Origin of the sequence: Streptomyces sp. SM11, assembly GCF_002910905.1 — a bacterium.
Classification (GTDB): domain Bacteria; phylum Actinomycetota; class Actinomycetes; order Streptomycetales; family Streptomycetaceae; genus Streptomyces.
This window is the reverse complement of sequence record NZ_NEUE01000212.1, coordinates 46,101-101,270: the sequence shown is the minus strand read 5'-3', so window position 1 is coordinate 101,270 and position 55,170 is coordinate 46,101. Positions and strand designations below refer to the sequence as shown.

The window sequence follows — 55,170 nt, the reverse complement described above, 5'->3', positions numbered from 1 at the left end:
CCTTTTGACAAGCATGCGCGCGCTCCTCGCGTATAGGACGGCAGACAAGGGGTGCGGGTACCGGAATCCTCAGCCGCAAGCCTCTTGTGGGGCGCATCGGCGGGGGAACCCACCAGGCAAGCGCACCACACCCATCACACTCCCGCCACTTCTCTCCGCAGGCGGGTTCCGGCGACGCCGGTGGTGCACAGCAGGCGAAGCGCGCTTCTGCGGGAGAGGGGTGCGCCGAGTTCCAAGCAGCACTCGTAGGGACAGTGCAAGGCGCGACCGGCGTCAAGAAGGGTGAACGTCCGCGAGCGGCCAGGCGGATGCGAGCTACCGATCTCGAGTGACGAAGTCAACCCCTACACAACCGAGTTGGCCGACCACTGGGACGCGGATGGTCACCACCTGGCGGTCCGCGACGGCTGTCACCGGGCACGGACATCCACCGCGGCGCGCCCGCTCCCGCAGCCGAGGGGCACGTGCCTGAAGATCGGCCCACCCGACCGCCGCTTCAGGCATGTGCTGCCGACGGCCCGGCCGACTCGGAGGCGGGTGTGTCCTCGCGGTGGAGAAAGGCGCCGAGGAGGTCGCCGACGGGGTGGCCGGACTCCGAAGGATGACGCAGCGCGACAGTCGGGTCGATGGTGTAGCGGTTACGGCGGCCGACCCGGATCCGGGTCAGGTAGCCGGAGGCTTCCAGGTCGGCGACAATGATCTGCACCGCCCGTTCGGTGATGCCGATTCCGGTGGCGACGTCGCGCAACCGCACTTCCGGGTCGCGGGCGATGCTGAGCAACACCCGCGCGTGGTTGGTGAGGAACGTCCATTGGCCGCCGGGTGACTGTGGGCTACTCATGCACTCCATCATACGAAACCCGCTTCGCATATCCGACCCCTCACGCGAACCTTTATTAGCGAAAATCATTTCGCGTAACTACTGACGCATGTCCGGTGGCGGGGTGACGCTTGAGGGGATTCGTCCGCATGTAGGAAGGCAGCGCCATGACCCCACTGCTCTCCCGCCCCCGCCGGGACCGCACCCCCTGGCTCGCACGAGCCGGACTGGTCCAACCGATGGCGGCCGTACTGACCGACCGCATCGACGATCTGGCGGTAGCCGAGGCAGCCGCACGGATTGCGCTGGCCCGCCGCGTTCCGGTACTGCTGATCGCCGTGATGCCCCCAGGGTATCCACCGGCAGGGTGATGGCCCCTTCTCCGCGCCGCTACGGGCGGTCCTGGCCCGCGTCATGCCCAGGATCGGCCCGAACGCCACGGGCTACATCCCCGAGGCGTTCCACCTGCCTGCCGGGCGGGCCTCGCGGCTGGCGGCGGCGAAGGAGCTGCTGGCGCTGGCCACCCGTCACCGGGCTCCGGATGTGGTGGCAGCCCGCCGCGGCCCGCACGGGCTGGACGCACACGCCCTGATCGAGGCTGCGGCGCTGCGCGGTGGCCCGTTCGTCCACGCGGTCGCCCCCGCCGCCTGGGGCCCCTGCAGTCGCCCTCGGCGCCCGCTGGCGACGTGCCGTCCGGCCCCTGGAAAGGAAACGTTCCGCGATGAACGACCTCGCATTCCCGGTCCCGCCGTGGGTGTGGGCCGCCGTCACGCTCGGCATCTGCGTGATGCTCGCCGTCGACCTGATCGCCCACCGCGACAACCACGTCATCGGCTTCCGCGAGGCCGCGATCTGGAGCAGCATCTGGATCGCCGTCGGTCTCGGCTTCGGCCTGATCCTTCTGGCGTGGCAGGGAGGGGAGGTGTCCTCCACCTACTACGCCGGCTACCTGATCGAAAAGGCCCTGTCGATCGACAACGTCTTCGTCTTCGCGCTGGTCTTCTCCTTCTTCGCCGTCCCCGACGCCTACCAGCACAAGGTCCTGTTCTGGGGCGTGCTGGGCGCCCTGGCCGCCCGGCTGGTGTTCATCTTCGTCGGCGCTGAACTGCTCCAGGTGTTCTTCTGGACCGCCTACCTGTTCGGCGCGTTCCTGATCTGGACGGGCTGGAAGATGGCCGTCTCCAAGGACGAGGAGGTCCACCCCGACCGCAACCCCGTCGTCCGCCTGGTCAAGAAGCTCATCCCCACCGACCCGAAGTTCCACGGCGACAGCTTCTTCATCCGTCGCAACGGCAAGCGCATCGCGACGCTGCTGTTCGTGGTCCTGGTCGCCGTCGAGGCCACCGGCCTGATCTTCGCCGTCGACTCCGTCGCCGCCGTCCTGGCGATCACCACCAACACCTTCCTGGTGTGGACCGCCAACGCCTTCGCCGTCTTGGGCCTGCGCAGCCTGTACTTCTGCCTCGCCGGACTCCTGCGCCGCTTCGCCTACCTCCACTACGGCCTCGCGGTCCTCCTCGCCTTCGCCGGCGTCAAACTCATCCTCTCAGAGACCCCCGTCGGCAAGCTCCCCATCCCCCTCACCCTCGGCGTCATCGCCGTCACGATCACCGTCTCCATCGCCTGGTCCCTGATCGCCACCCGCAACCAGCCCAACGACAGGTGGGAACAGCCGGTCGGGACTGAGACAGGCAGCACCAGCGGAGCCCACGAGCCTCCCGCCGACGACGACCTCACACACCACCAGCCTCATGCCGACCGCAGCCCGCACGGAAAAGACTCGCCATGACCACGCCCCCAGGCGCCCCAGTGGGCCACCCCGCCCCCGGCTCCTCGATCGCACTGCAGATGACCGGCGTGCCGCGCGAGGTTCCGACGGGCACAACAACCGCTGGTTCCTCGACCCCGCCCCAGCCGCCGGTTCCCAGCCGACATGCAGGAGGTGTACGGCGTCGACCTGCCCGTGCGGCCCGGCAACGCCGCGATCATGGCCGCCCCGATAGATCACCACGACGTCAACTACCACTTCCGGCAGTTCGTCGCGGACGCGCCCCGGCAACCGGCGCCTTCATTCAGGGCACCCGACCGACCGTTCTCATGCGCTCTCCGCAGCGCCCGACGAAGGCGACCCCAGCTGTACGACCTTGGAGATGACCTCAAGTTCACCACCCGCACGGTCAGTGAACTCGTCACCGTCACCGGGCAAGGTGGCTAACTGAGTTGATCGAGCGTTGTTCGAACTCGATGGAGGTTCAGGCGCGTACGTCTCGTTGCTGCACTTCCTTCAGGACCGCCCCCACCGTGGCGAAGTCGTTGTCCACGTGAAGCACCGTGTGACCGTGATGGACCGCCGTCGCACACACCAGGAGGTCGATGGCTCCGGCGGCACGGTGCTGCCCCCGCTGGGTGAGCTTGTACTGCGCGGTGTCGACCCAGCGCCACGCACTCTTGGGAACCGGTGCGAGATGACAGAGGTCATCCAGCTCCTCGGCCAACTCGTCCCGATCAGCCGGGCTTGTGGCCGAGAAGAGGAACTCCACCCTCGTGGGCTCGCAGATATGGAACACACCGGCAGCGATGTGCCCCTCCCAGGAACGCAATGCCCCCGGCGTCCGGAAGAGGTACCAGAGGGCGGACGTGTCGAGGAGGTATGTGATCACTCGAAGGCTGCCCGCCGGGCCTGCTTGGCCGCTGCATGCGCCGCAGCCGCAGCCTCGAACTCGCCCCGCTCACCCCTCGCGGCCAGCTTCTCAGCAGCCTCCAGCCGCTTGATGCGCGCCACATAGTCCCGTAGGGCCCCGTTCACCGTCTCCTTCTTCGTCGAGACACCCATGAGCCGCATCGCCTCAGCCAGCGCCTCATCATCGAGATCGACCTGGGTCACAGACATAACAGCCGCCCCTCACCTTGAGTCCATGATGTACATAACCACGATACATCACCAACATTCACGGACGGCAAATCATCGAGCACGAGACAGAGAGGATCCGACCCGGCCGCGAGGCGGCGGCCACGAGCCACCTACCGAGTGGATGATGTCGATGCGGTGAAGACAGGCCGCTGCCTCAGCAACCGTGGGAGCCATCAACGACGCTCTCTCCGGCGGTCGTCACAAAAGGCCAGGTCAGAAGAGTCTGACGGGTTCCGCCGCCACAAAAAAGCGGCCCAGTACCGCACCGCGTGCGGCGAGTACCGCACGGAAAACAGCCACAGAACCACGTTTCCGCAGGTCAGAACGTTTCCGCAGGGTAAAACTGGTGGGGCGGGTGGGACTCGAACCCACGGCCGACGGATTATGAGTCCGCTGCTCTAACCGGCTGAGCTACCGCCCCGTTTCGGCGTGGCGCGTACAAGTGTGCGCACCGTCTGCCGCAGCATAGCCGGTCATACGATCTCTCGCTTCGGATGGCCGACTTCGCCTGATCTTGAGGACGGCGCTGCGTGCTGCCCGGTTGCAGGGGAGATCAAGGAGACCCGAAAGAGTCACCCCGGGGCCCCTCCGGCGCCCCGGGAAGACATCGGCCGGGCACACGAAAGAGGACCCCGAGGGGCCCTCTTCCGTTCCGCTCCCCCGACTGGACTCGAACCAGTAACCCTCCGGTTAACAGCCGAATGCTCTGCCAATTGAGCTACAGGGGATCGCGCTCCCCCGACTGGACTCGAACCAGTAACCTGCCGGTTAACAGCCGGCTGCTCTGCCAATTGAGCTACAGGGGATTGCTGCGTCGCTGCGAAATCGTACCTGCCTGGCGGCTGCCGGGCGGCGCGCGTTCGCTGCGACACATACATTAGCGCAAGCAGGGGGGTGCTCCGCCAATCGGTATCGCCCGGGGTGATCTCGGGTGCTCGCGGGTAGGCGGGCTGCACACGTCGCACCAAGCGCAGGAAGGGTGGCAGCCATGCGGTACCGGCTCACGTTCATCGCCGGAGTGGCCCTCGGTTACGTGCTCGGCACGCGAGCCGGGCGCGAGCGTTACGAGCAGCTGAAGAAGTCGGCCCGGCAGTTCACGGAGAACCCCGCCGTGCGCAACGCCGCCGAGAGTGCCGCGCACAGCGGGCGGGACATCGCGGGCAAGGCGTACCACTCGGTCAGCGACAAGGTCGGGGGCAAGGTGCCCGCCTCCGTCGCCGAGCGGGTCCGGTCGCTGCGGGACCGCAGCAGCCAGAACGGCGGCGAGGACGACTGGGGGACCACCAACACCTGAGCGACGGGGTCCCGGGGCTTCGAGGGCGGCGGTTACGGGAGAGTCGCGGGGTGCGGCAGAATCTCCGTATGGGCATAGTCGCGGGGTTGGACAGTTCTTCCGCCTTCACTCACATCGTCGTCTGCGACACGGATACGGGCGCCGTGCTCCGGGAGGGGTACGCCGCCCACCCGGTCGAGGCCAAGGCCACCGAGGTCGATCCGCAGGCCTGGCTGCTCTCGCTCGGCGAGGCGGCCTCCGGCGGGCTGCTCGAAGGCGTGCAGGCTATCGGGGTCTCCGCGCAGCAGCACGGGCTCGTCCCGCTGGACCGGCAGGGCAATCTCGTGCGTCCCGCTCTGCTCGGCAACGACCGGCGGGCGCAGGTCGCCGCGGCCGATCTCGTCGACGCGCTGGGCGGACGGCAGGCCTGGGCGGAAGCCGTCGGGGCCGTGCCGGGGGCCGCGCAGCCGGTGGCGAAGCTGCGCTGGCTGGCCCGGACCGAGCCGGAGAACGCCCAGCGGGTGACCGCGGTGCTCCAGCCGCACGACTGGCTCGTGTGGCAGTTGCTGGGCCGGCCCGCCCGGCGGACCACGGACCGGGGCGCGGCCTCGGGCACCGGCTACTGGTCGGCCGGGTCCGCCTCCTACCGGCCCGATCTGGTCGAGCTGGCGCTCGGGCACTCCGCCGGGCTGCCCGAGGTGCTCGGCCCGGCCGACTCCGCCGGGATGACACCCGAGGGACTGCTGATCTCCGCGGGCACCGGCGAGACCATGGCCGCGGCCTTCGGGCTCGGGGTCGCGGTGGGCGACGCGGTGGTGTCGCTGGGGGCCTCCGGCTCCGTGATGGCGGTCCACCACGAGGCGCTCGCCGACCCGAACGGGATGATCACCTCGTTCGCCGACGCCACCGGGAAGCATCTGCCGGTGGTGCACCTCTCCAATGCCGTACGGGCACTGCGCGGGACCGCCGAGATGCTGGGCACCGACGGGCTGGAGGAGCTGTCGGCCCTGGCGTTGAAGTCCACGCCGGGCGCTTCCGGGCTGGTGCTGCTGCCGTATCTGGAGGGCGAGCGCACCCCGCAGCTCCCGCACACCGCGGGCACTCTGAGCGGGCTGCGGCGCGAGTCGATGAAGCCGGAGCATCTGGCGCGGGCCGCGTTCGAGGGGATGCTCTGCTCGCTGGCCGACGCCCTCGACGTACTGCGCGGCCGGGGCGTGGAGGTGCGGCGCGTCTTTCTGCTCGGTGCCGCTGCCGAGCTGCCCGCCGTACAGGCTCTGGCTCCGGCCGTGTTCGGCACCCAGGTCGTGGTGCCGCAGCCCGCCCAGTACGCGGCGATCGGCGCGGCCCGGCAGGCGGCCTGGGCGCTCGGCGTCTCGCAGGGCTCCCTCGACCCGCGCACTCCCCCGGCCTGGCAGGGCGCGGCGGCCCAGGTGCTGGAGCCCGGCGACGAGCTGGCGGTCGGCGGTGCGGTGCGTCAGCAGTACACGGCGACCCGGGACCAGATCCACCCCGGGGCCTTCGGCGGCGCACACCCGGAGTAGGCCCGTCCCGGCCGCGTAGCCGGAGTAGGCGCGCACCCGGGGTGAGGCGGTGCGTCCGGAGCGCAGGGGCTCTGTTCGCGCGCTCCAGGTTTGACCTGGGCTTGGCGAAAAGGGTTCGCCCTCGGAGTACGGCGTACGCGAAACTGGGTCGGCCTCTGCCTGCCGCCGATTCCGAGAGACCCGCGTGCTCATAAAACTCCTGCGGGCCCATCTGGGCCCGTACAAGAAACCCATCGTGCTGCTGGTGTTCCTCCAGCTGCTCCAGACCTGCGCCACTCTGTATCTGCCCAGCCTGAACGCCGACATCATTGACAACGGTGTCGTCACGGGCGACACCGGCTACATCCTGGAGTTCGGCGGTCTCATGATCGCCGTCAGCGTTCTCCAGGTCCTCTGCAACGTGGGGGCCGTGTACTACGGGGCCCGGACCGCTTCCGCCCTCGGGCGCGATGTGCGGGCCGCCGTCTTCGACCGGGTGCAGTCCTTCTCCGCCCGTGAGCTGGGGCGCTTCGGGGCGCCCTCGCTGATCACCCGGACCACCAACGACGTCCAGCAGGTCCAGATGCTGGTGCTGCTGGCGTTCACCCTGATGGTGTCGGCCCCGATCATGTGCGTCGGCGGCATCATCATGGCGCTCGGCCAGGACGTGCCGCTCTCCGCGGTGCTGCTGGCGGTCGTGCCGGTGCTCGGTGTCTCGGTCGGACTCATCGTGAGGAAGATGGGGCCGCTGTTCCGCACCATGCAGGAGCGGCTGGACGGTGTGAACCGGGTGCTGCGCGAGCAGATCACCGGCAACCGGGTCATCCGCGCCTTCGTCCGGGACGCGTACGAGGAGAAGCGGTTCCGGGGTGCCAACACCGAGCTGACCGACGTGTCGGTGGCGACCGGCCGGCTGATGGCGCTGATGTTCCCGACCGTGATGACGGTGGTCAACCTGTCGTCGGTCGCGGTGGTGTGGTTCGGCGCGCACCGGATCGACAGCGGCGGGATGCAGATCGGTGCGCTGACCGCGTTCCTCGCCTATCTGATGCAGATCGTGATGGCCGTGATGATGGCCACCTTCATGTTCATGATGGTGCCGCGCGCCGAGGTGTGCGCCGAGCGCATCGAGGAGGTCCTCGGCACCGATTCGAGCGTCGTGCCGCCCGTCGCACCGGTCACCGAGCTGCGGCGGCACGGGCATCTGGAGGTGCGCGGGGCCGAGTTCCGGTATCCGGGTGCTGAGGAGCCGGTGCTGCGGAACGTGGATCTCGTGGCCCGGCCCGGTGAGACGACCGCGGTGATCGGGTCGACGGGCAGCGGGAAGTCCACGCTGCTCGGGCTGGTTCCCCGGCTGTTCGACGTGACGGACGGCGAGGTGCTGGTCGACGGCGAGAACGTGCGGACGCTGGACCCGGTGCTGCTGGCGAAGACGGTGAGCCTGGTGCCGCAGAAGCCGTACCTCTTCTCGGGGACGGTCGCGACGAACCTGCGGTACGGGAATCCGGACGCGACCGACGAGGAGCTGTGGCACGCGCTGGAGGTGGCGCAGGCCAAGGAGTTCGTCGAGGCGCTGGAGCACGGGCTGGACGCGCCGATCGCGCAGGGCGGCACCAATGTGTCCGGCGGTCAGCGGCAGCGGCTCGCGATCGCCCGGACGCTGGTGCAGCGCCCGGAGATCTATCTGTTCGACGACTCGTTCTCCGCGCTGGACTACGCGACCGACGCCGCGCTGCGGGCGGCGCTGGGGCGGGAGACGGCCGGGGCGACCGTGGTGATCGTGGCGCAGCGGGTGTCCACCATCCGCGACGCGGACCGGATCCTGGTGCTGGACGAGGGCCGGCTCGTGGGGTCCGGCACCCACCACGAGCTGATGGACGGCAATGAAACGTACCGGGAGATCGTGCTCTCCCAGCTGACGGAAGCGGAGGCCGCGTAATGGCCGGTCCGGGTGGACGGATGATGGCCGGGGGTGCGCCCACCGAGCGGTCGATGGATTTCAAGGGGTCGAGCAAGCGGCTGCTGAAGCGGTTCGGCCGGGAGAAGTCCTCGCTGTGGCTGATGCTGGCCGCGGTGACGGTGAGCGTCGGGCTGTCGGTGGCCGGGCCGAAGATCCTCGGCAGGGCGACGGACCTGATCTTCGCCGGCGTGGTCGGGCGCGGGATGCCCGAGGGCACGACGAAGGCGCAGGCGATCGAGGGGCTGCGCGAGGACGGCCGCGGCTCCATGGCCGACATGCTCTCGGGGGTGGACTTCACCCCGGGCGAGGGCATCGACTTCGGGCCGGTGGGGAACGTTCTGCTGCTGGCCCTGGTGATCTATGTCGGGGCCGGGCTGCTGATGCTGGTGTCGACGCGGCTGTCGATCCGGGTGATCAACCGGATCGTGTTCCAGCTGCGCGAGGACCTCCAGACGAAGCTGGCGCGGCTGCCGCTGTCGTACTTCGACCGGGCCAAGCGCGGTGAGGTGCTGAGCCGGGCGACGAACGACATCGACAACGTCTCGCAGACGCTCCAGCAGACGATGGGGCAGCTCATCAACTCGCTGCTGACGATCGTCGGCGTGCTGGTGATGATGTTCTGGATCTCCCCGCTGCTGGCCCTGGTCGCGCTGGTGACGGTCCCGCTGTCGGTGGTCGTGGCGACGCAGGTCGGCAAGCGGTCGCAGCCGCAGTTCGTGCAGCAGTGGCGGGTGACGGGCACGCTCAACGCCCATATCGAGGAGATGTACACCGGGCACACCCTGGTGAAGGTCTTCGGCCGGCAGGAGGAGTCCGCGCGGGACTTCGCCGAGCAGAACGAGGCGCTGTACGCGGCGGGCTTCAAGGCCCAGTTCGCCAGCGGGCTCATGCAGCCGCTGATGTTCTTCATCTCGAACATCAACTACGTGCTGGTCGCGGTGGTCGGCGGGCTCCGGGTGGCCTCGGGTGCGCTGTCGATCGGTGACGTCCAGGCGTTCATCCAGTACTCGCGGCAGTTCTCGATGCCGCTGACGCAGGTCGCCTCGATGGCCAACCTCATCCAGTCCGGCATCGCGTCGGCGGAGCGGGTCTTCGAACTGCTGGACGCCGAGGAGCAGGACGCGGATCCGGAGCACGGGGAGCGCCCGGAGCGTCTTGACGGCCGGGTCTCGCTGGAGAAGGTCTCCTTCCGCTACGAGCCGGAGAAGCCGCTGATCGAGGATCTGTCGCTGAGCGTGGAGCCGGGGCAGACCGTCGCGATCGTCGGTCCGACCGGGGCGGGCAAGACCACGCTGGTCAACCTGTTGATGCGGTTCTACGAGGTGACCGGCGGGCGGATCGCGCTCGACGGGGTCGACGTGGCGAAGATGTCCCGCGCCGATCTGCGGTCCTCCATAGGCATGGTGCTCCAGGACACCTGGCTGTTCGGCGGTTCGATAGCCGAGAACATCGCGTACGGCGCTTCGCGCGAGGTCACCCGGGAGGAGATCGAGGAGGCGGCCCGGGCGGCGCACGCGGACCGGTTCGTCCGGACCCTGCCCGACGGGTACGACTCGGTGATCGACGACGAGGGCTCCGGGGTCAGCGCGGGCGAGAAGCAGCTGATCACCATCGCGCGGGCGTTCCTGTCCGACCCGGTGATCCTGGTCCTCGACGAGGCGACCAGTTCGGTGGACACCCGGACCGAGGTGCTGATCCAGAAGGCGATGGCGCGCCTGGCCCACGGGCGTACGTCGTTCGTGATCGCGCACCGGCTCTCCACGATCCGGGACGCGGACGTGATCCTGGTGATGGAGAGCGGCTCGATCGTCGAACAGGGCACGCACGAGGAGCTGTTGGCTGCCAAGGGCGCCTACGCACGGCTGTACGCGGCCCAGTTCGCCCAGGCGCTGGCCGAGGTGGACTGAGGCGTGGGCCCGGGGGATCAGTCGAGGTAGCCGCGGAGTTGGTCGGCGAAGGCGTGGTCCCGCAGCCTACTGAGGGTCTTGGACTCGATCTGGCGGATGCGTTCGCGTGTCACGCCGAAGATCCGGCCGATCTCCTCCAGGGTGCGGGGCCGCCCGTCCTCCAGGCCGTACCGCAGTTGTACGACCTTGCGTTCGCGTTCGCCGAGGGTGGAGAGCACCGCCTCCAGGTGTTCGCGCAGCAGCAGGAAGGCGGCCGACTCGACGGGTGACGCGGCGTCCCCGTCCTCGATGAGGTCGCCGAAGGAGACGTCGTCCTCCTCGCCGACGGGGGCGTGCAGGGAGACGGGCTCCTGGGCCAGGCGGAGGATTTCAGTGACCCGCTCGGGCGTCAGGTCTAGCTCGTCGGCGACGTCCTCGGCGCTGGGCTCGATGCCGCGCTCCTGGAGCATCCGGCGCTGGACCCGCACCACGCGGTTGATCAGTTCCACGACGTGGACCGGGACGCGGATGGTGCGGGCCTGGTCGGCGAGCGCGCGGGACATGGCCTGGCGGATCCACCAGGTCGCGTACGTGGAGAACTTGTAGCCCCGGGCGTAGTCGAACTTCTCCACGGCCCGGATCAGTCCGAGGTTTCCCTCCTGGACCAGGTCGAGCATGGTCAGCCCGCGGCCCACGTAGCGTTTGGCGACGGAGACGACGAGGCGGAGGTTGGCCTCGATGAGGCGGCGTTTGGCCGTGCGGCCCATCACCACCAGGCGGTCCAGGTCCCCGGCCAGGCGGGAGTCGAGGTCCGGGGTGCCCGCGAGGCGTTCCTCGGCGAAGAGTCCGGCCTCGACGCGGCGGGCGAGTTCGACCTCCTCGGCGGCGGTGAGCAGCGGGATGCGGCCGATCTCGCGCAGATACTGCCGGAACAGGTCGGAGGTGGGGCCGCCGGAGTCCGCCCGGTTCCGGGGCTCCGGGGGGTCGGGGAGGTGTGTCGCTTCCACCATGACTGCCTCGGGTGCGTGTCCGGGCGGGCCGGCCGCGGTCTCCGGGTGGTGCAGAGCCCGGTTCTGCGCGGGAATGGCTGGGATGGCCGCGATGGGCTCGGTCGTGGTCGTCACGGTCCGGGTCTGCACGGGGGCGACCTCCAGGTGATCGCTGCCGGATGACGGGGGTGGAGGTCTGTCCGGCCCCGGGTGTTCCCCCGCGGACCGGCGTGCTCCGATGACTCAGACATTCCCCAGTGTGGGGTACGACACACGACTGTCACGAGGGGCGTGCGGGGACTTTCTGATTCCGTTCCGTCACCGGGCGGTTACGGCCGTGCCGGGCCGCGGGCGGGTTCCTGCCGGGCTCAGAGCGCGGCGGCGCCGTGGGCGCGCAGGGACTGGGCGTACTGCTGGAGCACCCAGACCTCGTTCTGCGCGGCGGCCAGGTCCTGGGGGGCGACGTTGCTGCCGAGGCGGGCGAGGCTGCCCTGTACGTCGTTGATGCGGCGGTCCACGGCGCGCAGCCGGACGTGGACGAGCTGCATGCCGGCGTAGGTCTCGTCGATGGTCTTGCCGATGAAGACCTCGACGGCGAGCTCGGTGACGAGGCTGCGGACGGTGTTGTCGGGGGCCGCGTCCATGACGGCGACCAGATATTCGCGGTTGTCGGCGAGGCCCTGCTCGGCGCCGCCCGCCTCCTCGATGCACCGGCGCACGGCGGCGTACGGCGGGGCGGTGAACTCGTCCATGCCGTAGGCGTCGAAGGCCGGGGCGACCAGGGCGGGCTTCTGGAGGGCGAGCTTGAGCAGCTCGCGCTCGGTGCGGTGGGCGGGGCTGCGGAGGTTGAGCGCGGGGCCGGAGAAGCCGGGGGCGGGGGCGGTCTGCTGCGGGGGCCCGCCGCGTGTGCCCCGGGGGCCGCCGCGGCCGCCGCGCTCCCCCTGGTCGCCGCCCTTGTCGCGGGCCCAGCGGGCGAGCTGGGCGACCCGGTGGACCACGAACTCCTGGTCGAGGATGCCGACGAAACCGGCGAGCTGGACGGCGACCTCGCGCTGCACGCTGCTCGTCTTGATCTTGGCGACGACGGCGGCCGCCTCGTCGAGGGCGGCCGCGCGTCCGGCCGGGGTCTCCAGGTCGTAGCGGCCGACGATCTGGCGCAGGGCGAACTCGAAGAGCGGGGTGCGCGGCTCGACCAGGTCGCGTACGGAGTCGTCGCCCTTGGCGAGCCGCAGGTCACAGGGGTCCATGCCGTCCGGGGCAATGGCGATGTACGTCTCGGCGGCGAACTTCTGGTCGTCCTCGAAGGCACGGAGGGCGGCCTTCTGGCCGGCCGAGTCGCCGTCGAAGGTGAAGATCACGCGGGCGCTGCCGTTGTCCATGAGGAGGCGGCGCAGGATCTTGATGTGGTCGTTGCCGAAGGCGGTGCCACAGGTGGCGATGGCGGTGGTGACCCCGGCGAGGTGGCAGGCCATGACGTCGGTGTAGCCCTCGACGACGACCGCGCGGCTGGCCTTGGCGATGTCCTTCTTGGCCAGGTCGATGCCGTACAGCACCTGGGACTTCTTGTAGATCGGGGTCTCGGGGGTGTTCAGGTACTTCGGGCCGTTGTCGTCGTCGCGGAGCTTGCGGGCGCCGAAGCCGACGATCTCCCCGGCGGTGTCGCTGATCGGCCACATCAGCCGGCCGCGGAAACGGTCGATGGGGCCGCGGCGGCCGTCCTGGGAGAGCCCGGAGGTGATCAGCTCCTTGTCGCTGAAGCCCTTGCCGCGCAGATAGCGGGTGAGGTGGTCCCAGCCGGCCGGGCTGTAGCCGACGCGGAAGTGGGTGGCGGCGTCCTGGTCGAAGCCGCGCTCGGCGAGGAACTTCCGGCCGATCTCGGCCTCGGGGCTCTCCAGCGCGCGGAGGTAGAACTCGGCGGCGGCCTGGTGGGCCTCGATCAGCCGGATGCGTTCGCCGCGCTGGTGGGAGGGGTTGTAGCCGCCCTCCTCGTACCGCAGGGTGATGCCCGCCTTGGCGGCGAGGCGCTCGACCGTCTCCGAGAAGGAGAGGTGGTCGATCTTCATCACGAAGGCGATCGTGTCGCCGCCCTCCTGGCAGCCGAAGCAGTGGAACAGGCCCTTGCCGGGGCTGACCTGGAAGGAGGGGGACTTCTCGTCGTGAAAGGGGCAGAGTCCTTTGAGGTTTCCGCCGCCCGCGTTGCGCAGCTGGAGGTATTCGGACACGACGGAGTCGATCGGGACCGCGTCCCGTACCGCTTTCACGTCGTCGTCATTGATCCTGCCAGCCACGGGTGAAGTCTACGGGTGGGGGCGGACAGCCGGGACGCACGGTGGGCCGGTCTTCCGGGGCGCGGGCCGTCCCGGCCGCGCCCCGGAAGGGTCCTCAGAGCAGGGAGTCCAGCGGGACCGACGGGTCGGCGAGGGCCTCCGGGTCGTGCTGCTGGCGGGCCCGGACGAGCTCCTGGATCGTTTCGGTGACATCCCACACGTTGACGTTCATCCCGGCGAGGACGCGGCGGTCCTTCAGCCAGAACGCGATGAACTCCCGCTTCCCGGCGTCGCCCCGGATGATCACCTCGTCGTAGGAGCCGGGCGGGGCCCAGCCGGAGTATTCGAGGCCCAGGTCGTACTGGTCGGAGAAGAAGTACGGGACACGGTCGTACGTCACGTCCTGGCCGAGCATGGCGCGGGCGGCAGCCGGTCCGCCGTTCAGGGCGTTCGCCCAGTGCTCGACGCGCAGCCGGGTGCCCAGCAGCGGGTGGGCGGCCGCCGCGACGTCCCCGGCGGCGTAGATGTGCGGATCGGAGGTGCGCAGCGAGGCGTCCACGGCGATGCCGCCGCCATGGGCGCGCTCGGCCATCTCCAGTCCCGCGGCCTCGGCGAGGGCGGAGCGCGGGGCGGCGCCGATCGCGGCGAGGACGTCGTGGGCGGGGTGCTCCTCGCCGTCGTCGGTGCGGGCTGCGAGGACCATGCCGTCCTGGCCGGTGATCTCGGTGAGGCGGGCGCCGAAGTGAAAGCGGACGCCGTGCGCGCTGTGCAGTTCGGTGAAGATCTGGCCCAGCTCGGGGCCGATGACCTGGTGCAGCGGGGTGGGCTCGGCCTCGACGACGGTGACCTCGGCACCGTAGCCGCGGGCGGCGGCGGCGACCTCCAGGCCGATCCAGCCGGCTCCGGCGATGACCAGGTGGCCGTTGTCGCGGCCGAGGGCGGCGAGGACGTTGCGCAGCCGGTCGGCGTGGGCGAGGCGGCGCAGGTGGTGGACGCCGGCCAGTTCGGTGCCGGGGATGTCCAGGCGGCGTGGTTCGGAGCCGGTGGCCAGCAGCAGCTTGTCGTAGTGGATGACGGTGTTGTCGCCGAGCCGCACGGTCCTGGCGTACCGGTCGAGCGCGGTGACCGGCTGGCCGAGGTGCAGTTCGATGTCGGCGCCCGCGTACCAGGGGCGTTCGTGCGTGAAGACGCTGTCGCGTTCGGCCTTGCCGTCCAGGTAGCCCTTGGAGAGCGGCGGCCGTTCGTAGGGGTGGTCGCGCTCGTCACCGATGAGGATCACCCGGCCGGTGAACCCTTCGGCGCGCAGCGTTTCGGCCGCCTTCGCCCCTGCGAGTCCTGCTCCGACGATGACGAACGTCTGGTGTGCGTCGACCACTTGATGCCTCCTCAGTGCTGTGCTGCGCGGCGCCCCAGCTGCGAGCGTCCCGCACGCAGCGTGATGGCGAAAGAGGGAGTGCCCGGGACAGGTCACCCCCAGTGGTCAGGTTCCAGTCTGCCGGTCAGCCGCGACGGGCGGTGAGCGCGGCGTGCAGGGATCGTGCGGAGGCGTCGGTGAGGGCGGCGATCTGGTCGACGAGGACGCGCTTGCGGGCGTGGTCGTCGGGCGCCTGGTCGAACAGGGCGCGGAAGTGCGGTTCCAGGCCTTCGGGGGCGCGGGCGGTGAGGGCGGCCGCCAGCTCGGCGATCACGATGCGCTGGTCGACGCGGATGGCCTCCTGCTCGACGCGCTGCATCACGTAGCGGTCGGCCACCGCCTTGAGCACCGCGCACTCGTGGCGGACGGCGCGCGGGACGACCAGTTCGGCGCCGTACCGGCCGAGGCGGCCGGGTCCGTACACCGCGCGGGTGCCGGTCTCGGCCGCCATGCAGAAGCGGCCGATGAGCTGGCTGGTGGCGTCCTTCAGGCGGGCCTGGGCCACGGCGGAGCCGTCGTAGCCGTGCGGCCACCAGTCCTGGTCGATCAGCCGGTCCAGGGCCTCGGACAGCTCCTGCGGGTCGGTGCCGGCCGGGACGTAGCGGCCGATGGCGACCGCCCAGATCTCCTCGCGCTCCGGCTCGGCGTAGAGGCAGTTGGGGTCGATGTGCCCGGCGTGCAGCCCGTCCTCGAAGTCGTGCACGCTGTACGCCACGTCGTCGGACCAGTCCATCACCTGGGCCTCGAAGCAGGTGCGGTCCTCGGGAGCGCCCTCGCGGGCCCAGGCGAAGACCGGCAGGTCGTCGGCGTACACCCCGAACTTGGCGGCGTGCGGGTCGGTGGGGTGCGCGCCGCGCGGCCAGGGGTACTTGGTGGCGGCGTCCAGGGCGGCCCGGGTCAGGTTGAGGCCGACGCTGACGAGGTCGCCGGTGCGCGGGTCGCGGACGAAGCGCTTGGGTTCCAGGCGGGTCAGCAGGCGCAGCGACTGGGCGTTGCCCTCGAAGCCGCCGCAGTCGGAGGCGAAGTCGTCGATCGCCTGTTCGCCGTTGTGGCCGAACGGCGGGTGGCCCAGGTCGTGGGCCAGGCAGGCCGTCTCGACCAGGTCCGGGTCGCAGCCGAGGACCGCGCCGAGCTCGCGGCCGACCTGGGCGCACTCCAGGGAGTGGGTGAGCCGGGTGCGGGGGCTGGCGTCCCAGACGAGGGAGCGGGTGCCGGGCGTCACCACCTGGGTCTTCCCGGCGAGCCGGCGCAGGGCGGCGGAGTGCAGGACCCGGGCGCGGTCGCGCTGGAAGGCGGTGCGGCCGGGGCGCTTGTCCTCCTCGGTGTCGAAGCGCTCGGTGTCGGCGGACCCGTAGGGGCCCAGGGTCCCGTGCGCGCCCTGCCCGCTGTGCGCGCTCGGTGGGCGCCGCGGACTCTCCGGGCTCTGTGCACTCTGTGCACTCTGTGCACTCTGTGCGCTCTGTGGCCCCTGTGCGCTCTGTGTCCCGTGCGTGCCGTGTGCCGGTTCTGCCCCGTGTGCGCCCTGTGTGCCGTCCATGGTTCCGACAGTAGCGACCGGGACGGACAACGTGGTGTGAGCCGGCCCGGGATGTCAGGCGGAAGCGAGCAGGGTCACCGCGTCGGCCTGGGCCCGGACACCCTCGGCGGCGGACCGTGCCTGGTCGTAGCGGTGCAGCACGAGGCGGGCCATCGCCGGGTGCGCGCCGAGCGGGGCGGCGGCCCGGTGCGGTGCGGCGTCGGCACAGGCGCTCGCGAAGCGGCCGGGGGCGGTGAAATACGAGGCGACGAAGGCCCGATGGCGGCCCCGGGCGGCCAGCGCGCGCAGGGCGGCGGGGACGGTGGGCGTGGCGGCGGAGGCGTACGCGGGGACGACGGGCGCACCGAGGCGTTCGGCGAGCATGCGGGCCGTGCGCCGGGTGTCCCGGGCCGAGTCGGGGTCGCGCGATCCGGCGGCGGCGAGGACCACGGCGGCGCCCCGCCCGCCCCGGTCGGCGGGGTCCCAGCCGGCCTCGACGAGCCGCTCGTACAACGCCTCGACGAGCAGGGGGTGCGGCCCGAGGGGCGCGGCGATCCGGGTGCGTACGCCGGGGGCGGCGGCCGTCGCGTCGGGCAGGTCGCGCTTGACGTGGTGGCCGCGTCCCAGGAGCAGCGGTACGAGGACGGCGTCGGCCCCGCGCAGGCCGTCGAGGGTGTCCGGGAGCAGTGGCCGGTTCAGCTCGATGTGGCCGAGCCGCACGTCGAGGCCGGGGCGCAGTTCGCGCACCCGGTCCAGGAGGGCCAGCACGGTGCGCGGGGCCTCCGGATCGCGGCTGCCGTGCGCTACGGCGACCAGGGACGGGGCGGGCGCGCCGCGCCGGTCCTGCGCGGGGCGGGCGGACTGCCGGGTGCGCTGCATGGGCCTGCGGGTTCCGTTCCGGGAGACGAGGCTGAGCTGGGCGCCGAGCCGGTCGGTGATACGGGTGAGGAGTCGCGCGGCGCTGTCGGGCAGCAAGGGCGACTGGTGGGGCTGTTCCGGGGCCGGCTCCGTCATGGACCGATGGTGCCGGTCGGAGATTGCCGGGCCGTTGCGCGAGGGTCACAGGCGTTTTCCGCCGCCTCACCGCGGGGGGCGGGAGCGGTGTGCGTACGCCCGTGCCGTCCGCTCCTCTCCGGTGCCGGACCCCACAACCGGGGCGGCGGGCGAACCTTCGCGGTACTCCCGTCGTCAGGTGGGGTGGGGGTACGCGGCGCGGACGGCGCGACGGACGGACGAGTGGGGGTTCTGGTGCGCGGGAAGACCGGGAAGAGCAGGAAGACCGGCGGAAGAAGGACGGCTCTCGGGCTGCCCGGACGATGACTGAAGGAGCCCCGGTGGCCCGCCCGGTCCGCCCTGCGACCACCGGCCCGGCCCGCCGCTCTGCGGCTGCCGCGCACCCGGCGGTCCCAACGGGTGCTGGTGCAGGGGCTGATGGCTGCCTGTGTGCTGGCGCTCGTGCCCGCGACCTGGATGCGGCTGGAGGCCGGCGACCGGGTGGGTACGGCGGCCGAGGCTCCGGCGCGGGAGGTCGCCGTGGTGTTCGGCGCCGGGTTGTGGAAGGGCCGGCCGACCCCGTATCTCGCGCACCGGCTGGACGCGGCGGCCGAGCTGTACCGCACCGGGAAGGTGAAGGTCGTCCTGGTCACCGGGGACAACAGCCGGGTGGAGTACGACGAGCCGGACGCGATGCGCACGTATCTCACCGGGCGCGGGGTGCCCGACGAGCGGATCGTGAGCGACTACGCCGGATTCGACTCCTGGGACTCCTGCGTCCGGGCCAAGAAGATCTTCGGGGTCGACCGGGCGGTGCTGGTGAGCCAGGGCTTCCACATCCACCGGGCGGTCACGCTGTGCCGGTCCGCCGGGATCGACGCGTACGGCGTCGGGGTCGACGAGCCACGGGACGCCACCTGGTACTACGGCGGCTCCCGGGAGCTGGCGGCCTCGGGCAAGGCCGCGCTGGACGCCCTGCTCCGGCCCGACCCGCGTTTCCTGGGGCCGGAGGAGCAGGGCGTGACGGAGGCCCTGGACGCCGGGGTGCGCTGACGGCCCGGGGCGCGGGCACGGGGTGCGCGTGCCGACGGCCCCGGAGCGCGGGCACGGGCCGCTTGCGCCGGGCGGGTGGATGACGAGGTCAGGGCGACCGGTCCCAGGAGTCGCCCCGGGTGCGTCCGGTGGCCCACCGCCCTCCGGGGATGAGGACGCCGCCGGTCCGCAGCGAGCGGGTGACGGCGGTCGCGGCGAGGTAGACCCAGGCCCGCACTGACCCGCCGGCTCCCGGCGCCCCCTCGGCCGGCAGCTCGACCTCGCGGACGACCCGTTCGTACAGGTTGCGCGGGTGGCCGGGGCCGAGGAACTCCTCCAGGTGGTCCAGGAGCCCGAGCAGTTCCCCGTACACCCCGGGCGCGGCGACGAGCAGGGTGCCGTGGACGCGGCCGTGGCCGTCGATCGCGTACGGGTAGCCGGGGCCGTCGTAGAGCAGGGCCCGGGGCAGCACGGCCGGCCGCTCCCCCGCCGTACGGCCCCGGAGGAACAGGTCGTGGTTGGGTTCGCCCGGCAGCAGCGTCCCGTACACGAAGAAGGGCAGCTCGGCGGCGACGGGGCCGCCGGGGACGGTCGTGGTCACGGCCGCCGTCACAGGGCTGCCGGGGGCGCCGTCTCCGCCGTCACCCAGCCGAGGTAGCGGGCACTGCCCCGGATCACCGGCAGGGCGATGATCTCCGGCGTGTCGTAGTCGTGCTCCCGCTGGATGTGCTCCTCCAGTTCGTCGTAACGCTCCGACGTCGTCTTGAAGAGCACCTGCCACTCCTCGGTCGTCTCGATGGCGTTCTGCCACCGGTAGACGGAGGTCACGGGGGCGGAGATCTGAGCGCAGGCCGCCAGCCTGGCCTCCACCGCCGACTGAGCCAGGGCCTGGGCCTTTTCCTCGCTGTCGGTCGTGGTCATTACGGTCAGCCATGCCGGCGGCGCTGTCATCGTCGGTCTCCTCGGAGTACGGCGGGCTCCCTGCCCGTGGGCCTTCGATGCGATTGTCGGCCCACGGAGCGTCAGGCGCCGTACGGACGGAGATTCCGGGCGTCGCGCAGCGCGGTGCCCCACCACACCAGCTGGTCCAGCAGCGTCTTGGCCGCCGCGTCGGCGGGCTCCGGGTCCAGATGGCGTCCCTCGTCGTCGAAGAGAGCGCCGGCGTTGTGGAAGGACACGGTGTCGCGGACGGTGACGGTGTGCAGTTCGGCGAAGACCTGCCGGAGCTGTTCGACGGCCCGCAGCCCGCCGGAGATACCGCCGTAACTGACGAAGGCGACGGGTTTGGCCCGCCATTCCGCGCTGTGCCAGTCGATGAGGTTCTTCAGCGGTGCGGGGAACGAGTGGTTGTACTCGGGCGTGAGGACGACGAAGGCGTCGGCCGCGGCGAGCCGGGCGGAGACCGCGCCGAGCCGCGCCGCCTCCTCGGGCCCGGGGCTGAAGGTGATCGCGGTGGGCAGGCCGGCCTCGGCGACGTCGACCAGTTCGGTCTCGATGCCGGAGTGGTCCGCCGCGCGGGCCAGGAACCACTCGGCGACGACGGTTCCGAAGCGGCCGTCGCGGTTGCTGCCGAGGATGACGGCGGCCTTGAGGGGGGCGGACTCGGTCGCGGGCGTGGTGGATGCGGTGGGCGTGGCGGATGCGGCTGTGGTGTCCATGGCGTTGAGCTTTCTGCCTCAACTATGGTTGAGGTCAAGCTCATCCGTCCGGAACCTCCCGCCCGGGTCCGGACGGCACGCACACGGTGGCCGCATGACGACGCACCCGCCGAGCACACCCGTGCCCCACATCGAGTTCGACGGCCGGCCCGCCACCGAGGAGGATCTGCGGATCCCCGCACTGTACGGCTACGGCCACTTCACCGCCCTGCAGGTGCGGGACGGGAGGACGCGCGGGCTCGCGCCGCACCTCGCCCGGCTGGACGCCGCGAACCGGGAGCTGTTCGAACTGCCGCTGGAAGGCGACCGGGGCCGGGAGCTGGTCCGGCACGCCCTGGACTGCGCGGGGCGGCGGGACGCCGCCGGACGGCCGTCGGTGCGCCGCCCGGTGACACCGGAGGGCCCGGACAGGGTGGGCCGCTACCGCTCCGCCTTCGTCTGCAACTCGCAGGGCATCGCGCCGGTGCGGCGGATCGACGGCACCGGGTTCACGGTCGACGAGGAGCTGATGAGGGACCTGGGCGGGGTGTACGACAGCGCTCCGGAGGACACCGTGTGAGGCCACCCGCACGGAAGGAGCGGAGGCCGCCCGCACACCGCCGGCTTCGGCCGTGCCGGACCATGGGGGCATGCAGATCCATATCGAGGCCTCAGCCCTTCCCGGCCGCAGCTGCGGCCCGGACAGCGACTTCCCCGGGTACGAGAACATCCACGTCGGCGTCCAGCGCAAGGACCGGCCGGGGGAGCTGCTCGGCCTGCACGCCGGGGACGCCCCCTCCGCCTCGTGGGTGCTCGACTGCACGGCCACCTCGACGGCGGACGGGATCGAGGTGTCGGGGCCCTACGTGCAGAACCGGCTGGGCGGGCGGTTCGTCTATCTGTCGTGGGGCACGGTGGACGACGCCGGGGTCTTCACGATGTTCCGGCGCGCCAAGCTGATGTTCAGCGACATCGACCCGGACGTCCTCGAAGCCGCCGTACGCTCCGGGCATCTCACCGGCCGGCTCGGGCTCGCCGACGCCAAGGGGCAGCCTCTGTGCGCCCGGGTGCGTCCGCCGCGGATCATCTGGAGCGCCACGGGCGGGGCGAGCGGGGCCTGAGGGCCGGACGGCGGGAGCGGCCGGGGGCGGATCCGACACCGCCCCCACCGGTCCAGGGGGGGAGTGGACCGGTGGGGGCGGGCGCCGTGGGGGGGCGGGTATCCGTCCCGTGGGGGGGTGTCTTCCGTGTGCCCGGGGCCCGCGATGCCATTCATGTGACCTGTGTCACACTCAATGTGGACGCCTCACCCGATCGGCACCCGGACCGGCAGCACGGACCGAACGGCCCAGCCGCACCGCCGCGACCTGCAGTGATCCATTCCGGCAAGGGTGCCGCGCCGGTCCGTACGGGTGAAAGCTGACTTTCCGTCAGAAGGCGTGGGGGGCCGTGTCCCCGTTGGCTCGGGGTCAGGACACACCCGCTCGCGCCGTCTGCCCGGAGGATCCCCATGCGCAGTCCTGCCCGCCTCGTGACCGGCACCGTCGGTGCCGCGTTCACCGTCATCGCGTTCGGTCTCACCGCCGCCGCTCCGTCCGCGTACGCGGGTGACTTCGGCCGTCTGGAGATCACCCCGGCGACCGCGGCGCCCGGCGCCACCGTCACCGTGAACACCACCGCCTGCGGCAAGAAGGGCTCCGGCATCGGTGACGCGAACTCCCTGGACGCCGGAGACTTCGAGGTGCGCCCCGGCACCCACAAGGAGGTCGTGGTCGGCCGGTTCACCGTGCCGCACGACACCCGGGCCGGCACCTACGAGATCGTCGTCTCCTGCGACAACGGCAAGGACGCGGTCGGCGACCTCAAGGTGATCGGCGGCGGCAAGCACGACAAGCCCATCCACGACCGCCCGTCCGGCCATGTGCGGACCGGGGTCGGCGGCACCGTCGAACCGAACTCCACGCGGGTCGCCCTCGGCGTCGGCGTGATCGGGCTGGCGGCCGTCGGCGGGCTGTGGCTGCTGCGCCGCCGCTCCGAGGGCGCCGAAGGAAGCTGAACCGCCGGCTTCCCCCCTGACCGGGCGGGGCGCGTCCCCGAGCGCGCCCCGTCCGCCCGGACCACCGACCGAGGACGACGCCGTGTCACCGAGCGCGCAGAAGGCCAAGGGCTGGCTGGTGGGCATCGCCGTGCTGTGCGGCATCTGGCTCATCCAGAACGGCCCCGGCGGCCAGCTGATCCCGCCGCAGCCCTCCAGCGCCCAGGCCTTCGCCGCCGGGCCCCAGCTCCAGCCCGGCTCCCCCGTCGCCGAGCCGCTGCACCCCTCCGAGCCGGTCCGCATCCGCATCCCGAGCATCGAGGTGGACGCGCCGATGACACGGCTGGGGCTGGCCGCCGACGGCAGCCTCGACGTACCGCCGGACGAGGACCGCAACCTCGCGGGCTGGTACGGAGGCGGGGTCCCGCCCGGCGCGCAGGGCACCGCGATCGTCGCGGGGCACGTGGACAACGCGGACGGTCCGTCCGTCTTCTACGCACTGGGGGCCCTGACCAAGGGGACCACGGTCGAGGTGGTCCGCGAGGACGGGCGCACGGCCGTCTTCTCGATCGACGCCATCGAGGTCTACGACAACGACGACTTCCCCGACCAGCGGGTCTACGGCGACTCCCCGCACGCGTCGCTCCGGCTGATCACCTGCGGCGGCGGCTTCTCGGAGGAGACCGGCTACCAGGGCAACGTGGTGGCGTACGCGCACCTCACCGATGTGCGCTGAACGCACCGTCCGGGGACGCTACGCGTTCCACTGGTCGAAGCCGAGCTTGGCGACCAGCGAGAACACCACCGTCAGCAGCACCGCCCGGACGAAGCCGCTCCCCCGGCTCAGCGCCATCCGGGCCCCGATCATCGCGCCCGCCAGGTTGAAGACCGCCATCAGAGCCGCGAGCTGCCACAGCACCGTGCCCTGGTACGCGAACATCGCCAGCGCCCCCGCGTTGGTGCACACGTTGACGATCTTCGCGGTGGCCGAGGCGGTCACCAGGTCCAGGTGGAGCACGGCGGTCAGGGCCAGCACCAGGAAGGTGCCGGTGCCCGGTCCGAACAGCCCGTCGTAGAAGCCGATCCCGCCGCCGACCAGCACGATCGCGGTGACGATCCGGGCCCGGGTGACCGGCCGGTCCGTGCCGTCACCGACCGCGGCCGTGCCGAAGGACGGGCGCAGCATCACGAAGGCCGCGACCCCCAGCAGTACGACCATGATCACCGGCCGGAGCGCCTCGCTGCTGATCCCGGCGGCGAAGAACGCCCCGGCCATCGACCCGGCGAGCGCCATCAGACCGACCCGCACCGCCAGCCCCACCCGTACCGGGGCCTTGCGCAGGAAGGTGACCGCCGCGCCCGAGGTGCCCACGATCGCCACGGCCTTGTTGGTGCCGAGGACGTGGGCCGCCGAAGCGTGCGGCAGGCCGAGCAGCAGCGCGGGCAGGAGCAGCAGTCCGCCGCCGCCCACCACCGCGTCGATCCAGCCCGCGGCGGCCGCGGCGAGGCAGAGAAGGATCAGGGTCGTCAGGGTTATGTCAGGCACGACCCGACCTTAGACGCCTGTCGCCGAGCCGCCCCGCCCCTCCCCCGTGCGCCCGCACCCCCCGGTCCCTCACAGGGCCCCGGCGCGGCCGCTGAGCGCAAGGTTCCGCCCGGGAAACAGGCGGGATGCGGCCGGGTAACACCTCCCGCCCAGGCTCAGGGCATGAGGACAACCGACGGAGGCCACTGAGATGCCGGAGCCCACCTTCGACCCGAGCACCACCGCCGCCGCCCCGAACGGCATGGCGCACACCGCCGTTCCGACGATCGTGGTCGTCGGGCACGGCATGGTCGGCCAGCGGTTCCTGGAGGCCCTGGCCGACCGCGGGCTGACCCCGGCGGCCGGTGCCGCCCGGGTCGTCGTGCTCTGCGAGGAGCCCCGGCCCGCCTACGACCGGGTGCGGCTCACCTCGTACTTCGACGGGCGCAGCCCCGAGGACCTCTCGCTGGTGGCGTCGGACTTCATGGACCGGCACGGCATCGAGCTGTACGTCGGCGACCCGGCCCGGAGCGTCGACCGCGCGGGGCGGACGGTGACCTCGCGGTCCGGGACGGTGTTCCCGTACGACACGCTGGTGCTGGCGACGGGCTCGTACCCCTTCGTGCCGCCGGTGCCGGGGAAGGACGCCCGGGGCTGCTTCGTGTACCGGACCATCGAGGACCTGCTCGCGATCGAGGAGTACGCGAAGGGCGCGGCCACCGGTGCGGTGGTGGGCGGCGGGCTGCTCGGTCTGGAGGCGGCCGGGGCGCTGAAGGGGCTCGGGCTGAGCACCCATGTGGTGGAGTTCGCTCCCCGGCTGATGCCGGTCCAGGTGGACGAGGGCGGGGGCGCGGCGCTGCTGCGGACGATCGAGGAGATGGGGCTGACCGTCCACACGGGGGTCGGTACGCAGGAGGTCACCGCCGGGGAGAACGGCGCGGTGACCGGGATGGCCCTCTCCGACGGCTCCTCGCTCGACGTCGATCTGGTGGTCTTCTCGGCGGGTGTGCGGCCCCGCGACCAGCTGGCCCGGGAGTGCGGTCTGGCGGTCGGGGAACGCGGCGGGATCGTCGTGGACGAGGAGTGCCGGACGTCGGACCCGGCCGTGTTCGCGATCGGCGAGTGCGCGCTGGCCGCCGACGGCCGGGTGTACGGGCTGGTCGCGCCCGGCTACGAGATGGCCCAGGCGGCGGCCGAGGTGATCGCGGGTGGGCGGTCCGCGTTCACGGGTGCGGACCTGTCGACGAAGCTGAAGCTGCTCGGCGTGGACGTGGCCTCGTTCGGCGACGCGCACGGGGCGGCCGAGGGGTCGCTCGACGTCGTCTACTCCGACGCCCGCTCAGGGGTCTACAAGAAGCTGGTGATCGGGCCGGACGGGACCCTGCTGGGCGGGGTACTGGTCGGGGACGCGGACCAGTACGGCACGCTGCGGCCGATGACGGGCACGGTGCTGCCGGTCGCCCCCGAGCAGCTGGTGCTGCCGGCCGGGGCGGGCGGCCCGGTGGCACTCGGCCCCTCCGCGCTGCCGGACGAGGCGGTGATCTGCTCCTGCCACAACGTGACCAAGGGCGCGGTCTGCGAGCACACCACCCTGCCCGAGGTGAAGAAGTGCACCAAGGCCGGTACGGGCTGCGGCAGCTGCCTCAAGGTGATCGGGCAGCTGATGCCGCCGCCCGAGGACGCGGGGCTGTGCGGCTGCTTCCCGTACAGCCGCAGCGAGCTGTACGAGATCGTCCGCACCCTGGAGGTCACCTCCTTCGCGGAGCTGCTCGACTCGCACGGCCGGGAGGAGGCGCGGGGCGGGGACGGCTGTGAGGTCTGCAAGCCGACGGTCGGCTCGGTCATCGCCTCGCTCGCCCCCACGGTCGGCGCGAGCGGCTACGTGCTGAACGGTGAGCAGGCGGCACTCCAGGACACCAACGACCACTTTCTCGCCAACCTCCAGCGCAACGGTTCGTATTCGATCGTGCCGCGGATTCCCGGCGGCGAGATCACCCCGGAGAAGCTCATCATCATCGGCGAGGTCGCCCGCGACTTCGGGCTCTACACGAAGATCACCGGTGGCCAGCGCATCGACCTCTTCGGGGCCCGCGTCGACCAGCTCCCGCTGATCTGGACCCGGCTGGTGGACGCGGGCTTCGAGTCCGGGCACGCGTACGGGAAGTCGCTGCGCACGGTCAAGTCCTGTGTGGGGCAGACCTGGTGCCGCTACGGCGTACAGGACTCCGTGAAGATGGCGATCGACCTGGAGCTGCGCTACCGGGGCCTGCGCTCCCCGCACAAGCTGAAGTCGGCGGTCTCCGGCTGCGCCCGCGAGTGCGCGGAGGCCCGGGGCAAGGACTTCGGGATCATCGCCACCGCCCAGGGCTGGAATCTGTACGTCGGCGGCAACGGCGGAGCCACCCCGCGCCACGCGGACCTGCTGGCCCAGGACTTGTCGGACGCTGAACTGGTGCGGCTGATCGACCGGTTCCTGATGTTCTACATCCGCACCGCCGACCGTCTGGAGCGCACCTCGGCCTGGCTGGAGCGGCTCGACGGCGGCCTGGACCACGTCCGGAACGTGGTGGTGCACGACTCGCTGGGGATCTGCGAGGAGCTGGAGCGGCTGATGGCCGACCATGTCGCGGGCTATCGCGACGAGTGGGCCGAGACCATCAACGACCCGGAACGGCTGCGCCGCTTCGTCACCTTCGTCAACGCCCCCGACGCCCCCGACCCCTCGGTGAGGTTCGTTCCGGAGAGGGACCAGATCAAGCCGGATCTGGAGCTGCTCGCGGGACCCGTGCTCGCCGTCCGCGCCCTCGAAGGGACCGCATCCTGATGACCATCGCGACGATCACGACCGCGCGGGGCACCGGGCCCGTCCGGCTCGCCCACGGGACACACTGGCTGACGGTCTGCAAGCGGGGGCTGCTGATCCCCGGGCGGGGTGTCGCGGTGCTGCTGCCGGACGGGGACCAGGCGGCCGTCTTCATGGACCGGGCCGGCCAGGTGTACGCGATCGGCAACCGGGACCCGTTCACCGGGGCTTACGTCCTCTCGCGCGGGCTGCTCGGCTCCGCGGGCGGGCGGCCGTTCGTGGCCTCGCCGCTGCTGAAGCAGCGCTTCGACCTGGCGACGGGCACATGCCTGGACGACGAGGAGGCGGCGGTACCGGTCTTCACCGTACGGGCGGACTGATTCGCGGGGGCGCGGCCGGTACGGGCGGACGGGCCTCGGAGGTGCGGCCTGTGCAACCCGTCCGCCGCCCGTTCATCCTCCCTTGACGTTCCGTCAATTCCGCACTCCTACAGTCCTGACGCGCGACCCGCCGGTCCGTCCGGAACGGCGGGCCCTCACTCATACGTGGAGTGATCGTGGAACGTCGGACCTTCTTGCGCACCGCGGTGATCGGCAGCTCGGCGGCGGCCTTCGGCGGCACGCTGTGGCGGGGCGCCGCCTTCGCCGACCCGGCCCAGCCGGCCCCCGGCCCGTACGGCGCCCTCCAGTCGGCCAACGGCGACGGCATCCGGCTGCCGAGCGGCTTCACCAGCCGCGTCGTCGCCCGTTCCGGGCAGACCGTGCCCGGCACCTCCTACCGCTGGCACCGCGCGCCCGACGGCGGCGCGACGTACGCCGACGGCTCGGGCTGGATCTACGTCTCCAACGCCGAGGTGTCCCCGAGCAGCGGGGGCGGGGCGAGCGCGGTGCGGTTCAACTCCTCGGGGACGGTGACGTCCGCGTACCGGATCCTGTCCGGCACGAACAACAACTGCGCGGGCGGCTCGACCCCGTGGAACACCTGGCTGTCCTGCGAGGAGGTCACCCGCGGGTATGCGTACGAGACCGATCCCTGGGGGGTGAACGCGGCGGTGCGGCGTCCGGCGATGGGCCGCTTCAAGCACGAGGCCGCCGCCGCCGACCCGGACCACGGGTACGTCTACCTCACCGAGGACGAGAGCGACGGCCGCTTCTACCGCTTCCGGCCCACGACGTGGGGGAACCTGTCGAACGGCACCCTTCAGGTGCTGGTCGCGGGCACGGGCACCTCGGGGCCGGTGAGCTGGGCGGACGTGCCGGACCCGGCCGCCTCCTCCACCCAGACCCGGCACCAGGTGTCCGGGGCGAAGGTGTTCAAGGGCGGTGAGGGCTGCTTCTACGCGGCGGGCACCTGCTGGTTCACCACCAAGGGCGACAACCGGGTGTGGGCGTACGACGCGAACGCCTCGTCGATCTCGCTCGCCTACGACGACTCGCTGGTGACGGGCGGTGCGGCCCCGCTGACCGGGGTGGACAACGTCACCCGGTCCGGATCCGGAGACCTCTACATCGCGGAGGACGGCGGGAACATGGAGATCTGCCTGATCACGCCGGACGACACGGTGGCCCCGTTCCTGCGGATCACCGGCCAGTCCCGTTCGGAGATCACCGGGCCCGCGTTCTCGCCGGACGGAAGCCGGCTCTACTTCTCCTCGCAGCGCGGGACGAGAGGAAGCTCCTCCGGGGGCATAACGTACGAGGTGAAGGGGCCCTTCCGCAGCTGACGGGGGTTCGGCCGAGGGCGGCTTCGGCTGACGGCGGTATTCCCTGACGGCGGTTTTCGGCCACTGGTCGCGGTCGGGGCACCTCCGGGCGACGGGCCGGCCGGCGCGGGTCGCCGCGTCGGCCCGGCGTACGGCCGAGGTCAGGCCTGGCCCTCGGCAGCGGCCGGGTCCATCCACATGACCTCCCAGATGTGGTGGTCGGGGTCCTGGAACGAACGGCCGTACATGAATCCCAGGTCCTGCGTCCCGCCCGCCGGGAACCCACCGGAGGCCAGCGCCGCGTCGACGATCTCGTCGACCTTCTCGCGGCTGTCGGCGCTGAGCGCGAGGATGACCTCGGTCGCCTTCGACGCGTCGACGACGTCCTTCCTGGTGAACTCCTTGAAGCGCGGCTCCGTCATCAGCATCGCGAAGATCGTGTCGCTGATGACCAGACACGCGGCCTTGTCGTCGCTGAACTGCGGGTTGGTCGTGAAGCCGAGCTTCCCGAAGAAGCCCACCGTGGTCTCCAGGTCCTTCACCGGCAGGTTCACGAAGATCATCCGAGCCATGGCCGTTTCCTCTCCCTCTGTCCCGTGGCGCCCTCGGTGGCCCGTCGGGCGCTCTCGATGGTTGGACGGCACGGCCGCACAGAACTCATCGCCGTTCGGCGGACGGATTCTCGCGGCCCGCCGCGGAGGGGCGGCCGCGGCTCAGGGCAGGGCCAGCGGGGCGCCACCGCGGAGCAGGGAGCCGCCGAGCGGGGTCAGCGTATGCAGGACCGAGCTGCCGTGGCGCAGCGTCAGGACCAGGCCCGCCTCGCGCAGCACGGAGGCGTGCTGGCTGGCGGAGGCCAGCGACACCCCGGCCCGGCGGGCGAGTTCGCTGGTGGTGCAGCCGTTGCCGATGGCCTGGAGGATGGCCGAGCGGGTGTGCCCGACGAGCCGGCCGAGCCAGGGGCCCGGCTCGGCGAAGTCCGGGGCGCCGGGGTTGGTCACCGGGTAGACGAGCACCGGCGGGAGTGACGGGTCCCGGTAGACGACCGGTGTGCCCCGGCAGAAGAAGGACGGCTGGAGCAGCAGCCCGCGCCCGTCCAGGTGCAGATCGCGGTCGACCGGGTAGTCCGCCTCCAGCACGGGTGAGCGCCACCGGATCATCGGCGGCAGGGTGGCCAGGAGCCCGTCCGCGCCGCCGTCCAGCAGGGCCCGTCCGCGGACGGCTCGGTCCGCCTCGACGCTGGCCCTGATGTGCGGCCAGTAGGGCTCCACGGCCGCGTAGTGGTAGCTGCGGAGGGCTCCGATGAGCCGGGCGAGCGGCTCGGCACGGTCCTCCACGAGTGCGGCGGGCGGCGCCGCGCCCGCTCTTCCCGCTCCGACGTCCCGCTGACCGACCGACCGGTCTGCCCGCTGCCGTACACGCCCGGCGGCCAGCAGTTCCAGCTCCGCGTGGACGCGGTCGGCGGGGGTGTCGCGCAGCGCCTCCATTCCGACGTCGAGCCCGAATGGCTCGGCGCCTTCCTGGGAGGGCGTCAGGAAATCCGGGAAATAGCCGCGGGGCGGGACGACCGCCGCCAGCAGCTGCGCTTCACCATTCAACCGAGCCCGGGATTCCGTACGCCATTTTCCGAACACCGACGAAGCGCGCCGGTCCCTGAGCCGGTGAAAACTGAGAATGGTTTCCCACAAGGCGTCCGGTCTCGTGGCCATCCGCACCCGCGAAAGGTCCAGCCTGGACACATGGATACGCAGCACTACTCCCCCACCTGTTGCATCCGCAATTGCCCCCACCGAAGGGTATGCGGGCCGTCACAGGAGGTCACCACGGGGTTTCGGCCAGAAGTGAAAGGTGTCGCCCAGTTCCGCTTCACCCGAAAGGCTGTACGACGTCGGGTACGCATCCGGTGCCCACCGGATGAGCACGTGAAGGCCGTGGGGGGCTTTGTGTGTTCGGCGGCGGTGGGCGACGGTGCGGCTCCGTACCCGACGGGGGTAAGCCGGGTGCGGTCCATGGGTGGGGATCCATGGACCGCACCCCGGTCCCCCGACCGTCACCCGAATTTCTTTGCGTATTAAACGAAGCAATGTGCTCTGCGCCACATTCTTCACGCGACATTCGGTGCGCACTTCTGACGGCTTCTCCGCGCCGCCGGTCATTTCCGCGCACGGCACTCCCGTACCGCCGGTCACACCGGGCCCCTTGGCCGTCGATCGTTCCCGGTCAGCGCAGCGCAAGGCGAAGCGGCGGCACCCCCGCACAGGGTGCCGCCGCTTCTCGGTGGGCCTTGAGGCCATGGTCGGCGGGCAGGGCTGTTCGTGCAGCCCTGCCCGTGAGGGTCCGGAACGTCTCCGCGCCCCGGACCCATGAGCCCGGGTCAGCGGCTGTCACTGCCCCGGGACTCGGCTGCGGCCCGGCCGGCCTCAAGGCGGGCGACCGGGATACGGAACGGCGAGCAGGAGACGTAGTCCAGGCCCACCTCGTGGAAGAAGTGCACCGACTCCGGGTCACCGCCGTGCTCGCCGCAGACGCCGAGCTTGAGGTCCGGGCGGGTGGCCCGGCCGGCCTCGACGGCGCTGCGGACCAGCGCGCCGACGCCGTCCTTGTCGATCGTCTCGAACGGGGAGACCCCGAAGATGCCCTTCTCCAGGTACGCGGTGAAGAACGAGGCCTCCACGTCGTCGCGGGAGAAGCCCCACACCGTCTGGGTCAGGTCGTTCGTGCCGAACGAGAAGAACTGCGCGGCCTCGGCGATCTGACCCGCCGTCAGTGCGGCGCGCGGCAGCTCGATCATGGTGCCGATGGTCAGCTTGAGGTCGGTGCCGGTGGCCGCCTGGACCTCGGCGATGACCCGGTCGGCCTCCTCGCGGACGATCTCCAGCTCCTGGACCGTGCCGACGAGCGGGATCATGATCTCGGGGCGCGGGTCGCCCTTGGCGTTCTTGCGCTGGGCGGCCGCCTCGGCGATCGCCCGGACCTGCATGGCGAACAGGCCGGGGATGACGAGGCCCAGGCGCACACCGCGCAGGCCCAGCATCGGGTTCTGCTCGTGCAGCTTGTGCACCGCCTGGAGGAGGCGCAGGTCGTTCTCGTTGGCGTCCTTGCGGGACTCGGCGAGCGCGACCCGGACCGACAGCTCGGTGATGTCGGGGAGGAACTCGTGCAGCGGCGGGTCCAGGAGACGGACGGTGACGGGCAGTCCGTCCATCGACTCGAACAGCTCGATGAAGTCGGCCTTCTGGAGCGGAAGGAGAGCGGCCAGCGCGCTCTCGCGCTCGTCATCGGTGTCCGCGAGGATCAGCTTCTCGACCATCTCGCGGCGCTCGCCGAGGAACATGTGCTCGGTGCGGCACAGGCCGATGCCCTGGGCGCCGAAGCGGCGGGCGCGCAGGGCGTCCTCGGCGTTGTCGGCGTTGGCCCGCACGCGCAGCCGGCGCACCCGGTCCGCGTACGCCATGATCCGGTGCACGGCGGCGACCAGCTCGTCGGCGTCGTCGGCCCCGGCGTGCATCCGGCCCTCGAAGTACTCGACGACCGGGGACGGCACGACGGGCACCTCGCCCAGGTAGACCTTGCCGGTGGAGCCGTCGATGGAGACGAGGTCGCCCTCCTCGATCACCCGGCCGCCGACCGTCATCCGGCGGCGCTTGGTGTCGACCTCCAGGTCCTCGGCGCCGCAGACACAGGTCTTGCCCATGCCGCGCGCCACGACCGCCGCGTGCGAGGTCTTGCCGCCGCGTGAGGTCAGGATGCCCTCCGCGGCGATCATGCCTTCGAGGTCGTCGGGGTTGGTCTCACGGCGGATCAGGATGACCTTCTCGCCGGAGCGGGACCACTTGATCGCGGTGTACGAGTCGAAGACGGCCTTGCCGACGGCGGCACCCGGCGAGGCTGCGATGCCACGGCCGAGCAGCTCGGTCTTCGCCTCGTCGTCGAAGCGCGGGAACATCAGCTGGGCGAGCTGGGCGCCGTTGACGCGCTGGAGGGCCTCGGCCTCGTCGATCAGGCCCTGGTCCACGAGCTGGGTGGCGATCCGGAAGGCGGCACCGGCGGTGCGCTTGCCGACCCGGGTCTGGAGCATCCACAGCTGACCGCGCTCGATGGTGAACTCGATGTCGCAGAGGTCCTTGTAGTGGTTCTCCAGCGTCTCCATGATCTGCATGAGCTGGTCGTACGACTTCTTGTCGATCGACTCCAGATCGGCGAGCGGCACCGTGTTGCGGATACCGGCGACGACGTCCTCGCCCTGCGCGTTCTGGAGGTAGTCGCCGTAGACGCCCTGGTGGCCGCTGGCCGGGTCGCGGGTGAAGGCGACGCCCGTACCGGAGTCGGGGCCCAGGTTGCCGAAGACCATCGAGCAGACGTTGACGGCCGTGCCGAGGTCGCCGGGGATGCGCTCCTGGCGGCGGTAGAGCTTGGCACGGTCCGTGTTCCACGAGTCGAAGACCGCGTTTATGGCGAGGTCCATCTGCTCCCGCGCGTCCTGCGGGAACGCGCGTCCGGCCTCGGTCTCGACGATCTTCTTGAACTGCTTGACGAGCTTCTTGAGGTCGGCCGCGGCGAGGTCGGTGTCGATGCTGACCTTCTTGGCGTGCTTGGCCGCCTCCAGGGCCTCCTCGAAGAGATCGCCGTCGACGCCGAGGACGGTCTTGCCGAACATCTGGATGAGCCGGCGGTAGGAGTCCCAGGCGAACCGCTCATCGCCGGACTGGGTGGCGAGACCGGCCACCGAGGCGTCGGAGAGGCCGATGTTCAGCACCGTGTCCATCATGCCGGGCATGGAGAACTTGGCGCCGGAGCGGACGGAGACCAGCAGCGGATCGTCGGCCTGGCCGAGCTGCTTGCCCATGCGCTCTTCCAGCGCTCTGAGGTGCGCACTCACCTCGTCGCGCAGCGCGGTCGGCGCGTCGCCGCTGTCCAGGTAGACCTTGCAGGCCTCGGTGGTGATCGTGAAACCCGGAGGGACGGGCAACCCGAGGTTGGTCATCTCGGCGAGGTTCGCACCCTTGCCGCCCAGAAGATCCTTCAGATCCTTGTTGCCCTCGGTGAAGTCGTAGACGAACTTCTGGGGATCTTTGTTTTCCGACACGGGTCTCGACTCCTCGAGGACGCGGTGGCTGCCCTGACGGCGAGGAACATACCCAGATCGAAGGTGTATGGGTACGTCCACTTGGTCGTCATGCGACCGCAACCACCCGTCCGCCAGCGGATTGAAAGGGCCGCCCGGTCGAAGCATCCGAACTCTTACCTTCACCTCCTGAAGGCGATATGGCCGAAACTCGACCCCAGCCGCTCATTCGAGCGACCTTCTCACCATTCGAGTCCACTTCTCGAAGCCAGCGGGGTGGCACTGAGTGCCACGTCTTCCAGAAGTGCAGCCATCCCCAATTCGCTCATCTGAGCGCAACCCTGATCAAGGGTGGCGTGAATCACGCTCGTTTCGGACCCCGGATTTCAGGATCCGGACGCCTCAGGCAGTCACGGAGCACCCCGAGGTCGACCTCTTCCAGGCTACGGGCGAAGGTCCGCCCCCGCGCGGGCTCCACCGGCAGCAGCGAGGGCACCACCAGCACCGCGCACCCGGCGGCGTGCGCGGAGGCGGTGCCGTCCGGGGAATCCTCGACGGCGACGCAGGCCGAGGCCGGAACGCCGAACCGGGCCGCCGCCGCCATGTACGGGTCCGGATGCGGCTTGGTCCGTACGGTGTCGTCGGCCGACAGGGCGAAGGCGAAGTCCGCCCCGGCCAGCGACCCAGCCACCACCGCGTCCACCACGCTCCGGGGCGAGGCGCTGACCAGGGCGAACGGCACCCGGGACCGCTCCAGTGCGGCGAGCAGCCCGGCAGCCCCGGGGCGCAGCGGGGCGCCCGCGTCGACCTTGCGGAAGAAGGACGCGGTCAGCTCGGCGGCCACGCCGGGCAGTGCGGCGGCCGTCCCGCCCGTGACGTCGACCAGATGAGCGGCGGTGTCCGCGACGGCCCGGCCGACGACCTCCGGCGCGTCCGCGTCGGACAGCCGGTGCCCGAGTCCGGCGGCGACCTCGTGGGCCGTGTCCCACCACAGCACCTCGGTGTCGACGAGAGTGCCGTCCATGTCGAGGAGCACGGCGGCGGGCGTCGTCATGCCGCTGCCTTCCCGGCCGAGGACTCGCGTACCGGCGCCACGGGGACGACGAGCACCGGGCGCGGTACGGGCGTGACCCGGACCCGTACGCCGGGCAGCAGGTCCACGGCGTCGCGGGAGGGGAGGTCGGCCTTGAGCGCGACGCCGTCCGGGAGGTCGAGCAGGACCCGGGTGACCGAGCCGAGGAACGACGCGGAGACGACGGTGGCCGTGCCCTCGGGGTCGGCCTCGGCACGGATGCCCTCGGGCCGGATCAGCACGTCGACGGGCCCGCCGCCCGCCGGGGCCTCGCCGTCGACCGGCAGGGCGGCGCCCGCGACCTCGACCGTTCCGTTCCCGGTCAGGCGGCCCGGCAGCCGGTTCATGGTGCCGACGAACTCCGCGACGAACGCGGTGGCGGGACGTTCGTACAGCTCGGCCGGGGGCGCGCACTGCTCCAGGCGGCCCGCGTTGAGGACGGCGACCCGGTCGGCCATGGAGAGGGCCTCCTCCTGGTCGTGGGTGACGAAGATGGTGGTGATCCCGAGCGACAGCTGGAGGCGGCGGATCTCCTCGCGGAGCGAGAGCCGCACCTTGGCATCGAGTGCCGAGAGCGGTTCGTCCAGCAGCAGCACCCGGGGCCGCAGTGCGAGCGCGCGGGCCAGGGCGACCCGCTGCTGCTGGCCGCCGGACATCTGGTGCGGGAAGCGTCCGCCGTGGTCGGGCAGCCCGACCAGGTCGAGGAGTTCGGCGGCGGTGGCGTGCCGCTCGGCGGTGGACACCTTCCGTACGCGCAGGCCGAAGGCCACGTTGTCGCGGGCGTTCAGGTGCGGGAAGAGACTGTAGGACTGGAAGACCATGCCGGCGTCGCGCCGGTTGGCGGGTATCCGGAGGATGTCCTCGCCGTCCACCAGGACCTCGCCGGAGTCCGGCTGCTCGAAGCCGGCGAGCACCCGCAGCGCGGTGGTCTTGCCACAGCCGGAGGGGCCGAGGAGGGCGAGCAGCTCGCCGGGTTCGACGGTGAGGTCGAGTCCGTCGAGGGCCACGGTCGGGCCGAACGCCCGGCGCAGGGAGCGGAACTCCACCCGGGCTCCGGTGGCGGCGCGCCCGTGCGGGGCTTCGGTCCTGGGCGGCTCGGAACGTCCGGCGGTGGCGGTGGGCAGGGCTGACATGGGTGGCTACTCCTTGCCGGGTACGGGAGTGGGGGCGGCGGTGGGGACGGCGGCGGACGAACCGGTTCCGGCGCGGGAGAGGACGAGCAGCAGGGCCCAGGTAATCAGCAGGCTGAGCAGGGACACCGCGACCGACATCCGGGCCTCGGCGCCGGAGACGGAGACGATCCACACCGCGAAGGGCCGGAAGCCCAGCAGCGAGGCGACGGTGTATTCGCCGAGCACCAGCGCCAGGGTCAGGAAGGAGGCCCCGGCGAGCGAGGAACGCAGATTGGGCAGGATGACCCGGAGGATCACGTACAGCCGCCCCGCCCCGCAGTTCCGGGCCGCCTCCACCAGTGTGGGCACGTCGACCGCGCGCAGTCCGGCGTCCAGCGAGCGGTGCACGAACGGCAGCGCCAGCACGGTGTAGGCGAGCACCAGCACCACCGGGAACGACTCGTTCTGCACGGCGAGGAAGGTCTGGTAGAGGTGGGTGCGGGAGAAGTGGTCGGGCCCCCAGCGCAGCACCGTGGCGATCCCGGTGACCAGCGCGATCGGCGGCACCACCAGCGGCAGCATGCAGACGATCTCGACGACGGCGCGCAGCCGGGGCGGCCCGAGCCGGACCGCGACGAGGGCGGGCACGACGAGCAGCAGGGCCAGCGCGATCGTGGCGACGGCGAGGGAGAGCGAGAGGAACAGGCTCTCGGTGAAGCCTTCGGCCGACAGGATCCCGCTGTACGCGGCGAAGGTGACGCCCTGGTTCGGCACATGGACGGTGAAGACGAACGAGGAGACCAGCGGGGTGAGGAAGTACAGCCCGGCGACGGTGAGGACCGCGCCGCGCCAGTAGCGCGGGCGGCGACGGGCCGTCTTCACCGGGGCGGCGACGGGGGCCGTGGAGACAGGGGTCAGCGCAGCCATCGGGAACTCCGTCGCTGGAGGGGCAGGTAGACCGCCATCACCAGTCCGGCGATCACGATCATGTCGAGACTCAGCGCCAGGGCGACGTTCTCCTGGCCGACCAGGACGTTGCCCGAGAGCGCGTCGGCGATCTTCAGGGTGACCAGCGGAACGGAGCCGCCGACCAGGGCGGCGGCCGTGGCGTGCGCGGCGAAGGCGCTGCCGAAGAGCAGGACGAAGCCGCCGAGCAGCGAGGGCGCGAGGACCGGCAGTCCGACGTGTCGCCAGAACTGCCAGGTGGAGGCCCCTGTGTTGAGCGCGGCCTCCCGCCACTGCGGGCGCAGCCCGTCCAGCGCGGGAACGACGACGAGCACCATGAGCGGGACGAGGAAGTAGAGGTAGATGACGGTGAGCCCGGTGAAGGAGTAGAGGTTCCAGCCGAGGGCGTCCAGGTGTCCGATCTCCGTGACGACCCCGGAGATGCCGAGGGTCGCGACGAAGGCGAAGGCGAGCGGGATGCCGCCGAAGTTGGCGAGCACCCCGGAGGCGGTGAGCACCGCGCCGCGCAGGGCGCCGCGCCGGGAGGTGACGACGGCCTGGGCGATCAGCACCCCGAGCACGGTGGCGAGCGCGGCGGTCAGCGCGGACAGCTGGACGCTGCCGGTGAGCGAGCTGAGGTAGGGCCCCTGGAGCGAGCGCGCCAGGTGCTCGCCGGTGATCTCGGTGGTGCCGGCGACCGGGTCGTTGCGGGTGAGCGCCCCGTACAGCAGGGCCCCGGCGGGCAGTCCGAAGCAGAGCCCGGCGAAGAGGAGCAGCGGGAGCGCGCCGAGCCAGGTGCGGGGCGGCCGGCGGCGGCGCGGGACGCGGCCACCGGCCTGCACGGTGGCCGCCCCGGGCCCCGGGGGCGTCCCCGGGGCGGCGGACGGGTGGGGGACGGTCATCAGGAGACGGCCTTGTCCCAGTTCTCGGCGAGGGTGGCGCTGGCCTGGTCGAGTTCCTCGGAGCTCGGGAAGGCCGGGGTGCCCGCGACCTCGGGCAGCTTGGCGACGAAGGACTTGTCGGCGGTGCCGTCCTCGGTCATGGCGGGCAGCAGCACGGGGCGGGCGTAGCCCTTGAGCCAGAGGTTCTGGCCCTCGGCGCTGTACAGGTACTCCATCCACAGGCGGGCGGCCGCCGGGTGCGGGGCCTCCTTGTTGATGGCCTGCGAGTAGAACTGGGCGTAGACGCCGTCGGCCGGCACGGAGACCTTCCAGTCGACGCCCTTGCCCTTGAACTGGTCGGCGTACCCGGCGTTCAGGTAGTCCCAGTCGATGCTGATCGGCGTCTCGCCCTTCTCGACGGTCGCCGGGGTGGACTCGACGGGGATGAAGTTCCCGCTCTTCTTCAGCTTGCCGAAGAAGTCGATGCCGGGCTGGATGTCGCCGAACGAGCCCTTGCTGGCGAGCGAGGCCGCGTAGACACCGCCGAACGCGGAGCCGGACTTGGTCGGGTTGCCGTTGAGGGCGACCTTGCCCTTGTACTCGGGCTTCAGCAGGTCGGCGAAGGTCTCGGGGCAGGTCTTGATGCGGGCGGCGTCGCAGCCGATGGAGACGTAGCCGCCGTAGTCGTTGTACCAGCGGCCGTCCGCGTCCTTCTGGCTGTCGGGGATCTGGTCCCAGGCGGTGACCTTGTACGGGGCGAAGAGGTTCTCGGCGGCGCCGCTGCGGGCGAAGGCGATGCCGAGGTCGAGGACGTCGGGGGCGCGCTTCTGGCCCTTGCGGGACTTGACGGCGGCTATCTCGTCGGAGCTGGAGGCGTCCGGGGTCTCGCTCTTGATCTTGACCTTGTACTTGTCCTGGAAGGCCTTGATGACCTCGCCGTAATTGGCCCAGTCCGGCGGCAGGGCGATCACGTTCAGCTCGCCCTCCTTCTCGGCGGCGGCGACCAGCTTCTCCAGCCCGCCGAAGTCGGCGACCGAGGTGGCCTCGGTGGACTTGACCCCGTTCACCCCGGTCGCGGCCTTCTCCTCGGGTGCGGCGCCGCACGCGGTGAGCGCGGTGAGGGCGGCGGTGGAGAGGGCGAGAGCGGCAACGGCACGGCCGTTGGCGCGGATACGGGGGCGGGGTCGGGCTCTGCGCACGGTGTGTCTCCCGGGAGCGAAGTGAGTGCCACTTGTTCATACAAGCTGGCACTAGTTCGCCCGCCCCAGGTGTCCGGTGAGTTAACGTCCGATGTCTGGTGCCGCAAGAGCCGAGGAAGAGGAAAGCCCACCATATCGGGGTAGTGGTAGGTACGGAGCTGTGCGTGCCGACGGCCTGAGGGGACGTTAGAGTGAGATACCGGACCAAGGCGCAGACACATACCTGTGCACAGCCCAGGACTCCGGTCAGGATCCTTACCAGCCGACCGATGGGGGGCACGTGGGCCGTTCACGCTACGAGGAGATCGCCGAGTCACTGCGGCAGTCGATCCGGGGCGGCGTATGTCCGCCGGGCTCCCGGCTGCCGTCCGAGAGCGACCTCGCCGCCCGCTGGTCCGTCTCGCGCGGCACGGTCCGCCAGGCGGTGGCGCTGTTGGCGTCCGAGGGCCTGATCGGCTCCCGGCAGGGCGCCCGCAGAGTGGTCCTGCGCCAGGAGCGCCGGCAGAGTTTCGAGCAGCTCAACAGCTTCGCGCAGTGGGCGCGGGCGATGGGCTGCGAGGTCTCCAGCCGCATCCTGACCCGCGCCACCCGCCCCGCGACCGACGAGGAGGCGGCCCGGCTGGACGCCGAGCCGGGCAGCGAGGTGCTGTACGTGCTGCGGCTGCGCCGGCTCGATGGGGAGCCGGTGATGATCGAGCGGACGGTGTACGCGGACTGGGTGGCCCCGACGGTCCGCGCGCTGCCGGAGGACTGCGTCTCGATCATGGACAGCATCGCGGAGCGGGCGGACGTCGTCGCGCACTACGGCGAGCACCTGATCGACGCGGTCGCGGCGGGCAGCGAGGACGCCCGGCTGCTGCGGGTGCGCCGGGCCAGCCCGCTGCTGCGGCAGCGGCATCTGACGTACACGGCGGCGGGCCGGGCCATCGAGTGGACGGACGACCGCTACCGGGCGGGCAGCGTTGTCTTCAACGTGATGAACTCCGCGTCGGCGGCCCCGCTGGAACGCCACGCGGGCCCGGACGTGGGCGGCTGAGGACTTCTCGTACCGACTCAGCCGCCGGAGGTGTCCAGCTCCGCGTCGGCGCTGATGCCGGAGCAGTCGTACGGGTCCTTCAGCCAGCCGTCCGGCAGGACGACCCGGCTGTTGCCCGAGGTGCGCCCGCGCGGCCCGTCGGCGCCGTCCGGCCAGGGCTGGTCGAGGTCCAGCTCGTGCAGCTGACCGGCCAGTTCCTCCAGCGAGGAGGTGATCGCCAGCTTCTTGCGCATCTCGGAGCCGACCGCGAAGCCCTTGAGGTACCAGGCCACGTGCTTACGGAAGTCGATCACGCCACGGGTCTCGTCGCCGATCCACTCCCCCAGCAGCGTCGCGTGGCGCACCATGACGTCCGCGACCTCGCGCAGTGCGGGCGCGTGCCGGTCCGTACGCCCCTCCATGGCGCTCACCAGATCGGCGAAGAGCCAGGGCCGCCCGAGGCACCCACGCCCGACGACGACGCCGTCGCAGCCGGTCTCCCGCATCATCCGCAGGGCGTCGTCGGCGCACCAGATGTCGCCGTTGCCGAGGACGGGGATCTCCGGGACGTGCTCCTTGAGCCGGGCGATGGCGTCCCAGTCGGCGGTGCCGCCGTAGTGCTGGGCGGCGGTGCGTCCGTGCAGGGCGACCGCGGTGACGCCCTCCTCGACGGCGATGCGGCCCGCGTCGAGGAAGGTGATGTGGTCGTCGTCGATGCCCTTGCGCATCTTGATCGTGACCGGGAGGTCACCGGCGTTGGAGACGGCCTGGTTGAGGATGGCCCGCAGCAGAGGACGCTTGTACGGGAGCGCGGAGCCGCCGCCCTTGCGGGTGACCTTGGGGACCGGGCAGCCGAAGTTCAGGTCGATGTGGTCGGCCAGATCCTCGTCGACGATCATCCGGACCGCCTTGCCGACGGTGACCGGGTCCACTCCGTACAGCTGGATCGAGCGCGGGGTCTCGGCCGCGTCGAAGTGGATGAGCTGCATGGTCTTCTCGTTGCGCTCGACCAGCGCCCGCGTGGTGATCATCTCGCTGACGAACAGCCCCTTGCCGCCGGAGAACTCCCGGCACAGCGTCCGGAACGGGGCGTTGGTGATGCCGGCCATCGGGGCCAGCACGACCGGCGGCCGCACGGTGTGCGGGCCGATGCGGAGCTGCGGGGGGGCGGGGGCGAGCGTGGTCATTGCTCCATTGTCGCGTACGCCGGACGGGTGGCGGTCCGGCGTACCTCAGCGGTCGGGGAAGCGCCGGGCCCGGTGTCGAGGGCGATCCGGTGCAGCCGCTCCAGCCCGGCGCGGGTCCCGGCGTCCACCGGCGGGTAGCTGACCAGGCGCGGCCCGCTCGCCGGGCCGAGCCAGAGACTGGTCTGCTCGACGTGCAGCAGCCCCACGTGGGCGTTGCGGATGTACTTCGTCGGCCCCCGCTGGTCGATCACCTCGTGGCGCTCCCACACCTCCCGGAACTCCGGCGACCGCGTCTTCAGCCGTTGCAGCAGCGCCTTCCAGGCCGGCTCGGCCAGGTGCCGGGCCGTCGAGGCGCGGAACTTGGCGGCCATCATCCGGGTGGCTTCGGGCAGGTCGACGGTCGCGGCCCGCCAGTCGTCGTGGGTGAAAGCCAGCAGCAGGCAGTTGCGGTCCTCGGGCGGCACTGCGTCCAGGTCGCAGAGGAGCCGGGCGTAGGTGCGGTTGTAGGCGAGGATGTCGTACCGGCTGTTCTGGACGCAGGCCGGAATGGGGTCCAGCTGTTCCAGCACGGCCCGCAGCGCCGGGGTGACCGTGGCGCAATCCGTGCCCGGGTCCGGATCAGGGGCGGCGGCGAGCACGAAGAGGTGGGCGCGTTCGCTCGGGTCGAGCAGCAGGGCGCGGGCCAGGGCGTCGAGCACCTGGGCTGAGACCTGGATGGCCCGGGCCTGTTCGAGCCAGGTGTACCAGGTGACCCCGACCGCGGAGAGCTGGGCGACCTCCTCGCGGCGCAGCCCGGGGGTACGTCGGCGGCGGCCGCGGACGAGACCGACCTGTTCGGGAGTGATGCGCTCGCGGCGACTGCGCAGGAAGGCGGCGAGTTCGTGCCGCCTGACGTCGGACGCGGACGCCTCGCCCGGCTCACCCGCCGCGGGCCGGATGTCGGCTGCCATGGTCGTCATGCCTCCAGCCTGCCGGGTGCCCCGGCCTGTCGCCAGGTACCGCTGGTACCAGGATAAGGAGACTCTGGTACCACTCTGGGTTCGGCGGGAGAGTCGACGCCGTGAGTGAACCTTCCGTACATCCGTCCCTCCGTACGCCCCCCGCCGCCGTCGGTCCGGAACCCGTCCGGCACGACGGCTCCGCCCCGGTGCTCGGCCCGCTGGGCCTGTTCACCGTGCTGCTGGGTGCAGCACTCCCGCTCATCGACTTCTTCATCGTGAACGTCGCCCTGGCCACGATCGACCGCGATCTGGACGCGGGCACCGCCCTGCTCGAACTCGTGGTCGCAGGCTACGGGCTCGCGTACGCCGTCCTGCTGGTCATCGGCGGGCGGCTCGGCGACACGATGGGCCGCAGGCGTCTGTTCCTGATCGGGATGGCGGCCTTCGGACTCACCTCGCTGGCCTGCGGACTCGCTCCCGACGCCTGGAGCCTGGTCGGCGCCCGCGTCGCGCAGGGCGCCGCCGCCGCGCTGATGCTGCCGCAGGTGCTGGCCACGATCCAGGCGGCGACACGGGGCCCGCGCCGAGCTCGGGCGATGAGCCTGTACGGGGCGACGGCCGGCCTTTCGATGGTCACGGGCCAGATCCTGGGCGGTGCGCTGGTGGCGGCCGCGCCGATGTCCTCGGTGTTCGGCGAGAGCGCCGGCTGGCGGTCGGTGTTCCTGGTGAACGTGCCGGTGGCGATGGTTGGCCTGGCCCTGGCAGCCCGTGCGATACCGGAGACCCGCTCCGACCGCCCCGCACCCGTCGACGTGCCCGGGACGCTGCTGCTGGCCCTGTCGCTGGTGACGCTGCTGGCCCCCCTGACGGAGGGGCGGGCCGCCGGTTGGCCGTGGTGGGCCTGGGTCTCGTTGGGGCTGTTCCCGTTCGCGGTGTACTCCTTCTTCCTGGTGGAGCGGCGGGCCGACCGGCTGGGCCGCGTGCCGTTGGTGCCGCCGGGCCTGCTGCGCCTGGAGTCGCTGAGGCGGGGCCTGGCCCTGGTGGTGCCGTTCTCGATCGGCTACGGCGGCTTCCTGTTCGTGATCGCGGTGGCACTCCAGCAAGGCCTGCGGCTGGGCCCGGCGGCGGCCGGTTTCTCCCTGGTCCCGATGGCACTGACGTTCTTCGCGGCCTCGCTCGCCGGTCCCCGGCTGGTCCGGCGCTACGGCGCCCGGGTCGTCACCGCGGGCGGGCTCATCCAGGCAGTGGGCGTGGTGGTGCTGGCGCTGACCGTGCACTACGCCTGGCAGGATCTCGGGCCGTGGGGCCTGTCGCCGGGGATCGCGATCGCGGGCCTCGGCCAGGGCTTCCAGCTCCCCGTACTGTTCCGGATCGTGCTCTCCGACGTACCGCCGCAGAAGGCCGGGGTGGGTGGCGGCGTGCTGACGACGGCCCAGCAGGCGGCGCTGGCCCTCGGGGTGGCCACGCTGGGCACCCTGTTTCTGGCACTGGTGCCGGTCCTGGGCATGCGGGACGCACTGGTGGTGACACTGCTGGTGCAGTTGGCGGCGGTGGCGCTGACAGTCGGGCTGAGCCTGCGGCTGCCGCGCACGGTGACGTGACGCAGGTGACGGAGGGCCGCAACCGACTTTCCGCAAGAGGGGACGCCGGTGCCTGCACACACGCCCGGACCACGACCGAGGCAGCGGTCCCGCTCCCTCGACGAACCGCAGTCGGGGCCTCTCGTCGTGATCGAGCCCGAGCGGATCGTCTACACGGAGCACTGGCTGCGGCGCGAGGGCTTCTCGCCGCGCCCGTTCTGGACCAGGCGGGCTGCGTAGCACGTCAGAAGACGGACAGCCCGGTGAGCGTGGTGAAGCGGTCGAGGGCCGACACACCCGCCACCGAGTTGCCGCGCCGGTCGAGGCCCGGGCTCCACACGCACAGGGTGCACACTCCGGGCACGATGGCGATGATCCCGCCACCGACACCGCTCTTGCCGGGCAGCCCCACCCGGTAGGCGAACTCTCCGGCCGCGTCGTACGTCCCGCAGGTGAGCATGACCGCGTTGACCTGCTTCGCCTGGCTGCGGCTCAGCAGCGCGGAACCGTCGGCGCGGACGCCGTGCCGGGCCAGGAATCCGGCGGAGAGGGCCAGGTCCGCACAGGACGCCTCGATCGAGCACTGCCGGAAGTAGGCGGAGAGCAGTTCGGGGACCGGGAGCGTGATGTTGCCGTAGGCGGCCATGAAGTGAGCCAGCGCGGCGTTGCGGTCACCGAAGGCCGCTTCGGAGGCGGCGACCTCCGGCATGAAGTCGATGGCCTCGTTGCCGCTCTCCGAGCGCAGCAGCTCCCGCACCTGGCCGGCGGCGTCCCCGGTCAGCGCCTGGAGCCGGTCGGTCACCACCAGGGCACCGGCGTTGATGAACGGGTTACGGGGAATCCCGTTCTCGTACTCCAGCTGCACCAGGGAGTTGAAGGGGTTGCCCGAGGGCTCGCGGCCCACGCCCCGCCAGAGCTGCCCGCCGTCCAGGGAGAGGGCCAGGGCCAGGGCGAACACCTTGGTGATGGACTGCGTCGAGAACGGCTGCCGCCACTCCCCCACCCCGTAGACGGTCCCGTCCGGCTCGGCGACGGCCATGCCGAAGCGCCGGGGGTCGGCGTCGGCGAGCATCGGAATGTAGTCGGCAGGGCTGCCGTGGTCGGCGAGTGCGGCCATTTCCTCGGCGATGCGGCTGATCACCGAGCTGAAGCGGTGGGAGCCGACGCGCGGAGCCGGACTGTTCGCCGGAGGTACGGAGGAGGTGTGGGGCACGGCAGATCCTGACAGGGAGGATGACGAGAGGCCCCGGGAGGGGCGGAGTCGAAACGGAAGGTCGCCCACAGTCTGACCCCGCCCACCGGAAGCGGCCAAAAAACCCTTCGCCCTACGCGCCCCGGACGCCCGCCCGGTCCTCGGAAGCACTCGCCCGGAACCCGGATCGTTCGACGACGATGCGAGGTAATCTCTGCGCCAAGCCGGGAGACAACTCCCGGCCAACGGAGGGAAGATTTTGGAGCAGAGCAGGCAGAACGGTGTCTCGCGTCGCGGGCTGATACGAGGCGGGCTGCTGGCAGTGGCGGCGTCAGGTGTGGCGGTGGTCGGCCTCGCGGGGCCGGCGAGCGCGGCCGTGGTCAGTCTCGGCCTCGACAAGCAGGGTGCCCAACGGATCCAGCGGTGGATCCTCACCATGTACGGCTACACCGGCAAGATCGACGGGGTGCTCGGGACCAACAGCTGGAAGGCGATGCAGCGCTTCCTGGCCACCTGGCCCGGCCAGCCCTCTCCCTACAAGGGCAGAGTCGACGGCATGGTGGGACCCAAGACGATCGTGTCGCTCCAGGCCAACCTGAAGAAGTTCAACGGCTACAAGGGCAAGATCGACGGCATCGCCGGACCAGGGACCAAGGCGGCGTTCCGACGCAAGGCCTACTCCAACCCGCCAGTCTGACCGGCCGGGTATCGCGAGCGGCCCGACCCTCAGGGGTCGGGCCTTTCGCCTGCCGGAGTGGACGCCATGCAGACCCGCGCCCTCGGCACTCCAGTGGTCACGGGCGCGGTTGCCCCGGCCCGACCCGGACAGCAGGACGCCCCACCGCGCGCGAAACGGTGGGGCGACGCTGGACCGCAGCGGTTCAGACGGTGCCGAGCTTCCCGGCCCGCACGCCCACCACGAACGCGGTGAACGCGGCGGCGGGAACGTTGACCACCGGGCCGTCCACGTTCTTCGAGTCACGGACCGGGACGATTCCGCGCGAGGCGGCGAGATTGGCGGCGACCTCTACACACTGGCCGCCGTTGCTGCTGTACGAGGACGTGAACCAACGCGGAGATTCGGTCGTCACAAAGCACCCTTTCGTAACTTGCTGATCGTGGCCACAGATTCAGCCTGCGAGGCGGCTTCGGCCTGCATCTGATGGTAGGCCGTCACGAGGGGTTGGACGAAGTGTGTATCGCGCTCCAGCCTCCCCTGCTGCGCAGACTCGGAGTAGGCCAACTGCGTCCTGTCAGGGAGCGTCAACAGCGTCACCGGCAAGTCGAACGCTCGCCGTTCTCCGAGGTCGAACGGGGCGACCTGAAGGACCGTAGTGGGCAATTCGGCAAACGCGACGAGCTTGTCCAACTGCGCCTTCATGACGGCAGCCCCACCGACTGACCGCCGGATGCAGCTCTCGTCCAACACCGCATAGACCATCGGCGGCGGAGTCCTTGTGAGGGAGGCCTGTCTCTCGGAGAGCAGGGCGAGCCGCTCCTCTGCCTGCTGCTCAGTGATCGCCCCCCGTCGCACTGCCCCATTACTGATAGCTGCGGCGTACTCCGCAGTCTGAAGCAGCCCGGGGACGATCCCGAGCTCGAAGAGCCTGATCTCCGCAGCCCGGATCTCTTGACGCACGAACTCCGGGAACCCTTCCAGCAGTGCCGTGTTGCTCATGGCCTGGACCATCCGCTGAAACTTGTCGCCAGCACCAAGCGCCCTGTCAGCACTCCTCGCGAAGCGAGGAGTTGGAGGGCGCCGACCAGTTTCTACAGCAGAAACATGCGTCCCTGAGCACCCCATACAAGCGGCCAGTTCATCCTGCGTCCAGCCATGCCCGTCTCTGGCCTGCCTTAACTTCAGACCGAAGGCCTTCCCCGGGTCGTCGGGGTCAAGTCGCTTGCGATTCACCATGCCGAGCCCCTAACTCTTCGAGCAAAGCGCGCAGGTTGAAGACAGCTCGACACTAGGCCACGCTGAATCGCCCCGGTAGCCGAATGACTACAGAGAGGAGCGATCGATGTACGGCGAGAACTTACGCCCGAATACCCAGGCACCCCCTGACCTTCCCGCCCCCGGCACCCTCCTGGTGGACACCACGCGCGGCGACCGCGTGGGCGAGTTCCGAGGGGTCGCCGGCCTCTACTGGTCCCTCCGGCCCGTGGGCGGCGGCGTCGAGTGGGAGGTCGAGCCCCAGCACGTACGTCCCGCGCTCCCCATAGAGCAGCTACGCGCCCGTACCGCTCGGGCCAACGCCCGCAGCCGGGGTGAGGTGCTGTGAGCCCCCTCGCCCGGTTACGGGTTCGGCTCGCCCTCGCCGTGGGAGCGGCGGAAGTCCGTCTACGGCTTCGCCTCCCCCGGCTCATGCGGGCGCTCACCCGGTGCCCGGTCAAGCCCGCCGCGCCTCTCACCGAACTCGCACGCATCGAATCGGACCCCGCCTACCGGGCCCTGTTCTTCGCCGGGTTGGACGCGGCCGTCGCGGACCGGTTCGCAACGCGGAGTGCCGTGGTGGACGAGATCGAGGCGGCGGCCGACCGGCTCCGGAGCCTCATCCGCAACCCCGACGCCGACGAGCGTGCCGCATGATGCGCGCGGGCTACGCCGCCGAGGTCACCGTGACGGACGGGCAGCGGTTCGCCTCGCTCGGCGGTGTCGCCGTACGGAACCGCCGGCTGGTGCTCCTGTGGCTCCGTGGACAGGCGCTCCGCCTGGCGAACGGACACGGACACGGGCTCGCGAGGGCCACCGACTCGCTGCGGCTGCCGACCAGCGATGTGCGGCCGGTCCTCTTCCACGGTTCCGACGCTCCGGAAGGGTTGCGGTTCTGGGCGACCGATGGCGAGCGCCAGGACGACGCGATACGGGCCCTCGAAGCGGGGTTCCCCGTACTGCACACCGTAGTTGACCCTGCGGTCGGGCTGAGCCTGACCCTTGCCGGATGGCGCGGTTCCCTGGCCTGCCACCATCTGTAGGCCCCTCCACAGAAGAGACCGACGTGCTGCAATGCACCGCCGTCACCCAAGTTCCTCCGGATGAAGTCCTGTCAGCCCTGACGACCTCGGACGGGCAGCCGGACGAACCACCGGACGGACTCGGCCCCGACCACTTCCTCCTCTGCGAACTCGCCGGGCACGACGAGCACATCGAGCATGCCGCGCATCTCTGGCCGGCCGAGACGCCGAGTGCCCCGGCTCCGTGGTTCTTCTGGACCGGCACCGGCGCGGACCTCGTCCACCGGGTCGACACCGTGCCGTGGTGCCCCGCCGTACTCCGCCACCTCGGCACGGGCGTCGTGCGGCTGTGCGCGTTCTTCGACCACCACGTCGCGCCCCACTCCTGGAGCGTGACGGACCCGCTCGGCGACCTGATCGCCGAGCGGGTCGTATCCGACGACCACGGCCACGAAGGCCCCGACCGCCCAGGAGGACGGCCTCAGCCATGAACCAGTGCACCGCCGTTGTGTTACTGCCGCCCCCGGCCCACGTGGTCACCCTGTCGCCCCCCGGACACCGCCCGGAGGCCGGACACGTACTCTGCGAACTCGGCGAGGACCACGACGCCGATCACGCGGCGATGCTGTGGGACGAGGGCGGGCGGCCCGGAAGCGCCGTCTGGGCCAGATGGGGTACGGGGAGGCGAATCAGGCTCTCGCCGCTCCCCTGGTGTACCGCGCCCGACACCCGTAGCGAGGCGTGCGGGCTGTTCGCCGGGCACCAGTCCGGCCACGGCTGGGAGGTCACGGACCCAACCGACGAGGCCATCGCGCGGGACCTGGCGAAGCGCCACCCCCACCTGTGGGTCAGGCCCCGGTGAGAGCGCCGGCGACGATCCGGCCCAGTCGTTCCGCCAGGCCGTCCGGGGAGCGGTTCTGTAGGTAGACCGTGGCGAAGACCGGGCCGGCCACCAGGGCGTGGACGAGGTCGACGTCCGGGGACGACGGGAGCTCGCCGCGGGCGACCGCTCGGCCGAGCAGTTCGGCGAGGCCGGCCTGCTGGACGGTGACGAAGGCGTTGTGGAAGCGAGCGGCGAGCTCCGGCGAACTGCGTATGTCGGCGAGCAGTCCCGGGATCGCGGCGGCGGCCGCCGGGCTGGTGACGTGGTCCACGATCTCCTGGACGAGCACCGTCAGGTCCCCCAGCAGGCTTCCCGTATCGGGGGGCGGGGGCAGGTCCGCGCTGTGCACGGCTGCCGCGAACACCATCTCCTGCTTCGTCGCGTGGCGCCGGTAGATCGCCGCCTTGCCGATCCGCGCACGCTCGGCCACGGCGTCCACCGTGAGCCCGGCGTATCCGCCTTCTGCCAGGAGGCCACGGGTGGCGGTGAGGATCGCTTCGTCGACCCTGCTGTCTCTAGGTCGTCCCATGCGGCCATGTTACGGTACTTTTGGTTCCGAAACTCATGGTTCCGAAACTAGTGGTTCCGAAAAGGGGGAGCGGTAATGGGACGCTGGGCAGGACGGATCCTGATGATCCTGGGCGCGGTGCACCTCATCGGGCTGGGCGTGCAGAACGTCCAGTACGCCGACGAATGGTTCACCGGAGCGCTGTGGGGGCTGCCGCGTGACGAGTTCATTCACCCCCGTGACGCGAACGGTGCGTTCTGGATCTCGATCGGCAGCTTCGCCGTGCCGATGATGCTGCTGGGTGCGCTCATATCCGACCTGGCCCGGCGGAGCATCGCCCTGCCGGCGTCCATCGGCTGGGGGCTGGCCGCGTGGTGCGTGGTGTCGGCGGCGGTCCTGGAGCCGACGCCGATGCTGCTGGGGCTGGTCCCGGCGGCGCTGCTGATCCGGAGCGCGCGGGCTGCTCGTTCGTCGTGAGGCGCTCCACGGTGGAGCGCCGGCGCGGCGGGGAGTCGACGGTGCTCCGACGGCGCCGTTCGACACCTGTCCGCGGCGGGAGTTCGAGCCTCTGGTCCGGGAGTCCGTCTACAGGGGGTGACGGACACGGCCGCCTGGACGTTGATCCAGGCGGCTCCGGTCCGGAACCTTCCCCTTGACCGACGTGGACGTCGACGTGGACGGAGGTACGCGCGTGGGCCCGGATCACGGAGGATCCGGGCCCACGGTCGTACGGGGTCGTCACCGATTCGTACGGGTACTGCTCGGGTGTCAGCTCTGTGCGGGAGCGTCCTGCTCGCCCGGCTCGGCGGTGGCGGCCGCCTGGGCCTCGGCGCGCTCGCGCATCCTGCGGACCAGCTCCTGCTTCTTGTCCTCGGCGGCCTTGCGGTCGGCGCCTCGCGCGGAACCCGCGCCCTGCTGTTCGGCGCGGGACAGCTTCTTGCGCTGTCCGCCGACGCCGAGGAGGTTGTTGCGGCTCTTGGCCACGGCGTTCTCCCATTCATGGTGAGAAGTGAGGAAGGAAGTAATCGGATGATCGAGATCGATCCGGTGGGCGGCGGGTGGTCGGACCCCCGCCGCGCTCTCACTCGTAGATCTGGAAGAACGAAGACATGCCGGAACGGTACCCCGCTCCCGGAGCACCCCGCACCAGCTTTTCAGGCCGTCGGGTCGACCGTCGCCTGATGGGCCTCGGCCAGGTGCTCCTCGGCCTTCAGCCAGGGCAGGAACTGCGCCGAGCGGCACCACGCGCAGGTGGAGCAGGTCAACTGGCGGGTCATGCCCGACTTCCGTACCCGCACGACGTGTTCACGGCCGTGCTGGTCCCATCTGCTGACCTTGCTGGTGGTGATGGACGGCATCGCGTACCTCCCGGAACGGCGGCGGGGGCTCCGGTGGACCGTACGACGAAGCCCCCGGTTCCGTACCCGGATCCGGGGGCCTCACGCACGTGCGCGGGTGTCAGCAGCCGAGCAGACGGGCGCCGAGGTACGCCTGGATCTGGTCCAGGGAGACGCGCTCCTGCTTCATGGTGTCGCGCTCGCGCACGGTCACCGCGTTGTCGTCGAGGGTGTCGAAGTCGACGGTGACGCAGAACGGGGTGCCGATCTCGTCCTGACGGCGGTAGCGGCGGCCGATGGCGCCGGCGTCGTCGAACTCGATGTTCCAGTTCTTGCGCAGGTCGGCCGCCAGGCCCTTGGCCTTCGGCGAGAGCTGCGGGTTGCGGGACAGCGGCAGGACCGCGACCTTGACCGGGGCCAGGCGCGGGTCGAGGCGCATCACGGTGCGCTTCTCCATGACGCCCTTGGCGTTGGGCGCCTCGTCCTCGACGTAGGCGTCCAGGAGGAACGCCAGCATCGCGCGGCCGACGCCGGCCGCGGGCTCGATGACGTACGGCGTCCAGCGCTCGTTGGCCTCCTGGTCGTAGTACTGGAGGTCGGTGCCCGACGCCTCGGAGTGCGCCTTGAGGTCGTAGTCGGTGCGGTTGGCCACGCCCTCCAGCTCGCCCCACTCACTGCCGCCGAAGCGGAAGCGGTACTCGATGTCGGCGGTGCGCTTGGAGTAGTGGGAGAGCTTCTCCTTCGGGTGCTCGAACCAGCGCATGTTCTCCTCGCGCATGCCGAGGTCCGTGTACCAGTTCCAGCGCTGGTCCATCCAGTACTGCTGCCACTCCTCGTCCTCGCCCGGCTTGACGAAGAACTCCATCTCCATCTGCTCGAACTCGCGGGTCCGGAAGATGAAGTTGCCCGGAGTGATCTCGTTCCGGAAGGACTTGCCCATCTGCGCGATGCCGAACGGCGGCTTCTTGCGCGAGGTCTGCAGCACCTGGCCGAAGTTGGTGAAGATGCCCTGGGCGGTCTCCGGGCGCAGGTAGGCGACCGAGCCGGAGTCCTGGGTGGGGCCGAGGTGGGTGGAGAGCAGACCCGAGAACTGCTTGGGCTCGGTGAACGTGCCCTTGTTGCCGCAGTTGGGGCAGTTGAGGTCGACGAGGCCGTTGACCGGCGGCTTGCCGTGCTTCTCCTCGTACGCCTCCTCCAGGTGGTCGGCGCGGTAGCGCTTGTGACAGGAGGTGCACTCGGTGAGCGGGTCCGAGAAGGTGGCGACATGACCGGAGGCGACCCAGACGTCGGGCGCCAGGATGACCGACGAGTCGAGACCGACCACGTCCTCGCGCCCGGTGACCATGTAGCGCCACCACTGACGCTTCAGGTTCTCCTTCATCTCGACGCCCAGCGGCCCGTAGTCCCAGGCGGCCTTCTGACCACCGTAGATCTCACTGCAGGGGTAGACGAAGCCACGGCGCTTGCTCAGGCTGACGATGGTGTCGATCTTGTCGGCGGCCACGGTGCTCTCTTCATTACGACGGCGACGAACGGCGAATGCTTCAGGTTACCGGCGGGCGCACCCCTGGGATCAAATCGGTGAGGGTGCGAGTGGTTCCCCTTGCCGTCACTATGTGATCTTCCGGGCATCTCATCTGCCTTGTTGACAATCGTTTCCACTTTTGTTGAAAATGAGTGTCATGAACGTACGCCGCCTGATACCCACCACCGCCGTCGCCGGAGCAGTCGTCCTCGGTCTGACCGCTCTCTCGGCCTGCTCCACCTCCGACGCAGCGGACGGGAGCGACGGCGGCAAACTGAAGGTGACCGCGTCGTTCTACCCGATGCAGTTCCTGGCCGAGAAGATCGGCGGCGAGCACGTCGCCGTCAGCAGCCTCACCAAGCCGGGTGTCGAGCCGCACGACCTGGAGCTCACCCCCCGCCAGATCGGCTCCATCAGCGAGTCCGACTACGTGCTGTACCTCAAGGGCATCCAGCCCGCCGTGGACGATGCGATCAAGCAGTCCGGTGTGAAGAACACCGTCGACGCCGCGACCCTCACCACGCTGGAGAACCACGGTTCCGAGGTCAGCGGCCACGATCACGGCCATGAGGGCGAAGAAGAGCACGGGCACGAGGAAGAAGCCCACGCGGACGAGGCCCACGAGGAGCACTCCGAGGGCGACGGCCACAACCACGGCGAGGAAGGCGGCGCCGACCCCCACATCTGGCTGGACCCGGTGAAGTACGCCGAGGTCGCCAAGGGTGTCGGCACGTCCCTGGAGAAGGCCGACCCCGACCACGCCGCCGACTACAAGAAGAACACCGACGCGCTCGTCGCCGAGCTGGGCGAGCTGAACACGGCGTTCGAGACCGGGCTGAAGAACACCTCCACCAAGACCTTCATCACCACCCACTCCGCCTTCGGCTACCTCGCCGAGCGCTACGGGCTCACCCAGCAGGGCATCGCGGGCATCGACCCCGAGGCCGAGCCGAGCCCCGCCCGGATCCAGGAGATCCACACCATCGCGGAGAAGGAGAAGGCCACCACGGTCTTCTTCGAGACGCTCGCCAGTGACAAGACGGCGAAGACTCTCGCGAAGGACACCGGCCTGAGGACCGGAGTCCTGGACCCGCTGGAGGGAATCACGAAGAAGTCCCAGGGCGCTGACTACATCGAGGTCATGGAGTCCAACCTCGCCGCGCTGCAGAAGGCACTCGGCGCGAAGTGACCCGCACCACCCTGTGGACCCGCATCACCCCTGGATCGGAGGCGCTCATGCCGGAGCGTGAGAACAGCACCCACGAGCCCGTCATAGCCCTGCGCGGCGCCACGGCCACCCTCGGCGCGCGCCCCGTGCTGCGCGGCGTGGACCTGACCGTGCACCGCGGCGAGGTCGTCGCGCTGCTCGGCGCCAACGGTTCCGGCAAGTCCACCGCCGTACGGTCCGTCATCGGGCAGGTCCCGCTGACCGGCGGCACCGTCGAGCTGTTCGGCACCGAACTGCGCCGCTTCCGCCGGTGGGGCCGGATCGGCTACGTCCCGCAGCGCACCACGGCCGCCGGCGGCGTGCCCGCCACGATCCACGAGGTCGTCGCCTCAGGACGGCTGTCCCGTACGGGGCTGCGGTGGCCCGGGAAGGCGGACCGGGCGGCCGTGGACCGTGCCATCGCGCTGGTGGGCCTGGCCGACCGCGCCAAGGACTCCGTGAGCGCGCTGTCGGGCGGCCAGCACCAGCGGGTCCTGATCGCCCGCGCCCTGGCCGCCGAGCCGGACCTGCTGATCATGGACGAGCCGATGGCCGGGGTGGACCTGGCCAGCCAGGAGATCCTCGCCTCGACCCTGCGCGAGCAGGTGGCGCTGGGCACCAGCGTACTCCTCGTGCTGCACGAGCTGGGCCCGCTGGAGCCCCTGATCGACCGGGCCGTGGTCCTGCGCGACGGCTGCGTGACGCACGACGGGCCGCCGCCCGAGGCGCTCGGCCAGCACGCCCTGCCCGGCCACGACCATGTACACCCCCACGCGGCCGCCGAGCCCGTACGGACGGGACTGCTGACCTGATGATGCTGGAATTCCTGAACCCTCCCTTCATGCAGCGGGCGCTCATCGCGGCCGTGCTGGTCGGCATCACCGCGCCCGCCATCGGCATCTACCTGGTGCAGCGGCGGCAGGCCCTGATGGGCGACGGCATCGGGCACATCGCGATGACCGGCGTCGGTCTCGGCTTCCTGCTCTCCACCAGCCCGGTCTGGATGGCCACGGCCGTCGCGGTGGCCGGTGCGGTCGTCATGGAGCTGATCCGCTGGTACGGACACACGCGCGGCGACCTCGCCCTGGCGATGCTGTTCTACGGCGGCATGGCGGGCGGCGTCATGCTGATCAACCTGTCCGACACGGGCTCCACCGCCAACCTGACCTCGTACCTCTTCGGCTCGCTCGCCACGGTCTCCGAGTCGGACGTCATCGCGATCTGCGTGCTGGCGGCCTTCGTGGTGCTGGTCACGGTGGGGCTGCGACGGCAGCTGTTCGCCGTCAGCCAGGACGAGGAGTTCGCCCGGGTGTGCGGGCTGCCGGTGCGGGTGCTGAACCTGCTGGTCGCGGTGACCGCCGCCGTGACCGTGACCGTCGCGATGCGGGTCGTCGGCCTGCTGCTGGTCAGCGCGCTGATGGTGGTGCCGGTGGCGGCCGCGCAGCAGATCACCAAGTCCTTCAAGGTCACCTTCGTGCTGGCCGTGGCGATCGGCACGGCCGTGACCCTCACCGGCACCGTGACCTCGTACTACCAGGACGTTCCGCCCGGCGCGACGATCGTGCTGCTGGCCATCGCGGTGTTCGTCGCGCTGACCGCGCTCGCCGCTCCGCTCGCGAGACGCCGGGCGCGGGCGAGCGAGGCGAAGGGTGCGGAGTGCACCCTGGAAGTACCGGCGGCCCGCCGGGACAGGGACGACGTACACATGTGACGGCTGTACGTGTGACGGCGTCGCACCGTACGTGTTCGCCGGCTCCACCCGGCCGGGCTGGCACAATGGCCCGACACATGTACGGGCGACACGAGGAGGCACCTGTGGCCACGGCGCCGATCAGTGGCACGAACGCAGCGCCGGTACGCGGCCGGTCCACCCGGCAGCGGGCGGCGGTGGCGGCGGCGCTCGACGAGGTCGACGAGTTCCGCAGCGCCCAGGAGCTGCACGACGTTCTCAAACACCGCGGCGACTCCGTGGGCCTGACCACGGTCTACCGGACCCTGCAGTCCCTCGCCGACGCGGGTGAGGTGGACGTCCTGCGCACCACCGAGGGCGAGGCCGTCTACCGGCGGTGCTCGACCGGTGATCATCACCACCACCTGGTCTGCCGGCTCTGCGGCAAGGCGGTGGAGGTCGAGGGACCGGCCGTCGAGCAGTGGGCCGAGATGATCGCCGCCCAGCACGGCTATGTGAACGTCGCGCACACCGTCGAGGTCTTCGGCACCTGCGTGGAGTGCGCCGCGAGCAAGGCGTAACGAACGGAACGAACGTGAATAGAGGCGGGCCCGGGG

The 55,170-nt window shown here is 71.0% G+C and carries 57 protein-coding genes, 3 tRNA genes and 1 pseudogene (1 of these 61 cut by a window edge); 28 read left to right on the top strand and 33 right to left on the bottom strand.

Features of this window, described 5'->3' with window-relative positions; genetic code table 11:
* Both B9S58_RS21070 and B9S58_RS21065 read right to left on the bottom strand, forming a co-directional pair.
* Positions 1-15, bottom strand: partial view of a hypothetical protein gene (locus B9S58_RS21070; RefSeq protein WP_103533658.1) — the beginning only. Its footprint begins 246 nt before the window's first position; 15 of the gene's 261 nt are visible here — the first part of the coding sequence; it begins with the start codon at positions 13-15; its stop codon lies off the left edge, out of view.
* 481 nt (positions 16-496) lie between these two features.
* Positions 497-841, bottom strand: a complete 345-nt coding sequence (locus B9S58_RS21065; protein WP_037659827.1) for a helix-turn-helix domain-containing protein — start codon at positions 839-841, stop codon at positions 497-499.
* Positions 842-987: 146 nt separating this feature from the next.
* On the opposite strand from B9S58_RS21065, the gene B9S58_RS39275 reads away from it, so the two are divergent.
* Positions 988-1,191 (top strand): hypothetical protein, encoded by a 204-nt coding sequence (locus tag B9S58_RS39275; protein ID WP_258044798.1) that lies wholly within the window; start codon positions 988-990, stop codon positions 1,189-1,191.
* A 350-nt stretch (positions 1,192-1,541) separates the two neighbouring features.
* Positions 1,542-2,609: a TerC family protein gene (locus B9S58_RS21055; RefSeq protein ID WP_258044797.1), complete on the top strand. Its 1,068-nt coding sequence runs from the start codon at positions 1,542-1,544 to the stop codon at positions 2,607-2,609.
* A 463-nt stretch (positions 2,610-3,072) separates the two neighbouring features.
* On the opposite strand, the gene B9S58_RS21045 is transcribed toward B9S58_RS21055, so the two are convergent.
* From B9S58_RS21045 to B9S58_RS21025, 5 genes are all read right to left on the bottom strand, one after another.
* On the bottom strand, positions 3,073-3,480 hold the full coding sequence (locus B9S58_RS21045; RefSeq protein WP_103533656.1) for a PIN domain nuclease: 408 nt from the start codon (positions 3,478-3,480) through the stop codon (positions 3,073-3,075).
* Positions 3,477-3,710 carry a type II toxin-antitoxin system VapB family antitoxin gene (locus tag B9S58_RS21040; RefSeq protein WP_015577068.1) on the bottom strand — a complete coding sequence of 78 codons (234 nt, stop codon included), beginning with the start codon at positions 3,708-3,710 and terminating at the stop codon, positions 3,477-3,479. Before B9S58_RS21040 ends, B9S58_RS21045 begins: the two co-directional genes overlap by 4 nt.
* Positions 3,711-4,075: 365 nt before the next feature.
* Positions 4,076-4,152, bottom strand: a tRNA-Ile gene (locus B9S58_RS21035).
* Between the two features lie 234 nt (positions 4,153-4,386).
* A tRNA-Asn gene (locus B9S58_RS21030) sits at positions 4,387-4,459 on the bottom strand.
* Positions 4,460-4,464: 5 nt separating this feature from the next.
* A tRNA-Asn gene (locus tag B9S58_RS21025) sits at positions 4,465-4,537 on the bottom strand.
* A gap of 182 nt (positions 4,538-4,719) precedes the next feature.
* Between B9S58_RS21025 and B9S58_RS21020 the strand changes: the two genes are divergently transcribed.
* The 4 genes from B9S58_RS21020 (at position 4,720) to B9S58_RS21005 (ending at position 10,391) form a co-directional block, all read left to right on the top strand.
* On the top strand, positions 4,720-5,025 hold the full coding sequence (locus B9S58_RS21020) for a hypothetical protein (RefSeq protein WP_103533655.1): 306 nt from the start codon (positions 4,720-4,722) through the stop codon (positions 5,023-5,025).
* 68 nt (positions 5,026-5,093) lie between these two features.
* Entirely contained in the window at positions 5,094-6,545 is a 1,452-nt protein-coding gene (locus tag B9S58_RS21015; RefSeq protein WP_103533654.1) for an FGGY family carbohydrate kinase, read from the top strand.
* 184 nt (positions 6,546-6,729) lie between these two features.
* On the top strand, positions 6,730-8,463 hold the full coding sequence (locus B9S58_RS21010; RefSeq protein ID WP_103533653.1) for an ABC transporter ATP-binding protein: 1,734 nt from the start codon (positions 6,730-6,732) through the stop codon (positions 8,461-8,463).
* The gene (locus tag B9S58_RS21005; RefSeq protein ID WP_103533652.1) at positions 8,463-10,391 is read left to right on the top strand and encodes an ABC transporter ATP-binding protein; all 1,929 of its coding nucleotides are present in this window, start codon (positions 8,463-8,465) and stop codon (positions 10,389-10,391) included. The genes B9S58_RS21010 and B9S58_RS21005 overlap by 1 nt, the downstream gene beginning before the upstream one ends.
* A 17-nt stretch (positions 10,392-10,408) precedes the next feature.
* Here the strand turns inward: B9S58_RS21005 and B9S58_RS21000 are convergent, their stop codons facing one another.
* From B9S58_RS21000 to B9S58_RS20980, 5 genes are all read right to left on the bottom strand, one after another.
* The gene (locus B9S58_RS21000) at positions 10,409-11,509 is read right to left on the bottom strand and encodes an RNA polymerase sigma factor (RefSeq protein WP_181009393.1); all 1,101 of its coding nucleotides are present in this window, start codon (positions 11,507-11,509) and stop codon (positions 10,409-10,411) included.
* A gap of 218 nt (positions 11,510-11,727) precedes the next feature.
* A complete protein-coding gene (dnaG, locus tag B9S58_RS20995) occupies positions 11,728-13,647 on the bottom strand; it encodes a DNA primase (RefSeq protein ID WP_103533650.1) in 1,920 nt (639 codons plus the stop codon).
* Positions 13,648-13,741: 94 nt separating this feature from the next.
* Positions 13,742-15,001, bottom strand: coding sequence for an NAD(P)/FAD-dependent oxidoreductase (locus B9S58_RS20990; protein ID WP_103533649.1), 1,260 nt, complete (start codon positions 14,999-15,001; stop codon positions 13,742-13,744).
* Positions 15,002-15,125: 124 nt separating this feature from the next.
* On the bottom strand, positions 15,126-16,577 hold the full coding sequence (locus tag B9S58_RS20985) for a deoxyguanosinetriphosphate triphosphohydrolase (RefSeq protein ID WP_181009392.1): 1,452 nt from the start codon (positions 16,575-16,577) through the stop codon (positions 15,126-15,128).
* A gap of 54 nt (positions 16,578-16,631) precedes the next feature.
* Positions 16,632-17,570: a sirohydrochlorin chelatase gene (locus tag B9S58_RS20980; protein ID WP_103533648.1), complete on the bottom strand. Its 939-nt coding sequence runs from the start codon at positions 17,568-17,570 to the stop codon at positions 16,632-16,634.
* Positions 17,571-17,876: 306 nt separating this feature from the next.
* On the opposite strand from B9S58_RS20980, the gene B9S58_RS20975 reads away from it, so the two are divergent.
* Positions 17,877-18,602 (top strand): vancomycin high temperature exclusion protein, encoded by a 726-nt coding sequence (locus B9S58_RS20975; protein WP_374935700.1) that lies wholly within the window; start codon positions 17,877-17,879, stop codon positions 18,600-18,602.
* Positions 18,603-18,690: 88 nt separating this feature from the next.
* Here the strand turns inward: B9S58_RS20975 and B9S58_RS20970 are convergent, their stop codons facing one another.
* The 3 genes from B9S58_RS20970 to B9S58_RS20960 all read right to left on the bottom strand — a co-directional run bounded on the left by B9S58_RS20970 (position 18,691) and on the right by B9S58_RS20960 (position 20,239).
* A complete protein-coding gene (locus B9S58_RS20970) occupies positions 18,691-19,194 on the bottom strand; it encodes a gamma-glutamylcyclotransferase family protein (protein ID WP_103533646.1) in 504 nt (167 codons plus the stop codon).
* Positions 19,191-19,532, bottom strand: a complete 342-nt coding sequence (gene cutA / locus B9S58_RS20965; protein ID WP_103533645.1) for a divalent-cation tolerance protein CutA — start codon at positions 19,530-19,532, stop codon at positions 19,191-19,193. Before cutA ends, B9S58_RS20970 begins: the two co-directional genes overlap by 4 nt.
* A 71-nt stretch (positions 19,533-19,603) precedes the next feature.
* Positions 19,604-20,239 (bottom strand): NADPH-dependent FMN reductase, encoded by a 636-nt coding sequence (locus B9S58_RS20960; protein WP_103533644.1) that lies wholly within the window; start codon positions 20,237-20,239, stop codon positions 19,604-19,606.
* Positions 20,240-20,333: 94 nt separating this feature from the next.
* Between B9S58_RS20960 and B9S58_RS20955 the strand changes: the two genes are divergently transcribed.
* The 4 genes from B9S58_RS20955 to B9S58_RS20940 all read left to right on the top strand — a co-directional run bounded on the left by B9S58_RS20955 (position 20,334) and on the right by B9S58_RS20940 (position 22,989).
* Positions 20,334-20,798, top strand: a complete 465-nt coding sequence (locus B9S58_RS20955; protein ID WP_103533643.1) for a hypothetical protein — start codon at positions 20,334-20,336, stop codon at positions 20,796-20,798.
* Positions 20,799-20,868: 70 nt separating this feature from the next.
* On the top strand, positions 20,869-21,339 hold the full coding sequence (locus B9S58_RS20950; protein WP_103533696.1) for a DUF5990 family protein: 471 nt from the start codon (positions 20,869-20,871) through the stop codon (positions 21,337-21,339).
* Positions 21,340-21,728: 389 nt separating this feature from the next.
* Entirely contained in the window at positions 21,729-22,274 is a 546-nt protein-coding gene (locus tag B9S58_RS20945) for a hypothetical protein (RefSeq protein ID WP_103533642.1), read from the top strand.
* An 82-nt stretch (positions 22,275-22,356) separates the two neighbouring features.
* Positions 22,357-22,989: a class F sortase gene (locus tag B9S58_RS20940; RefSeq protein ID WP_103533641.1), complete on the top strand. Its 633-nt coding sequence runs from the start codon at positions 22,357-22,359 to the stop codon at positions 22,987-22,989.
* A gap of 18 nt (positions 22,990-23,007) precedes the next feature.
* Here B9S58_RS20940 and B9S58_RS20935 read toward each other — a convergent pair whose 3' ends face one another.
* Positions 23,008-23,799: a TSUP family transporter gene (locus tag B9S58_RS20935; RefSeq protein WP_103533640.1), complete on the bottom strand. Its 792-nt coding sequence runs from the start codon at positions 23,797-23,799 to the stop codon at positions 23,008-23,010.
* Between the two features lie 190 nt (positions 23,800-23,989).
* Here B9S58_RS20935 and nirB point away from each other — a divergent pair, with 190 nt between their 5' ends.
* The 3 genes from nirB to B9S58_RS20920 all read left to right on the top strand — a co-directional run bounded on the left by nirB (position 23,990) and on the right by B9S58_RS20920 (position 28,304).
* Positions 23,990-26,602 (top strand): nitrite reductase large subunit NirB, encoded by a 2,613-nt coding sequence (gene nirB, locus B9S58_RS20930; protein ID WP_103533639.1) that lies wholly within the window; start codon positions 23,990-23,992, stop codon positions 26,600-26,602.
* Positions 26,602-26,961, top strand: coding sequence for a nitrite reductase small subunit NirD (nirD, locus tag B9S58_RS20925; RefSeq protein WP_103533638.1), 360 nt, complete (start codon positions 26,602-26,604; stop codon positions 26,959-26,961). Before nirB ends, nirD begins: the two co-directional genes overlap by 1 nt.
* A gap of 176 nt (positions 26,962-27,137) precedes the next feature.
* Entirely contained in the window at positions 27,138-28,304 is a 1,167-nt protein-coding gene (locus B9S58_RS20920) for an alkaline phosphatase PhoX (RefSeq protein WP_103533695.1), read from the top strand.
* Positions 28,305-28,444: 140 nt separating this feature from the next.
* On the opposite strand, the gene B9S58_RS20915 is transcribed toward B9S58_RS20920, so the two are convergent.
* The 8 genes from B9S58_RS20915 to B9S58_RS20880 form a co-directional block, all read right to left on the bottom strand.
* A complete protein-coding gene (locus B9S58_RS20915) occupies positions 28,445-28,855 on the bottom strand; it encodes a VOC family protein (protein ID WP_103533637.1) in 411 nt (136 codons plus the stop codon).
* 141 nt (positions 28,856-28,996) lie between these two features.
* Positions 28,997-29,878, bottom strand: coding sequence for an ArsR/SmtB family transcription factor (locus B9S58_RS20910; protein WP_374935698.1), 882 nt, complete (start codon positions 29,876-29,878; stop codon positions 28,997-28,999).
* 776 nt (positions 29,879-30,654) lie between these two features.
* A complete protein-coding gene (ppdK, locus tag B9S58_RS20905; protein WP_103533635.1) occupies positions 30,655-33,366 on the bottom strand; it encodes a pyruvate, phosphate dikinase in 2,712 nt (903 codons plus the stop codon).
* Between the two features lie 340 nt (positions 33,367-33,706).
* Complete coding sequence (locus tag B9S58_RS20900) at positions 33,707-34,399, bottom strand: HAD family phosphatase (protein WP_103533634.1); 693 nt, start codon at positions 34,397-34,399, stop codon at positions 33,707-33,709.
* Entirely contained in the window at positions 34,396-35,550 is a 1,155-nt protein-coding gene (locus B9S58_RS20895) for an ABC transporter ATP-binding protein (RefSeq protein WP_103533633.1), read from the bottom strand. The genes B9S58_RS20900 and B9S58_RS20895 overlap by 4 nt, the downstream gene beginning before the upstream one ends.
* 6 nt (positions 35,551-35,556) lie before the next feature.
* Positions 35,557-36,456, bottom strand: a complete 900-nt coding sequence (locus tag B9S58_RS20890) for an ABC transporter permease (protein WP_181009391.1) — start codon at positions 36,454-36,456, stop codon at positions 35,557-35,559.
* Positions 36,444-37,376, bottom strand: coding sequence for an ABC transporter permease subunit (locus B9S58_RS20885; RefSeq protein WP_181009390.1), 933 nt, complete (start codon positions 37,374-37,376; stop codon positions 36,444-36,446). Before B9S58_RS20885 ends, B9S58_RS20890 begins: the two co-directional genes overlap by 13 nt.
* Positions 37,376-38,554 carry an ABC transporter substrate-binding protein gene (locus B9S58_RS20880; protein ID WP_103533632.1) on the bottom strand — a complete coding sequence of 393 codons (1,179 nt, stop codon included), beginning with the start codon at positions 38,552-38,554 and terminating at the stop codon, positions 37,376-37,378. Before B9S58_RS20880 ends, B9S58_RS20885 begins: the two co-directional genes overlap by 1 nt.
* Before the next feature lie 280 nt (positions 38,555-38,834).
* On the opposite strand from B9S58_RS20880, the gene B9S58_RS20875 reads away from it, so the two are divergent.
* Positions 38,835-39,590, top strand: coding sequence for a GntR family transcriptional regulator (locus tag B9S58_RS20875; RefSeq protein WP_103533631.1), 756 nt, complete (start codon positions 38,835-38,837; stop codon positions 39,588-39,590).
* A gap of 17 nt (positions 39,591-39,607) precedes the next feature.
* Here B9S58_RS20875 and dusB read toward each other — a convergent pair whose 3' ends face one another.
* Both dusB and B9S58_RS20865 read right to left on the bottom strand, forming a co-directional pair.
* Entirely contained in the window at positions 39,608-40,756 is a 1,149-nt protein-coding gene (gene dusB, locus B9S58_RS20870; RefSeq protein ID WP_103533630.1) for a tRNA dihydrouridine synthase DusB, read from the bottom strand.
* Positions 40,753-41,715, bottom strand: a complete 963-nt coding sequence (locus B9S58_RS20865) for a helix-turn-helix domain-containing protein (protein ID WP_103533629.1) — start codon at positions 41,713-41,715, stop codon at positions 40,753-40,755. The genes dusB and B9S58_RS20865 overlap by 4 nt, the downstream gene beginning before the upstream one ends.
* Before the next feature lie 188 nt (positions 41,716-41,903).
* Here B9S58_RS20865 and B9S58_RS20860 point away from each other — a divergent pair, with 188 nt between their 5' ends.
* Both B9S58_RS20860 and B9S58_RS20855 read left to right on the top strand, forming a co-directional pair.
* Positions 41,904-43,298, top strand: a complete 1,395-nt coding sequence (locus B9S58_RS20860) for an MFS transporter (protein ID WP_258044810.1) — start codon at positions 41,904-41,906, stop codon at positions 43,296-43,298.
* Positions 43,299-43,379: 81 nt separating this feature from the next.
* Positions 43,380-43,517 (top strand): annotated as a pseudogene (locus B9S58_RS20855) (pyridoxamine 5'-phosphate oxidase family protein); the annotation flags it as partial.
* Between the two features lie 4 nt (positions 43,518-43,521).
* Here B9S58_RS20855 and B9S58_RS20850 read toward each other — a convergent pair.
* Positions 43,522-44,394, bottom strand: a complete 873-nt coding sequence (locus B9S58_RS20850; RefSeq protein ID WP_374935699.1) for a glutaminase — start codon at positions 44,392-44,394, stop codon at positions 43,522-43,524.
* Between the two features lie 334 nt (positions 44,395-44,728).
* On the opposite strand from B9S58_RS20850, the gene B9S58_RS20845 reads away from it, so the two are divergent.
* Positions 44,729-45,166: a peptidoglycan-binding protein gene (locus B9S58_RS20845; RefSeq protein WP_103533626.1), complete on the top strand. Its 438-nt coding sequence runs from the start codon at positions 44,729-44,731 to the stop codon at positions 45,164-45,166.
* 184 nt (positions 45,167-45,350) lie between these two features.
* Here B9S58_RS20845 and B9S58_RS20840 read toward each other — a convergent pair whose 3' ends face one another.
* Together B9S58_RS20840 and B9S58_RS20835 are read right to left on the bottom strand one after the other, a co-directional pair.
* On the bottom strand, positions 45,351-45,560 hold the full coding sequence (locus B9S58_RS20840; protein WP_103533625.1) for a DUF397 domain-containing protein: 210 nt from the start codon (positions 45,558-45,560) through the stop codon (positions 45,351-45,353).
* Positions 45,557-46,384 carry a helix-turn-helix transcriptional regulator gene (locus tag B9S58_RS20835; protein WP_103533624.1) on the bottom strand — a complete coding sequence of 276 codons (828 nt, stop codon included), beginning with the start codon at positions 46,382-46,384 and terminating at the stop codon, positions 45,557-45,559. The genes B9S58_RS20840 and B9S58_RS20835 overlap by 4 nt, the downstream gene beginning before the upstream one ends.
* 106 nt (positions 46,385-46,490) lie before the next feature.
* Between B9S58_RS20835 and B9S58_RS20830 the strand changes: the two genes are divergently transcribed.
* The 5 genes from B9S58_RS20830 to B9S58_RS20810 are packed head-to-tail and all read left to right on the top strand — an operon-like array spanning position 46,491 to position 48,286.
* Positions 46,491-46,751, top strand: a complete 261-nt coding sequence (locus tag B9S58_RS20830) for a hypothetical protein (protein ID WP_103533623.1) — start codon at positions 46,491-46,493, stop codon at positions 46,749-46,751.
* The gene (locus tag B9S58_RS20825; RefSeq protein ID WP_258044795.1) at positions 46,748-47,059 is read left to right on the top strand and encodes a hypothetical protein; all 312 of its coding nucleotides are present in this window, start codon (positions 46,748-46,750) and stop codon (positions 47,057-47,059) included. The genes B9S58_RS20830 and B9S58_RS20825 overlap by 4 nt, the downstream gene beginning before the upstream one ends.
* Entirely contained in the window at positions 47,056-47,445 is a 390-nt protein-coding gene (locus B9S58_RS20820) for a hypothetical protein (protein ID WP_103533621.1), read from the top strand. The genes B9S58_RS20825 and B9S58_RS20820 overlap by 4 nt, the downstream gene beginning before the upstream one ends.
* Before the next feature lie 23 nt (positions 47,446-47,468).
* A complete protein-coding gene (locus B9S58_RS20815) occupies positions 47,469-47,915 on the top strand; it encodes a hypothetical protein (RefSeq protein WP_103533620.1) in 447 nt (148 codons plus the stop codon).
* Positions 47,912-48,286, top strand: a complete 375-nt coding sequence (locus B9S58_RS20810; RefSeq protein ID WP_103533619.1) for a hypothetical protein — start codon at positions 47,912-47,914, stop codon at positions 48,284-48,286. Before B9S58_RS20815 ends, B9S58_RS20810 begins: the two co-directional genes overlap by 4 nt.
* Here B9S58_RS20810 and B9S58_RS20805 read toward each other — a convergent pair.
* Positions 48,273-48,836: a TetR/AcrR family transcriptional regulator gene (locus B9S58_RS20805; protein WP_103533618.1), complete on the bottom strand. Its 564-nt coding sequence runs from the start codon at positions 48,834-48,836 to the stop codon at positions 48,273-48,275. The two genes, B9S58_RS20810 and B9S58_RS20805, sit on opposite strands and share 14 nt — an antisense overlap.
* A 75-nt stretch (positions 48,837-48,911) precedes the next feature.
* Between B9S58_RS20805 and B9S58_RS20800 the strand changes: the two genes are divergently transcribed.
* Positions 48,912-49,292: a DUF6463 family protein gene (locus B9S58_RS20800; protein ID WP_219818900.1), complete on the top strand. Its 381-nt coding sequence runs from the start codon at positions 48,912-48,914 to the stop codon at positions 49,290-49,292.
* 291 nt (positions 49,293-49,583) lie between these two features.
* On the opposite strand, the gene B9S58_RS20795 is transcribed toward B9S58_RS20800, so the two are convergent.
* The 3 genes from B9S58_RS20795 to B9S58_RS20785 all read right to left on the bottom strand — a co-directional run bounded on the left by B9S58_RS20795 (position 49,584) and on the right by B9S58_RS20785 (position 51,656).
* On the bottom strand, positions 49,584-49,799 hold the full coding sequence (locus B9S58_RS20795) for a DUF6243 family protein (RefSeq protein ID WP_103533617.1): 216 nt from the start codon (positions 49,797-49,799) through the stop codon (positions 49,584-49,586).
* A gap of 170 nt (positions 49,800-49,969) precedes the next feature.
* Entirely contained in the window at positions 49,970-50,173 is a 204-nt protein-coding gene (locus B9S58_RS20790) for a hypothetical protein (RefSeq protein WP_103533616.1), read from the bottom strand.
* A gap of 100 nt (positions 50,174-50,273) precedes the next feature.
* Positions 50,274-51,656, bottom strand: a complete 1,383-nt coding sequence (locus B9S58_RS20785; RefSeq protein WP_103533615.1) for a glycine--tRNA ligase — start codon at positions 51,654-51,656, stop codon at positions 50,274-50,276.
* Positions 51,657-51,834: 178 nt separating this feature from the next.
* On the opposite strand from B9S58_RS20785, the gene B9S58_RS20780 reads away from it, so the two are divergent.
* The 4 genes from B9S58_RS20780 to B9S58_RS20765 all read left to right on the top strand — a co-directional run bounded on the left by B9S58_RS20780 (position 51,835) and on the right by B9S58_RS20765 (position 55,134).
* Positions 51,835-52,866, top strand: coding sequence for a metal ABC transporter substrate-binding protein (locus tag B9S58_RS20780; RefSeq protein WP_103533614.1), 1,032 nt, complete (start codon positions 51,835-51,837; stop codon positions 52,864-52,866).
* A gap of 47 nt (positions 52,867-52,913) precedes the next feature.
* Positions 52,914-53,696 (top strand): metal ABC transporter ATP-binding protein, encoded by a 783-nt coding sequence (locus B9S58_RS20775; protein ID WP_103533691.1) that lies wholly within the window; start codon positions 52,914-52,916, stop codon positions 53,694-53,696.
* A complete protein-coding gene (locus B9S58_RS20770) occupies positions 53,696-54,595 on the top strand; it encodes a metal ABC transporter permease (RefSeq protein ID WP_103533613.1) in 900 nt (299 codons plus the stop codon). The genes B9S58_RS20775 and B9S58_RS20770 overlap by 1 nt, the downstream gene beginning before the upstream one ends.
* 104 nt (positions 54,596-54,699) lie before the next feature.
* On the top strand, positions 54,700-55,134 hold the full coding sequence (locus B9S58_RS20765; RefSeq protein WP_103533612.1) for a Fur family transcriptional regulator: 435 nt from the start codon (positions 54,700-54,702) through the stop codon (positions 55,132-55,134).
* Positions 55,135-55,170 lie beyond the last annotated feature (36 nt).

Excerpts from the sequence above, each read along its gene's own strand:
- cutA (WP_103533645.1), bottom strand. The coding sequence starts at position 19,532 with ATGACAGCGCCGCCGGCATGGCTGACCGTAATGACCACGACCGACAGC.
- B9S58_RS20985 (WP_181009392.1), bottom strand. The coding sequence starts at position 16,577 with ATGGACGGCACACAGGGCGCACACGGGGCAGAACCGGCACACGGCACG.
- B9S58_RS20770 (WP_103533613.1), top strand. The coding sequence starts at position 53,696 with ATGATGCTGGAATTCCTGAACCCTCCCTTCATGCAGCGGGCGCTCATC.
- B9S58_RS20810 (WP_103533619.1), top strand. The coding sequence starts at position 47,912 with ATGAACCAGTGCACCGCCGTTGTGTTACTGCCGCCCCCGGCCCACGTG.
- B9S58_RS20800 (WP_219818900.1), top strand. The coding sequence starts at position 48,912 with ATGGGACGCTGGGCAGGACGGATCCTGATGATCCTGGGCGCGGTGCAC.
- B9S58_RS20890 (WP_181009391.1), bottom strand. The coding sequence starts at position 36,456 with ATGGCTGCGCTGACCCCTGTCTCCACGGCCCCCGTCGCCGCCCCGGTG.
- B9S58_RS20850 (WP_374935699.1), bottom strand. The coding sequence starts at position 44,394 with ATGGCCGCACTCGCCGACCACGGCAGCCCTGCCGACTACATTCCGATG.
- nirD (WP_103533638.1), top strand. The coding sequence starts at position 26,602 with ATGACCATCGCGACGATCACGACCGCGCGGGGCACCGGGCCCGTCCGG.
- B9S58_RS20915 (WP_103533637.1), bottom strand. The coding sequence starts at position 28,855 with ATGGCTCGGATGATCTTCGTGAACCTGCCGGTGAAGGACCTGGAGACC.
- B9S58_RS20865 (WP_103533629.1), bottom strand. The coding sequence starts at position 41,715 with ATGACGACCATGGCAGCCGACATCCGGCCCGCGGCGGGTGAGCCGGGC.
- B9S58_RS20945 (WP_103533642.1), top strand. The coding sequence starts at position 21,729 with ATGCGCAGTCCTGCCCGCCTCGTGACCGGCACCGTCGGTGCCGCGTTC.
- B9S58_RS20980 (WP_103533648.1), bottom strand. The coding sequence starts at position 17,570 with ATGACGGAGCCGGCCCCGGAACAGCCCCACCAGTCGCCCTTGCTGCCC.
- B9S58_RS20960 (WP_103533644.1), bottom strand. The coding sequence starts at position 20,239 with ATGGACACCACAGCCGCATCCGCCACGCCCACCGCATCCACCACGCCC.
- B9S58_RS21020 (WP_103533655.1), top strand. The coding sequence starts at position 4,720 with ATGCGGTACCGGCTCACGTTCATCGCCGGAGTGGCCCTCGGTTACGTG.
- B9S58_RS21065 (WP_037659827.1), bottom strand. The coding sequence starts at position 841 with ATGAGTAGCCCACAGTCACCCGGCGGCCAATGGACGTTCCTCACCAAC.
- B9S58_RS20900 (WP_103533634.1), bottom strand. The coding sequence starts at position 34,399 with ATGACGACGCCCGCCGCCGTGCTCCTCGACATGGACGGCACTCTCGTC.
- B9S58_RS20830 (WP_103533623.1), top strand. The coding sequence starts at position 46,491 with ATGTACGGCGAGAACTTACGCCCGAATACCCAGGCACCCCCTGACCTT.
- B9S58_RS20895 (WP_103533633.1), bottom strand. The coding sequence starts at position 35,550 with ATGTCAGCCCTGCCCACCGCCACCGCCGGACGTTCCGAGCCGCCCAGG.
- B9S58_RS21015 (WP_103533654.1), top strand. The coding sequence starts at position 5,094 with ATGGGCATAGTCGCGGGGTTGGACAGTTCTTCCGCCTTCACTCACATC.
- B9S58_RS20950 (WP_103533696.1), top strand. The coding sequence starts at position 20,869 with ATGCAGATCCATATCGAGGCCTCAGCCCTTCCCGGCCGCAGCTGCGGC.
- B9S58_RS21040 (WP_015577068.1), bottom strand. The coding sequence starts at position 3,710 with ATGTCTGTGACCCAGGTCGATCTCGATGATGAGGCGCTGGCTGAGGCG.
- B9S58_RS20775 (WP_103533691.1), top strand. The coding sequence starts at position 52,914 with ATGCCGGAGCGTGAGAACAGCACCCACGAGCCCGTCATAGCCCTGCGC.
- B9S58_RS20780 (WP_103533614.1), top strand. The coding sequence starts at position 51,835 with ATGAACGTACGCCGCCTGATACCCACCACCGCCGTCGCCGGAGCAGTC.
- B9S58_RS21005 (WP_103533652.1), top strand. The coding sequence starts at position 8,463 with ATGGCCGGTCCGGGTGGACGGATGATGGCCGGGGGTGCGCCCACCGAG.
- B9S58_RS21055 (WP_258044797.1), top strand. The coding sequence starts at position 1,542 with ATGAACGACCTCGCATTCCCGGTCCCGCCGTGGGTGTGGGCCGCCGTC.
- B9S58_RS20790 (WP_103533616.1), bottom strand. The coding sequence starts at position 50,173 with ATGCCGTCCATCACCACCAGCAAGGTCAGCAGATGGGACCAGCACGGC.
- dusB (WP_103533630.1), bottom strand. The coding sequence starts at position 40,756 with ATGACCACGCTCGCCCCCGCCCCCCCGCAGCTCCGCATCGGCCCGCAC.
- B9S58_RS20805 (WP_103533618.1), bottom strand. The coding sequence starts at position 48,836 with ATGGGACGACCTAGAGACAGCAGGGTCGACGAAGCGATCCTCACCGCC.
- B9S58_RS39275 (WP_258044798.1), top strand. The coding sequence starts at position 988 with ATGACCCCACTGCTCTCCCGCCCCCGCCGGGACCGCACCCCCTGGCTC.
- B9S58_RS20820 (WP_103533621.1), top strand. The coding sequence starts at position 47,056 with ATGATGCGCGCGGGCTACGCCGCCGAGGTCACCGTGACGGACGGGCAG.
- nirB (WP_103533639.1), top strand. The coding sequence starts at position 23,990 with ATGCCGGAGCCCACCTTCGACCCGAGCACCACCGCCGCCGCCCCGAAC.
- B9S58_RS20835 (WP_103533624.1), bottom strand. The coding sequence starts at position 46,384 with ATGGTGAATCGCAAGCGACTTGACCCCGACGACCCGGGGAAGGCCTTC.
- B9S58_RS20955 (WP_103533643.1), top strand. The coding sequence starts at position 20,334 with ATGACGACGCACCCGCCGAGCACACCCGTGCCCCACATCGAGTTCGAC.
- B9S58_RS20885 (WP_181009390.1), bottom strand. The coding sequence starts at position 37,376 with ATGACCGTCCCCCACCCGTCCGCCGCCCCGGGGACGCCCCCGGGGCCC.